A 56,898-nucleotide genomic window follows, 5' to 3' on the forward strand; every position below is an offset into this window, starting at 1 on the left:
CAACACCTCATCGCCACCTGGACCGGCACCTGCCCCACCTGCCGACAGACCGTCCCATGGCAGCCCTACGACACCACCTAACAAAGCACTACTAGGAGCTGTCCGGCCGATCATCGGATGCGTACCCTTGGCGCGTGATTGATCACGGCATTGTTCTGCCTCATTACCGCCTCCATGTCGTACCTGCGGTCGTGGCGTTGGCCAGCCCGACATGGCAGCGAGAGGTGTGGCTCGATCCGGATCAGTTCGAGGACCTCGACTACACCGTCCACGTGCTCTTCGACGACTTCTGTGATGCGAACAATCCTCGGCCCTGGCTTGGGCAGTGCCTTCGCAGCGAGGAGGAAGTCGAGCTGATGGCGCGTCTCGGTGCTGCCTACGGCGCGGTACAGGATTCGGTCGGCGCCGCGGCTCGGGACGAGACATACCTGGACTCGCCCGGCTGGTCTGCTGTAGTCGCCGCAGCAGCCCGGCTGGCCCAGGTGCTGGTGGCCAACGACCACTTGGCGTTGAGCAAGTTGCATGATTCCGGCCATCGCTGGCCGTTCGACCCCGAGCCGATCATGTCAGGGACGGAAGGCCGGCACGTCGATTCATGACCGCAACCAGACGACCAGGGCCGCCGCAGTGACCCTTGCAAGGAAGACGTAGCCGCGCTTGTCGCGGGTGGCGACGCCCCGGGAATTCTTCAGCTTATCGATGGCCCGCTCGACAGTGATGCGCTTCCTGTGCCGCTCCTCGCCGAAGCCCGGTGGCCGTCCGCCTCGTGATCCTTTGTGCCGGCGGGCGGCCTGGCTGTCGGCCTTCTCCGGGATCGTGAGCCGGATGCCGCGCTGTCGCAGGTACTGACGGCAGTGACCGTTGCTGCAGGCCTTGTCGGCCGCGACGCCGGCGGGCTTCTTGCGGGGCCTGCCCAGTCCGAGGCGGGGAACCCGGATCTCTCCCCGACCGAACCCTCCGCCGCCCGTCCGAAAGAATCTGACGATGCATCAGAAAACCTCTTCCCTCCACCGCCCCGCTGCGGCATCCTGCCGCCCATGGAGACGGAGCTGAGTCGCACACTGGGGATCGAGCACGCCATCTTCGGCTTCACGCCCTTCCCCGCGGTCGCCGCCGCCCTCAGCCGGGCCGGCTGTTTCGGGGTCCTGGGCGCGGTCCGCTACACCGCCCCGGACGACCTCGCACGCGACCTCGACTGGATGCAGGAGCACACCGACGGGCGCCCCTACGGGCTCGACGTCGTGATGCCCGCCAAGAAGGTCGAGGGCGTCACCGAGGTCGAGGTCGAGGCCATGATCCCCGTCGGCCATAGGGAGTACGTCCGGTCGGTCCTCGCCAAGCACGGCGTGCCCGAGCTCGCCGAGGGCGAGGCGTCGGGCTGGCGGATCACCGGCTGGATGGAGGAGGTCGCGCGCGGCCAGCTCGACGTGGCCTTCGACTACCCCATCAGACTCCTCGCCAACGCCCTCGGGTCGCCACCACCGGACGTCGTCGCCCGCGCGCACGAGCACGACGTGCTCGTGGCCGCGCTCGCCGGCAGCGCTCGGCACGCCCGCCGCCACGCCGAGGCGGGCATCGACATCGTCGTGGCCCAGGGGTACGAGGCCGGCGGCCACACCGGTGAGATCGCCTCCATGGTGCTCACCCCGGAGGTCGTCGACGCCGTCTCGCCGCTCCCCGTGCTCGCCGCCGGCGGCATCGGCAGCGGCGAGCAGATCGCCGCCGGGCTCGCGCTCGGCGCCCAGGGCGTGTGGCTCGGCTCGCTCTGGCTCACCACCACCGAGGCGGAGCTCCACTCGCGCGCCCTCACCGAGAAGCTGCTCGCGGCCGGCTCCGGCGACACCGTCCGGTCCCGCGCGCTGACCGGAAAACCGGCGCGCCAGCTCCGTACCGAATGGACGGACGCGTGGGAGGACCCGGCGGGGCCCGGTCCGCTGCCCATGCCGCTCCAGGGACTGCTGGTCGCGGAGGCCGTGTCGCGGATCCAGAAGTACGAGGTCGACCCGCTGCTCGGCACCCCGGTCGGGCAGATCGTCGGCCGGATGAACTCCGAGCGCGGCGTCCAGCAGGTCGTCGACGAGCTGACCCGGGGCTTCGAGAAGGCCGTCGACCGGATCAACCGGATCGCCGGAAGGAGTCAGTCATGAGCGAGGGCGCACCCAACGGCTTCTGGGCCCAGGCCGCCGCGGAGCCGGAGCGTACGGTGCTCGTGGCGCCGGACGGCGAGGAGTGGTCGGCCGGACGGCTGCTCGCCGCCGCGAACAGGATGGTGCACGGGCTGCGTGCGGCGGGCCTGGAGCGCGGCGACGCCTTCGCCGTCGTCCTGCCGAACGGCGTCGAGTTCTTCACCGCCCATCTCGCCGCCACCCAGGCCGGTTTCTACCTGGTCCCGGTCAACCACCACTTCGTGGGCGCGGAGATTGCCTGGATCGTCGCCGACTCCGGTGCCAAGGTGCTGATCGCGCACGAGCGCTTCGCCGAAGCGGCGCAGGCAGCCGCCGACGGGGCGGGGCTCGCGGCCAGTCACCGGTACGCGGTCGGGACGGTGCCGGGCTTCCGCCCGTACGCCGAACTCCTCGACGGACAGCCGGACGCGGCGCCCGGCGAGCGGACCCTCGGCTGGGTCATGAACTACACCTCGGGCACCACCGGCCGCCCCCGGGGCATCCGCCGGCCGCTGCCCGGCCGCCTCCCGGAGGAGTCCCATCTCGGCGGCTTCCTCGGCATCTTCGGCATCCGTCCCTTCGACGCCCACGTGCATCTGGTCTGCTCGCCGCTGTACCACACGGCGGTCCTCCAGTTCGCGGCGGCGGCGCTGCACATCGGGCACCCGCTGGTCCTCATGGACAAGTGGGCGCCGGAGGAGATGCTGCGGCTCATCGAGGCGTACGCCTGCACCCACACCCATATGGTCCCCACCCAGTTCCACCGGCTCCTCGCCCTCCCGGAGGAGGTCCGCGAGCGGTACGACGTGAGCTCGATGCGGCACGCCATCCACGGCGCCGCGCCCTGCCCCGAGCACGTCAAGCGGGCGATGATCGCCTGGTGGGGCGGGTGCGTGGAGGAGTACTACGCGGCCAGCGAGGGCGGCGGGGCGTTCGCGACGGCGGAGGAGTGGCTGAAGAAGCCCGGGACCGTCGGCCGGGCCTGGCCGATCAGCGAGCTCGCCGTCCTGGACGACGACGGGAACCGGCTGCCGCCCGGGGAACTCGGCACGGTCTACCTGAAGATGAACACGGGCGGTTTCCGGTACCACAAGGACGAGGCGAAGACGGCCGCGGCCCGCGTCGGCGACTTCTTCACCGTCGGCGACCTCGGCTATCTCGACGAGGACGGCTACCTCTACCTCCGCGACCGCAAGATCGACATGATCATCTCGGGCGGGGTCAACATCTACCCCGCCGAGGTCGAGGCGGCGCTCCTCGCCCATCCCGCCGTCGCGGACGCGGCCGCCTTCGGCGTCCCGCACGCCGACTGGGGCGAGGAGGTGAAGGCGGTTGTGGAGACCGCCGAGGGGTACGAGGAGGGGCCGGCGCTCGCCGAGGAGATCCTGGCGCACTGCGCCGACCACCTGGCGGGCTTCAAGCGTCCGAAGTCCCTCGACTTCATCCCCGTCATGCCTCGCGACCCCAACGGCAAGCTCTACAAGCGCCGTCTGCGCGACCCGTACTGGGAGGGCCACGCGCGCCCGGTGTGAGAGGGCACCGCCGGTCGACGCGGCCACGCCGGCGGACGGTCCCCGGCCTTCGACACGGCCGCACCGGCGGAAGAGCCCCAGCCTCCGGCGCGAGCCGCGCCGGGCGAGGGTCACGCCCGACCTGAGCGACCCTCGCCCGGGAGGCGTGTACGCGCGCTTGCCGCGACCCGCGCGCGTGGAGGAGCCCCAGCCTCCGGCGCGAGCCGCGCCGAGCGGGTCACGGAGCCCCCGCCTCCCCGCCCGGTCAAGGAGCCCCCGCCTCCCCGCCCGGTCACGGAGCCCCCGCCTCCCCGCCCGGTCACGGAGCCCCCGCCTCCCCGCCCGGTCACGGAGCCCCCGCCTCCCCGCCCGTCAGGGTCGGCAGCAGCCGGGCCTCCTCGTGGGCGAAGTGCGCCTCCAGCTCCGCCGCCAGGCGCTCGACGTCGGGGCGCAGCGCCTCCGGGGCGGCGCCCGAGGCGAGCAGTGCCTCCAGCTCGGTGACCGCGCGGGCCACCGCGCGGTGCTCCTCCCGCATCCGGTCCAGGTCCTCGGCCAGGTGCGGGAACCGTTCCCGCACCTGGTCGAAGACTCCGTCCTCGGCCGTGTGATGGGTGTGCAGAGCCGTGCAGAACGCCAGGCAGTGGCGGGCCAGGCCGGGCCCGAGCCGGCGCCCGGGTGCCGCCAGGCCCTCGCGGAGGGCGGCCAGCTCGGCGCGGAGGCCGTCGTGCACCTCCACCAGATGCGCGGCGATCGCCGCGCGCCGGGACGGGTCCGCGAGCCCGGTGGACCGGCGCAGGGCGACGACCGGGATCAGCCGCTCGACGCCCGCCTGGTACGCGCCGAACGCCGGGTCGCGGCGGGCCTGTTCGGCGTAGAGGCGGTCCCGCTCGGCGCCCTCGGTCGCCGTCGCCTCCGCCTCGAAGCGGTCGACCGTCCCCTCCGGGGTGCCGATCTCGACGGTCACGCGCGGCTCGGCGCACACGTTGTGGTACCAGGCGGGATGGCGGGGCGCGCCGCCGTTCGACGCGAACACCAGTAGCCGGGCCCCGTCGCGTACGTACACGACCGGGGTGGTGTGCTGCCGGCCGCTGCGGGCGCCCCGGGTGGTGAGCAGGAGGAGGTCAGCCCCCTCGAACATGCCGCCCACGCGGCCGCCGTTGTCCCGGAACTCCTGGATGACCTGTGCTTGGAACGCGGACATGGCTGTGCCCTCCGGTAGCATCGATCACGACAGATCTATTTGCTTTGAAAGCAAAGCTAAATCGGAGGGTGCAGGGTGTCAACCGAGCGCGAGGGGAGCGGGGCCGCCGGACCGGACGTCGATGACGCCGTCCGTACGCTGCTGCTGCTCATGCCCCGGATGGTGGGGCGCGTCAAGCGCATCAAGGTGCCGGAGGAGCTGGCGTCGCTGACGCTGGCGCCCCGTCACCTCTCCCTGCTCGCGTACCTCCTCTTCGACGGCCCCCAGAGCGTGAACGAACTGGCCGCCCGGCTCGGCGTCGCGCCCACCACCGTCAGCCTGATGGTGGGGGACCTCGCGAAGAAGGGGGTTCTGGAGCGTCACGAGGACCCCGCCGACCGCCGACGCAAGATCGTGTCGATCGCGGAGGAGCGGAGAGGGTCCATCGACGGCTGGCTCGGCCGCAGCGCCGGTGCCTGGAGAGCGGCCCTCGCGCCGCTGGGTCCGGCCGAACGGCGGATGTTCATCGACACCCTCGCGGCGTACGAGCACGGTCTGGCCGACGCAGAAGAATGACGGAAACGGGCCGCGGCCGTCCTCGCGCGGGAGTCGCGGTCCCCTAGGGCAGGAAGAAGATGATGAGTTCGAGCACCAAGGCGTTGACCCGGGAGTGGACCACGTGGGGGCCGGTGGTGGCCCTGCTTGCGCTGGTCTTCGCCTGGGGGCGGGAGCTACCGGGTCTCGCCGTGGGCCTCGTGGCGCTCTGCCTCTTCGCCGCGGTCCTCGCCGCCGTCCACCACGCGGAGGTCATCGCCCACCGCGTGGGAGAACCCTTCGGCTCGCTCGTCCTCGCCGTCGCCGTCACCGTCATCGAGGTCGGACTCATCGTCAGCCTCATGGCCGGAGGCGGTGAGAAGACCGCGACCTACGCGCGCGACACCGTCTTCGCCGCCGTCATGATCACCTGCAACGGCATCGTCGGCCTCGCGCTCCTCGTCGGCGCCCTGAGAAACCGGGTCGCCGTCTTCAACGCCGAGGGCTCCGGCGGCGCGCTCGCCACCGTCTGCACCCTCGCGACGATGACCCTCGTCCTGCCGACCTTCACCACGAGCCACCCGGGCCCCGAGTTCTCCGGCGCCCAGCTCATCTTCGCCGCCATCGCCTCCCTCGCCCTCTACGCCGTCTTCGTCGCCGTCCAGACCGTCCGGCACCGCGACTACTTCCTCCCCGTCACCCCCGAGGGCAAGGACTGCGCCGAGGACGACCACGCCGACCCGCCGACCAAGGCCGTCACCTGGTTCAGCCTCGGTCTGCTCCTCGTCGCCCTCGTCGCCGTCGTCGGCAACGCCAAGGTGATCTCCCCGACCATCGAGGACGGCGTCCAGTCCGCCGGCCTGCCCAAGGCGGTCGTCGGTGTCATCATCGCCCTGATGGTCCTGCTGCCCGAGACGCTCGCCGCCGTGCGCGCCGCCCGCCGCAACCGCGTCCAGACCAGCCTCAACCTCGCCTACGGCTCCGCGATCGCCAGCATCGGCCTCACCATCCCGGCGATCGCACTCGCGTCCATCTGGCTGTCCGGGCCCCTGGTCCTCGGCCTGGGCCCGCTCCACATGGTCCTTCTCGCCCTCACCGGCGTGGTCAGCGCCCTGACCGTGGTGCCCGGCCGGGCCACCCTCCTCCAGGGCGGCGTCCATCTCGCGATCTTCGCCGCCTTCGTCTTCCTGTCCTTCAGCCCCTGACCCGGTCCCTCACTCCCTGACCCGGTCCCTCACTCCCTGACGAGCACGACCCGCAGCGCGGGCGAGCGCAGGATGTCCCTCTCGCAGAACCGGGAGGCGACCCAGCGCTCGCCCGCGTACAGCTTCGTCTGGTCGCCGAGGTGCGGCGAGGCGGGGTTCGAGGACTGGGAGTACGCGAGCAGGGTGCGCGCCACCGGGCAGCGCCCGCCGTCCCAGCCGACCGCCTGCACATGGCTCGTGCCGAGCGCGACCTCCACGTAGCCGCCGGCCGCCGGCTCCCACACGCCTTCCGTCTTGTTCCAGACGCCCAGCGACTCCGTCCCGCCGCTCACCGGGATCCGCTCCCCGCCCCGCACCACGAACTGGTGGTCGCGCAGCGGCGCGTCCAGCGGGATGCCCGCCGTCCGGAGCTCCGCCACCGCGTCCGCCAGCGCCTTCGCGAATCCCGCCGAGCCCGTGTCGAGGGAATGCGGGGTGCGGACCGGGTCCGCCGCCGAGAACGGCACCTTCCACTGCCGCGCGACCGGCACCGCCGCGGTGAACCTCCGCCAGAACCGGTCGAAGAGCAGCGCGCCCCGGCTGGCCGAGTCCATCGTCCCGTCCCAGGTGCCGAGCACCCGGCACGCCTCCGGCTCCGCCGGCAGGACCGCCGGGCAGGCGGCGACCACGTCCGCCCCGGCGAGAGCGGCGGCCGGAACCCTGTCGGCGAACTGCTGCCGCTGGAGATCCGCCACCGTCAGGCGTCCCCGCGCGGCCATCGCCGCCACGTCCTCGATGCCGCCCCGGGTCCGCAGCGAGCGCTGCGTCCGGATGTTCCCGAAGACCCGCTCGTACCCGGTCAGCGGCCGGTCCGCGTTGGTCAGCCAGGCGCTGTCGTTGGAGTTCGCCGCGTACGGGGCGTCCTCCAGGACCGGCATCCGGGACGGTCCGAAGGTCCCCGGCTGGAGCGCGTCCGGGTCCGAGCCGAGCGCGCACGCCGTCCGCGAGCCGTCGAGGACGGCCAGGCCCGACGCGGGATGGACGACCCGCCCGAGCGGCGTGGAGCACCGCTCCGCGAGCTCGGCGGTGATCCGGGGCACCACCTGCGACTGGCTGAAGAGGGTGTGCCCTGCGGAGTCGGCGGCGACCGTGTTCACCCACGGGAGCCCCTGGGTGCGGCGCAGGGCCTCGGCGACGTCACGCGTCGAACGGGCCCGCGCGAGACCGAGCGCCGTGTCCGAGCCGCGCAGGTTGCCCGTGTTGGGGTCGTTCAGTGCGTACGCCGTGCTCGCCGTCCACGGCAGCGGCAGGCTCGCGCCGAGCCCGCTCGTCACCGGTCCGTACCGGGTCCACCACTGGGTACGGGTCACGGGTGCGCCGTCCCGGTCCGTCACCGTCACCGTCCGCGCGGTCATCCGCTCCGGCTCCCCGTCCACCAGATACGCGGTCGGATCGCCCGGCACCAGCGTCAGCTCGTGCAGGTTCAACGGCACGCCGGTGGCCACCGTGTGGCTCCAGGCGACCCTCTCGTTGAAGCCGATGCTCACGACGGGCATCCCGAGCAGCGAGGCGCCGGAGACGTTCAGTTCGCCGGGGATCGTCTGCTGCGACTGCCAGAAGCGGCGGCCGCCGTGCCACGGGTAGTGCGGGTTGCCTAGGAGCAGTCCGCGTCCGTTCGCCGTGGTCGCGCCGGAGAAGGCCACCACGTTGGATCCCATCGTGGCCCCGGCCTCGGCGAACAGGGCCCGCGCGGCCCGTGCCGCCTGCTCGGGGGCGGGCCCGGGCTCCCGCGCCCCGGTGGGGGCCGCGGCCGGCGGGCGGGCCGCCGTGATGCCGTCGACCGCGCGCCCCTGCCCGCCGAGGACGGCGATGGCGAAACCGCGCCGCGCCACGTCGAGGGCCGTCACCGGCCGGACCCAGCCGGCGCCCGCGCAGGACGGGTCGGTGATCCGGTTCTTCCGCAGCCAGGCGTTGTAGCCGGCCGCCCACCCCCGCATCAGCTCCTTCACATCGCGGCTCGGCCCCGCCGGGGCCGGGGTGCGCAGCAGGGCCTCGACGGTGCCGGCGTCCCTGACGCCCCGGAAGTACAGGTCGCTGGAGAGGTTCGAGCCGGCGGAGGACAGCGAGCCGTCCGGGGCGCCGGAGGCGCCGAAGTACCGGGAGCGCTCGCCGTTCACGGTCACGAAGCCGTCGGCGAGCACGCACACCTGGTCGGCGGCCTGAGCCCAGCCGGTGCCGAAGCCCAGGCCCGCGTGATCCCCGGCCAGGATGTGCGGGATGCCGTACTCGGTGTACCGGACGACGGCGCCAAGTCCCCGGTCGGACGGCCGGTGCTCCCGAACCGGCTGCGCGGAGCCGGCCGAGGCGGAGGCCGGAAGCAGGGCCGCGGTGACGGCGGCGAAAGAGACGGCGACCAGGGCGAGCCGCCCTGGGGAACGGTGGGGGAAGAGGGTGCGGACAGGCACGATGCCTCCCAACGAACAAGCAGACAGAGCTTGTCGGCCCATGGAGACAGCACGCGCCTGACTTGTCAACATCCCGTTCGGTATCCGAGGCGACGGGGTGCGCGGACGCGGACGGGTACTTGACCCGCCGCACCACCGCGCCGAGGATCCAGCCATGGAACGAGGACTCCTCCACCGGACCGTCGACGGCGTGCTGCGCGCGAGCGCCGAACGCGTCCCCGGCCGGACCGCCCTGCGGTACGCGGACCGCGCCTGGACCTACGCCGAACTCGACGCCGCCGTCTCCACCGCCGCGGCCGTGCTGCGCCGCGAGCCGGGACTCGTGCCGGGCGCCCGGGTCGCCACCTACGGCCACAACTCCGACGCCTACCTGATCGCCTTCCTCGCCTGCGCCCGCGCCGGTCTCGTCCACGTGCCGGTCAACCACCACCTCACCGGCGACGACCTCGGCTATCTCCTGGACCAGTCGGGCAGTTCCCTCGTCCTCGCCGATCCCGGGCTCGCCGACCGGATCCCCTCCGGCGTACCGGTCCGGGCCCTGCGGGACGCGCCGGGCTCGCTCCTCGACGCGCTCGCGGAATCGGAGCCGTACGACTCCGACAGCGATCCCCGCGACCTCGTGCAGCTGCTCTACACCTCGGGCACCACCGCGCTGCCCAAGGGCGCGATGATGACCCACCGCGCGCTCGTGCACGAGTACGCCAGCGCCATCGAGGCACTCGGCCTGAGCGAGGACGACCGGCCGGTGCACGCGCTGCCGCTGTACCACTCCGCCCAGACCCACGTCTTCCTGCTGCCGTACCTGGCCGTCGGCGCCGAGAGCACGCTCCTCGAAGGACCCGACCCCGAGGCCCTGTTCGGGCTCGTGGAGGAGGGACGCGCGGACAGCTTCTTCGCACCGCCGACCGTGTGGATCGCCCTGGCCGAGCACCCCGGCTTCGCGGGGCGGGACCTGTCCGCGCTGCGCAAGGCGTACTACGGCGCCTCGATCATGCCCGTGCCGGTCCTGGAGCGGCTGCGCGGCCACCTGCCCGGCCTCGCCTTCTACAACTGCTTCGGCCAGTCCGAGATCGGCCCGCTCGCCACCGTCCTCGGCCCCCACGAGCACGACGGCCGGATGGACTCCTGCGGCCGGACCGTCCGGCACGTCGAGGCGAGGGTCGTCGACGAGGACGGCAAGGACGTCCCCGACGGCACTCCCGGGGAGATCGTGTACCGGTCCCCGCAGCTCTGCGAGGGGTACTGGGCCAAGCCCGAGGAGACCGCCGCCGCCTTCCGCGACGGCTGGTTCCGCTCGGGCGACCTCGCCGTCCGCGACGCCGCCGGCTATCTGACGATCGTCGACCGGGTGAAGGACGTCATCAACTCCGGCGGCGTGCTCGTCGCCTCCCGCCAGGTCGAGGACGCCCTCTACACCCATCCGGCGGTCGCAGAGACGGCCGTCATCGGCCTGCCCGACGCGCGCTGGATCGAGGCGGTCACGGCCGTGGTCGTCCCGCGCGGCGAGGTCACCGAGGCGGAACTCCTCGCCCACGCCCGCGACCGCCTCTCCTCCTTCAAGGCGCCCAAGCGGATCGTCTTCACCGACGCCCTGCCCCGCAACGCCAGCGGCAAGATCCTCAAGCGGGACCTCCGCGACCGCTACGCCTGAGCCGCGGGCCGGGGTCCGCGCATGACGTCCAGGATCCGGGCGGGACCGGCCGCGCCGTGGCCGAGCGCCACGGTGCGGCGGGCCAGCCCCTCGGCCGCGCGCATCACACCCGAGTCGATGCCGTGCGCCTCGGCGGCGTGCACGACGTGCGCCATCGTCGACACCGCGGAGCTCAGCGGGTTGATCGCGCCGGAGGCGTCGCCGCCGTGCTGCACGTCGGCGGCGAGCTCCCCGAAGAGCGCCGGCAGGATCTGCGCGATCCCCGCCGCGAACGGCGCCAGTTCGAGCGGCTCGACGCCCTCCGCCTCCGCGAGTGCCAGCGCGTGCCAGTACCCGGCCATCGACGTCCAGAAGACGTCCAGCAGCGCGATGTCGTAGGCGGCGGCCCGCGAGATCTCCTCACCGAGGTGCGTGTGCGTGCCGCCGAGCCCGTCGAGCACCGCCCGGTGCTCCTCGTACAGCGCGGCGGGGCCGCTGAACAGGAACACCCCGTGCTCCGAGCCGATCGTGTCGGCCGGCGTCATGATGGCGCCGTCGAGGTAGGCGACGCCGTGCTCCCGCGCCCAGCGGCCGGTGTCACGGGACCGCTCGGGGATGTCGGCGGAGAGGTTGACGAGGGTACGGCCCTTGAGCGCGGCCTCCACCGGGTCCCGGCGCAGCACCGCGTCCGTGGCGTCGTAGTTGACCAGGCAGATGACGGTCAGCGGGCTCGCCGCGACCGCCTCGGCGGCGCTCGCCGCCACGACCGCGCCCCGCTCGGCGAGGTCGCCCTCCCGGCCGGGTGTACGGTTCCACACCGTGGTGCGGACCCCCGCCGCGAGGAACGCGCCGGCCAGGGCGCGGCCCATCGGACCGAGGCCCAGTACGGTGATCGCGGGCTGCTGGGGGATCGACTCCCGGTCGGACTGCTGCGGGGACGGCTGGTTGCCGGACATGCGTGAACTCCTGTGCAGAGAATGCGGATTAGGGTGGGTGGGCCGGGGCGCGGCGGACAGTCGCGGACGGCACTCGGACGCACGAGGGTGACGGGACGGAGAAGGACGATGGCGCGCATCAGCCTGGACGAGGACTCGGTCTGCGGCGTGGCCGCGGCGATCTCGGTGGTCGACGGCAAGTGGAAGCCCACGCTGCTCTGGATGCTCGAATCCGGGCCGCACCGGCCCGGCGAACTGCGCCGGAAGGTGACGGGGATCAGCGAGAAGGTGCTGACCCAGGCCCTGCGCGAGATGGAGGCCGACGGGCTCGTGCACCGCGAGACGCACGAGGTCGTGCCGCCCAAGACCGTCTACTCGCTGACCGAGAACGGTCTCGCGCTCTCGCTGCTCCTGGCGCCGCTCTCGGACTGGGGACACGACCACCTCGACCGGCTGGCCGAGCTGCGCGCCGCCTCCTGACTCCTCTCTCTCCGGGCCCCTGCGGCGCCGTCCTCGTGGACGTCTCCACCTTCTCCCGGAGGGCGGGGGGCGACAAGTACCCACTAAAAGGTGGGTACTGTGTCGCCCTCCCCTCGGATCACCGGTCCCGCAGGTCGACGATCCGCTTGAGTTTGCCCACCGAGCGTTCCAGCGTCTCCGGGTCCACCACCTCGACCGCGACCGAGACGCCGATGCCGTCCTTCACCGCCCGCTCGATCGCCCGCGCCGCCTCCCCGCGCTCCTCGGACGTCGCGTCGGCCCGGGCCTCCGCCCGTACCGTCAGCGCGTCGAGCCTGCCCTCCCGGGTCAGCCGCAGCTGGAAGTGCGGGGCCACCGCCGGCGTCCGCAGCACGATCTCCTCGACCTGGGTCGGGAAGAGGTTCACCCCGCGCAGGATGATCATGTCGTCGCTGCGCCCGGTGACCTTCTCCATCCGCCGGAACGCGGGCCGCGCGGTGCCCGGCAGGAGCCGGGTCAGGTCCCGCGTGCGGTAGCGGATCACCGGCATGGCCTCCTTGGTGAGCGAGGTGAAGACCAGCTCGCCCTCCTCGCCGTCCGGCAGCACCTCGCCCGTGACCGGGTCCACGACCTCCGGGTAGAAGTGGTCCTCCCAGATGTGGAGCCCGTCCTTGCTCTCGACGCACTCCTGGGCCACGCCCGGGCCCATCACCTCCGACAACCCGTATATGTCGACCGCGTCGATCGCGAACCGCTCCTCGATCTCGGCGCGCATCGCCTCCGTCCACGGTTCGGCGCCGAAGACGCCCACCTTGAGGGAGGTCGAGCGCGGGTCCACGCCCTGCCGCTCGAACTCGTCCAGGAGCGTCAGCATGTAACTGGGCGTCACCATGATGATCTCGGGCTCGAAGTCCTGGATCAGCCGCACCTGGCGGGCGGTCATGCCGCCGGAGGCGGGGATCACCGTGCAGCCCAGGCGTTCGGCGCCGTAGTGCGCACCGAGGCCGCCGGTGAACAGGCCGTATCCGTACGCCACGTGGACCCGGTCGCCGGGGCGGGCGCCGGCCGCGCGCAGCGAGCGGGCGACTACATCGGCCCACACGTCCAGGTCGCCCTCGGTGTAGCCGACGACGGTGGGCAGGCCGGTGGTGCCGCTGGAGGCGTGCACGCGGCGGACCCGGGACCGGTCGACGGCGAACATCCCGAAGGGGTAGCGATCGCGCAGGTCCGCCTTGGTGGTGAAGGGGAATCGGGCCAGGTCGGCCAGGGAGCGGCAGTCGTCGGGGTGGACCCCCGCGGCGTCGAAGGCGCGCCGGTGGAACTCCACGTTCGCGTAGACGTGCCGCAGCGTGCTCCGCAGCCGCTCCAGCTGGAGCGCCGCCAGCTCCTCCCGCCCGAGCCGTTCGCCGCCGTCCGGCAGTTCCTTCATGCGCCGCCACTCCTCCGCACTCGCCCGGCGGCCACCCGTGGAAACGGGCGACCGATCATTCGGTAGATACGTGTGGGGGCCAGTAAAACGTTCCCGGGGAGGGGTTTGGCAAGGTCCCGGCGCCACCTTTCCCCCGAAGGCCCCGTGCCGGGCGGAAAAGGCGTTGCCCGTCCCTGCGCGCCGCCCTTGAATGGCCCGGATGAACCACGCACACACCCCTGGGGACCATCGCCTCCTCCTCGACCTGCACGACCGGCAGCTGCGGCGGGCGGCGCGCCCCGACGGGCCGGACTGCCGCGTCGAGCGCTCCGGCGCCGTCGTCCGCCAGACCGGCCCCGCCCACGCCTGGAACGGCGTCCTCTGGTCCGGGCTCGACGAGCACACCGCCGACGCGGCCATCGCCGCACAGCTCGCCCACTACCGCGCGGAGGGCGTCCCCTTCGAGTGGAAGCTGTACGCCCACGACGGGCCCGCCGACCTCGGTACGCGGCTCCTCGCGGCCGGCTTCACCCCCGAGGAGCCGGAGACCCTCATGGTCGCCGAGGCGGGCGCACAGGCCGGGCCGGTACCGCTGCCGGCCGGGGTCGAGCTCCGCGAGGTCACCGACGCCGAGGGCGTCCGCCAGGTCGTCGAGGTCCACGAACGGGCCTTCGGCACCGACAGCTCCGACCTCGGCCGCCGCCTCCTGGACCGGATGGCCGCCGACCCCGGCACCGTCACCGCCGTCGTCGCCCTCGCCGGCGGGATACCCGTCAGCGCGGCCCGTCTGGAGCTGTACCCGGGCACCGACTTCGCCGGACTCTGGGGCGGCGGCACCGTCGAGGAGTGGCGCGGCCGCGGCCTCTACCGCGCCCTCGTCGCCCACCGCGCCCGCGTCGCGGCCAGCCGCGGACACCGCTACGTCCAGGTCGACGCGGCCCCCACCAGCCGCCCCATCCTCCAGCGCCTCGGCTTCGTCCCGCTCACCACGACCACGCCGTACGTCCACGCCTGAGAAGTCCGAGGGTTCGAGCGGCATTGTCGGTGCCCCGGTGCATCATCGGGAGGAGGCAGCACGCACAGGGTCTTCCCGGGGAGGGAGCGGGCATGACGATCACGAACGCGAAGGTGGGGGAGTACGCGTTCCTGCGGGGGCTGTACGAGGACGGGTACTTCCCCGACCACGTCGTCGACAAGGGCCGCGAGATCCTGCTCCGGCTCTGCGAGCGCATCGAGACCGACCGCCCGGCCGACCTGCGGGCGCTGTACGTCCTCACGCACGCGGCGACGGAGGAGTTCAACGCCCTGGAGGCGGAGTTCGAGGCGGCGGGCAGCGAGATCGAGACCACGGCGCGGGAGGAGATAGGCGAGGACTTCCGGTTCGTGGCGGGCGCCTACGGCTTCGCCGACGCGGACCACGAGAAGCTGATCGCCACCAGGGAGTGGTGAGGGTCCCGGGGCCCGCCGGGCGGGGTCTCAGCCCAGTGCGGCCCGGCGCGCGTCGATCCTCTTCCGGTACGCCGGGTACCAGGGCTCGCCCTGGGCCCGCTCGACGACCGCGGCGGTCCGGCGCCGGTCCCGGGACTGGCGGACGGTGCCGACGAGGTACCACAGGCACACCGCGGGCAGCACGAAGCGCAGGACGTTGAGCGGCACGAGGAGCACCACCGCCGCCAGGCCGGCGGCGGCGACGACATTGGCGACCACGAGCATCTTCGACGCCACCCGCGCGGTGAGCTCCGGATCGTCGGGGCCGTCGCCGAGGTCCTGCTCCGCGTAGACCGTGCCTGCGCGGACCAGTGCCTTGTGCCGCAGCAGCATCCAGACGCTGGGCGCCACCATCGACAGCACCGCCACGGTCCGCGCGGTGCCGGCGTCGGGGAGCCACACGGCCGCGGCGCCCACCACGCTCAGCAGGAGGTGCGGCCACGGCGGGGTGATCGCCTGGACCGCCCGCGTCTGCTCGGCGTCGAGCAGCTCTTTCAGAGCCTCGGGGGAAGGTGAGGGTGAGGGGGTGGGAGTGGTGGTGTCGCTCATGCTGGGTCTCCGGGGCGGCACGGTGGGGCGAGAGGTCGGGTGGGGTCCCCTCATGGCGGACCCGTCGGATGATCAGACCACGGGTGAGGGGGAAAGGTTGCGCCCGGGATCCGGCTCGTTCCCGGCGGCCCGGCCGCCTCTCAGGCCGCCCAGTGCGCCGGGCGCTCGAAGCCGTCCGGGAGGACGGTCCTGGCGTCGCCGCGCGCCGAGTTCAGCTGGGGCTGGGTGAGGAAGAGGGCGTCCGTCAGGGTGGCGCCGGAAAGGTCGGCGTCGCGCAGGTCGGCGCCGATCAGGTCCGTGAGGGTGAGGTCCGCCCCGGTGAGGTCGGCGGCGATCAGCAGGGCCCCGCGCAGGTCGGTGCCCCGGAGCCTCGCGCCCCGCAGCCGCTTTCCGACGAGATCCGCGCCCCGCCGTCCGCGCGGCCTGCCGCCGGCCGTGGCGCGGACCAGTTCGCTGGTCCGCAGCAGGAGCGGGTTGACCTCGGCCCGGACGGGGGCGACGTCCAGCTTCTCCAACGCGTCGGCGGGCAGCGCGGTCAGCCCCTCGACCCGGGCCAGGGCGGCCCGCACCTCCCCGTGGATCCGGCGCGCGGCGGGCCGCTCCAGGGCCTCGGTCAGGTAGCGCAGCAGTTCGTGGAGCTGCCGGACCACCGGGAAGACCTCGTAGATCTGCCGTGCGGTCTCCGGCGCCTCCCGCCAGGACACCCCGCCGAAGGTCACCTGGGAGACCTGCTGTCCGGCGCCGAAGCAGTCGTACACCGTGCAGCCCTGGAACCCGCCCGGGCGCAGCCGTGCGTGGATCCCGCACCGGAAGTCGTCCTGGAGGTTGCGGCAGGGGTCGCCGGCGGACTTGTCCACGGGGAAGTCCGCCGACCTGGCGAACGGCAGCGCCACACAGCACAGCCCGAAGCACTGCGCGCAGTCGCCGCGCAGCGCGGCTTCCCGGGTGTCGGGCATGGGGAAACGGTTCCTTCACAGCTCGTGGGCGATCATCCCACCGTACCCCGGCCCCTCCGCACGGTCGCCGTGGACGGCTCCAGCTCGCCCCCCCCCGGGTCCCCGGACCGGGCGGGGCCTCGCCCGTCGTCCTGGGGCACGGCCACGTCGAGCCCACCCCGACCCGGGCGTTTCGGCACCGGATGACCTCCCCACCGGGCGGCGGACCTCCGTCGTTCAGCCCGTGAAACCCGCCGCGTCCGCCTCCGTCGTTCAGCCCGTGAAGCCCGCCGCGTCCGCCTCCGTCGCCACCGACTTCGCCCAGCGGTAGTCGGCCTTGCCGCTGGGGGAGCGCTGGATGCGGTCGGCGAGGACGAGCTGGCGGGGCACCTTGTAGCCGGCGAGGTGGCGCCGGCAGTGGTCCTGGACGGCCGCCAGGTCGAGGGGGTCCGTGCCCTCGCGCTGCTGGACGACGGCGGCCACGTGGTTGCCCCACTTCGCGTCCGGCACGCCGGCGACCAGCGCGTCGTAGACGTCGGGGTGCGACTTGAGGGCCTGCTCGACCTCCTCCGGGTAGACCTTCTCGCCGCCCGTGTTGATGCACTGCGAGCCGCGGCCGAGGACGGTCACCACGCCGTCCGCGTCGACCGTGGCCATGTCGCCCAGCAGCACCCACCGCAGGCCGTCCCGCTCGAAGAAGGTCTCGGCCGTCTTCGCCGGGTCGTTGTAGTAGCCGAGCGGCACGTGTCCGCGCTGCGCGAGGCGGCCGATCTCGCCGACGGCGACCGGCTCCCGGGTGGCCGGGTCCACGACCTGGGTGCGCTCGTTGACGTGCAGCCGGAAGCCCCTCTCCGGGCCGGAGTCGTCGGTGGCCCGGCCGTTCGAACCAGACTCTGTGGAGCCGAAGTTGTTCAGCAGGAGGACGTTCGGCATCAGCTCGCGCAGCTGTGCCCGTACGGTCTCCGACATGATCGCGCCGGAGGAGGAGAGGCTGAACAGTGCGGACAGGTCCGTGTCACGGAGCGGGCCGGCGAGCGCGTCGACCAGCGGGCGCAGCATGGCGTCCCCGACGAGGGAGATGCTGGACACCTTCTCCTTCTCCAGGGTCCGCAGCACCTCCTCGGGCACGTACTTGCGGTGCAGGACCACCCGCTGGCCGTAGTTGAAGGCGATGAAGGTGGTGAGCGTGGAGGTGCCGTGCATGAGCGGCGGCGCGGGGAAGAAGGTGATCCCGGCGCCGCCGGCGGCCACCCGCTCGGCCAGTTCCTCGGGGCGCTTGACGGGCTCGCCCGAGGGGTCGCCGCCGAAGAGGCCGGCGAAGAAGAGGTCCTCCTGGCGCCACAGGACACCCTTGGGCATGCCGGTGGTGCCCCCGGTGTAGATGATGAACAGGTCGTCGCCGGAGCGCGGGGCGAAGCCGCGCGCGGCGGACGCCGCGGTCTCCGCCTCCTCCAGCGGTACGGCGTCGAGGTCCGCGGCCCCCTCGGGCGGGGTCCCCACCCGCACGAGGTGCCGCAGCTTCTCGGTCCGCGGCAGGGCCGCCGCCACGCGGTCCGTGAACTCGGCGTCGTACACCAGGGCGGTGAGGTCGGCGTCCCGGTAGAGGTAGACCAACTCCTCTTCGACGTAGCGGTAGTTGACGTTGACGGGCACGATCCGGGCCTTCAGGCAGGCCAGTACGGTCTGGAGGTACTCGACGCCGTTGTACAGGTGGAGGCCGAGGTGCTCGCCCGGCCGGACCCCCGCGTCGAGCAGGTGGTGGGCCAACCGGTTGGCGGCTGCGTCGAGTTCGGCGTAGGTGAGCCGTCGCTCGGTGCCCGTCCCCGGGTGGTCGACGTAGACCAGTGCCTCGCGCTCCGGCACCACGTCCACGACCGATTCGAACAGGTCGGCAAGGTTGTACTCCACCGTTCCTCCTGACCCCGGCGCGTTCGGACTCGGGCGGTCATCAGAGCACCGACGCGCACAGGTGGGAAGGGGGCGCGTCAAAGAATCTGACTGAGTGTCAGAAAACTATTGAACTGCCTCCGCCACTCCTGCAACCTGTTCCAGAACTGGAGACGGGAGATGCCCATGGCCGGCACCGAACACCTCACCGTGCGGCGCGAAGGCGCCACGCTCGTCCTCACCCTGAACCGTCCCGAGGCGAAGAACGCCCTCTCACTGCCGATGCTCGTCGGCCTTCACGACGGCTGGATCGAGGCGGACGCCGACGACAGCGTCCGCTCGATCGTCCTCACCGGAGCGGGCGGCGCCTTCTGCGCCGGGATGGACCTCAAGGCCCTCGCCGGGCAGGGCATGGCGGGGGAGGCCCACCGCGACCGGCTCAAGGCAGACCCCGACCTGCACTGGAAGGCGATGCTCCGCCACCACCGCCCCCGCAAGCCCGTCATCGCCGCCGTCGAGGGCGCCTGCGTGGCCGGTGGCACGGAGATCCTCCAGGGCACCGACATCCGGGTCGCCGGCGCCTCCGCCACCTTCGGCCTCTTCGAGGTCCGGCGCGGCCTCTTCCCGATCGGCGGCTCCACCGTCCGGCTGCCCCGCCAGATCCCGCGCACCCACGCCCTCGAAATGCTCCTCACCGGACGCCCCTACACGGCGGAGGAAGCCGCCCGCATCGGGCTCGTCGGGCGCGTCGTCCCGGACGGCACCGCCCTCGACACCGCCCTCGACCTCGCCGAACGCGTCAACGCCTGCGGCCCGCTGGCCGTCGAGGCGGTGAAGGCGTCCGTCTACGAGGCGGGCGAGATGACGGAGACGGAAGGGCTCGCCGCCGAGCTGAAGCGGGGCTGGCCGATCTTCGACACGGCCGACGCGAAGGAGGGGGCGAGGGCCTTCGCGGAGAAGCGGCCGGCGGTCTACCGCCGGGAGTGACGTCCCGCCCGCCCCTTCCCGTGGCCAGCGCTCCACCCCGAACCCCGTCCGCGCCGCCCGAGCGCCCCGTACGCCCCACCCGCCCGCACAGGAAGGCCCGCCCATGACGACCACCCCCTCGCCACCCGAACTCCTCCGCGCGCCCCTCGTCGTCGAGTTCCCCTTCACCCGCTCCCTCGGCCCCGTCCAGTCCGCCTTCCTCACCGGACTGCGCGAGCGCACCGTCCTCGGCGTCCGCACCGAGGCCGGACGGATCCTCGTCCCGCCGGTGGAGTACGACCCCGAGACCGCAGCCGAACTGCGCGAACTCGTCCAGGTCGAGGCCACCGGCACCGTCACCACCTGGGCCTGGAACCCCGAGCCGCGCCGTGGCCAGCCGCTCTCCACCCCCTTCGCCTGGGTCCTCGTCCGCCTCGACGGCGCCGACACCGCCCTCCTCCACGCCCTCGACGCCCCCGGCCCCGACGCCGTCCGCACCGGCATGCGCGTCCGGATCCGCTGGGCCGCCGACCGCACCGGCGCCATCACCGACATCGCCTGCTTCGAGCCGTACGAGGCAGCGCCTTCGGGCACCGAACCTGTCCCGCACACAGGGGAGTTCGACGAACCCGTCACCGGCATCACGGCCGAGGCGCGCCTCGACTACACCTACAGCCCCGGCCGCGCCCAGACCCGCTACCTCCACGCCCTCTCCGAGCGCCGCACGGTCGGCGAGCGCTGCCCCTCCTGCGCCAAGGTGTACGTCCCGCCCCGCGGCGCCTGCCCCACCTGCGGCGTCGCCACCACCGACCGGGTCGACGTCGGACCGCGCGGCACCGTCACCACCTTCTGCATCGTCAACATCAAAGCGAAGAACCTCGACATCGAGGTCCCCTACGTCTACGCCCACATCGCCCTCGACGGCGCCGGCCTCGCGCTCCACGGCCGGATCGGCGGCATCCCCTACGACGAGGTCCGGATGGGCCTGCGCGTCGAACCGGTGTGGAGCGAGGACGGCCGCTACCCCGACCACTACCGCCCCACCGGCGAACCGGACGCGGACTACGACACGTACAAGGAGCTGCTATGAGCGCCCCCGGCCGGGAGGTGGCCATCGTCGCCTTCGCCCAGAGCGACCACCGGCGCCGCACCGACGACCTCTCCGAGGTCGAGATGGTGATGCCCGTCCTCCACGAGGTCCTGCGCCGGACCGGCCTGAAGACCTCCGACATCGGCTTCACCTGCTCCGGCTCCTCCGACTACCTCGCCGGACGCGCCTTCTCCTTCACCATGGCGCTCGACGGCGTCGGCGCCTGGCCGCCGATCTCGGAGTCCCACGTGGAGATGGACGGCGCCTGGGCCCTCTACGAGGCCTGGGTGAAGCTCCTCACCGGCGAGGCCGACACCGCCCTCGTCTACTCCTACGGAAAGTCCTCGCCCGGCTCCGTCCGTGACGTGCTGACCCGCCAGCTCGACCCGTACTATGTCGCCCCGCTCTGGCCGGACTCCGTCGCGCTCGCCGCCCTCCAGGCCCAGGCCCTCGTCGACGCGGGCGACACCGACGAGGCGGCCCTCGCCGAGATCGCGGCCCGCCGCCGCGCCGACGCCACCGCCAACCCCCACGCCCAGGTCACCGGAGCCCGCCCGCAGGGCGACCACGTCGTGGCGCCGCTGCGCACCGGCGACTGCCCGCCCATCGGCGACGGCGCCGCCGCCGTGATCCTCGCCGCAGGCGACCTCGCCCGCGAGCTGTGCGCCCGGCCCGCCTGGATCCGGGGCATGGACCACCGCATCGAGGCGCACTCGCTCGGCGTCCGCGACCTCACCGACTCGCCGTCCACCCGGCTCGCCGCCGAGCGCGCCGGAGCCTTCGAACGGCCCGTGGACACCGCCGAGCTGCACGCCCCCTTCACCTCGCAGGAGGTCGTCCTGGCCAAGGCGCTCGGCCTCGGCGAGGACGTCCGGATCAATCCGTCCGGCGGCGCGCTCGCCGCCAACCCCGTCATGGCCGCCGGACTCCTGCGCCTCGGCGAGGCCGCCGCCCGCATCCACCGGGGGGACTCCGACCGGGCCCTCGCCCACGCCACCTCCGGGCCCTGCCTCCAGCAGAACCTGGTCGCCGTCCTGGAAGGAGACCCCCGATGAGCAAGGAACCCGTCGCGATCGTCGGCGTCGGCCAGACCAAGCACGTCGCCGCCCGGCACGACGTGTCCCTCGCCGGGCTGGTCCGCGAGGCCGCCGCGCGGGCCCTCGCCGACGCCGAGCTGACCTGGGCGGACATCGACGCCGTCGTGATCGGGAAGGCGCCCGACTTCTTCGAGGGCGTCATGATGCCGGAGCTGTACCTCGCCGACGCCCTCGGCGCCGTCGGCAAGCCCATGCTCCGCGTCCACACGGCCGGCTCCGTCGGCGGCTCCACCGCCCTCGTCGCCGCCAACCTGGTCGCCGCCCGCGTCCACCGGACCGTCCTCACCCTCGCGTTCGAGAAGCAGTCGGAGTCGAACGCGATGTGGGGCCTGTCGCTGCCGGTGCCCTTCCAGCAGCCGCTCCTCGCCGGCGCCGGCGGCTTCTTCGCCCCGCACGTCCGCGCCTACATGCGGCGCACCGGCGCCCCCGACGCGATCGGCTCCCTCGTCGCGTACAAGGACCGCCGCAACGCCCTGAAGAACCCCTACGCCCACCTCCACGAGCACGACATCACCCTGGAGAAGGTGCGGGCGTCCCCGATGCTGTGGGACCCGATCCGCTACTCGGAGACCTGCCCGTCCTCCGACGGCGCCTGCGCCATGGTCCTCACCGACCGGGCCGGTGCCGACCGCGCGCCCCGCCCCGCCGCCTGGGTGCACGGCGGAGCCATGCGCAGCGAGCCGACCCTCTTCGCAGGCAAGGACTTCGTCTCGCCCCGGGCGGGCAGCGACTGCGCCGCCGATGTCTACCGGCAGGCCGGGATCACCGACCCGCGCCGGCAGATCGACGCCGTCGAGATGTACGTGCCGTTCTCCTGGTACGAGCCGATGTGGCTGGAGAACCTCGGCTTCGCCGCCGAGGGCGAGGGGTGGAAGCTCACCGAGGCCGGCGTCACCGAACTCGACGGCGACCTGCCGGTCAACCCCTCCGGAGGCGTCCTCTCCACCAACCCGATCGGCGCCTCCGGCATGATCCGCTTCGCGGAGGCCGCCCTCCAGGTGCGCGGCGAGGCCGGCGAGCACCAGGTGGACGGCGCCCGCCGGGCCATGGGCCACGCCTACGGCGGCGGCGCCCAGTTCTTCTCCATGTGGCTGGTGGGCACCGAGCCGCCGGCCTGACCGCCCCTCAGGCGCCCAGGCTGTCGCGCACCCGCGTCGCCAGCGCCACCGGATCGCCCTTCGGGGTCACCGGGTAGGACTCCCGCCGCAGGTTCCAGGCGTTCTCCCAGGAGAACCAGTCGATCGCGGCGGGCACCTGCCCGGTGACCAGCGAGGTCTCCAGCGAGTCCAGGTAGGTCGACCAGCGGGGCGCGTAGAAGTCCGACACCAGCCCCGACCACTCCCGGTTCGCGTAGTCGTGCAGCCCGGCCTCGCTGCCCGCCCGGTGGCCCCACGTCGTGATGAGCGAGCGGGCGTCGAACTCCAGCGCGGCCCGCTCCGCGTCCGAGCGGCCCCAGGCGCGGGCGCCCTCCAGCCACGGCCCGAGCAGGAACCGCCGGTCGGTGGCGAGCACCTCGTCGAGCAGCTTCATCGCCTGCCGCCACTCCGCCGCCCGCGCCCGGAAGCCGGCCAGGTCCTTCGCCTCGAACGCCGCCTTGATCCGGGGCAGCAGCACCCGGCTGCGGTTGGTGAGCGCCTGCCGGGCGATGTCGACCAGGTCGTAGCGGTACGCGTCGGTGGACCGCGCCGCCGGCGCCACCTGGAGCAGCTCGGCCAGCGCCTGCTCCACGGTCGCCGCCTCGTACCGCATTTCCTTCGGCCCCCACGAGGCCGAGGTCCGCACGGTCAGGCTCGGGCGGGCGGTGAAGAGGCTGTCCTGGGACTCGCTCCAGCCGTTCGACGCGGTGCCGTACGGGCCCTTCCGCAGCCACTCCCACGCCTTCGCCGCGTGCGGGTCGGCCGCGCCGTAGCGGCGGGACGCGTACCGGGCGAACCAGTCGGCGTGGTCCACCGGCGAGTCCCTCCAGGCCAGTTCGGTGAAGAGGGTGAAGGTCACCGGATTGGCGGAGGTGGCCTCCGGGAGGAAGGCGATGCCCTTCAGCGTGCTGCCCGCCTTCGTCCGCCAGGCCTCGAACCGCTCCGTCCACACCGAGGTGTTGGCGCCGATCGTGGTGTGCCCGCCGAAGTTGGGGATGGTGCCGAAGGCGTACGGCGTCCCCGACCAGGACGTCTCCCGGTCCAGGTTGTCGTAGCGGTCGGAGAGCCCGTCCACCACGAGGAGCCGTGAGGTGTCCACGCCCGCCAGCAGCTCGGCCTTCGGGTTGCGCTGCCAGCCGAGCAGGACCCAGGTGGCCCCCGGCCGTGCGTCGTCCAGGGTCCTCATCACCCGCGCGGCGGCCTCGCCGACCGGCACGTCGCCCGGATTGCCGCCCTCGTGCAGCAGGTCCATCTTGTACATCGTGGTGGTGCCGAGCAGCTGCGCCTGGTGCCGGTAGAAGGCGGACGCCACGCGGGGGAAGACGGTCCCGCGCGGGTCGAGCCAGTCCGGCCGGGTGAAGCCGATCCACCGGCCCTGCGGCACCACCCGGCCCTCCGGGTTGCGCTCCGTGAAACCGGGCGGCACCGTGCCGAAGTAACCCGGCAGCACCGGCGTCATGCCGAGCTCCCGCAGCCGGTCGACGATCCGCTTGCCCAGCGCCGCCCGGCGGGCGATCAGCTGCTCGCTCACCGGTCCGCCGAACCCCGACATGTTCTGCATCAGCCACCACGGCTGGTGCGCGGGTCCCGGGATCCACTCGCGCAGTTCCGCGCTCGTGTAGCCGAACTCCTGGAAGGCCGCGTGATAGGCCGCCTCCGCGCCCATCTGCACGAAGACCTCGTTCACCCCGTGCAGCGCGAGGAGGTCGATCTGCCGCTCGTACGAGGCCCAGTCCCGGTACGCCCCCGAGTAGCCGTCGTCCGTGTCGTTGAGCGCGAACCGGTGCGGCACCGAGGCCGCCCGGGTGACCGTGCCTCCCGGGCCGGGCAGCCGGGCCGGGAGCGCCGCGACGCTGTCGCCGGGCGAGCCGAGGTCCACGCCCGCGGTGTAGGAGAGGTACCAGTGCACCCCGCGCAGCAGGACCGCCGGGGTGGTGCCCGTGACGACGATCCGGCCCGTCGTGCCCGAGACGGAGAACCGGTCGCCCGCGTCCGTCCGGGGCACCAGCGCCAGCTCGAACTGGCCCGAGTGCCGGGGCAGCAGCCGCACCAGCGCGGCCCGCGCCGCGTTCACCGAGAAGGGCGCCGCAGCCGCGGCCCCGGCCGCGCCCGAGGCCGCCGGAGCCTTCGGGGCCGGCGGCTCCGACTCCGCGGCGGCCGGCACCGATGAGGGCAGCGCCGTCAGCACGGTGGCGCACAGGGCGAGGGAACACGCCGACCGTGCGGCCCAGGACCGCGCGCGGGAAATGGGAGGTCTCATGTCCGGCTCATCCCCTTGTCAGGACCCTAGGACGATCATGAACTGACCGTCCGTCATATGGGAGTATTCGCGGGGCACCCGGTCAAGGACGACACGCTCCGCGTGACCCTTCCCGGGCTCCGCACATCTGTCCGTCGAACACGCCGCGACCTGCTCGTCCCGCCATGCGCCGAGCCCCCCAAGACCACCCGAACTGCTTGGGGGAATGCCGTTACACGAGGCACGTTCGGGCGTACGCTGGACCTTTCGTGGGGTGATCGCCCCGGCGCCCCGACCGTGCGCCGGGCGTGCGCCCCCTGTGTGGGGGTGGAACGTGGCACGACAGGACGGCAGGGCGGCCCGCCAGGGCTTCGGCCTCTTCGAACGCGAGGCGGCGCTCGACGCCGCCGAGGAGGCCCTCGACCTGCTCACCGGCCTCGCGGCCGAACTCCCGTCGCCGCCCGAGCGCGTCCCCGCCCCGCGCGACGCCCGCGTCATCCCCCTCCGCAGCCGTACCGGCTCCGCGGACGCCCAGCGCCCGGAGGCACCCGCCGCGCGCGGGGGCGTCCTCGTCTACGCCGCCCCCGCCGGACTCGGCAAGACCACCCTCCTCGCCGAGATCCGCCGCCGCGCCGGCGCCCGCGGCTGCACCGTCCTCTCCGCCCGCGGCGGCGACCAGGAGCAGCGCGTCGCCTTCCACGTCGCCCGCCAGCTCCTCCAGCCCCAGCTCGCCCACGCCTCCGACGCCGAACTCCGCGAACGGCTCGGCTCCTGGTACGACATCGTCGGCCCCGCCCTCGGCCTGCGCGCCGCCACCGCCGGCTCCCCGCCCGACCCCCAGGGCCTGCGCGACGGCCTCGACTGGGTCCTCACCCACCTCGCCGTCCGCCGCGCCCCGCTCGTCGTCGTCCTCGACGACGCCCACTGGGCCGACCCCGAGTCCCTGGGCTGGCTGGCCTCCTTCGCCCCGCGCGCCGAGGACCTGCCCATGCTCCTCGTCGTCGCCTACCGGCCCGACGAACTCCCCGAGGAGGGAGCCGAGTTCGCCGGCCACCGGTCCGGCCAGCGCCCGCACGGCCTCGCCCCGCTCACCGCCGAGGCCGTCGCCCGGCTCGTCCGTGACCGGATCGGCGCCCACGCCGACGACGCCTTCTGCCACGACTTCTGGAAGGTCACCTCCGGCAACCCCTTCGAGACCGTCGAACTCGCCGCCAAGGTCCGCGACCGGGGTCTCGACCCCACCGGCGACGGCGCCCACGAACTGCGCGACCTCGCCGCCGCCCTCAAGGGCAGCGGGCTCGTGAGCCGCCTCGAACGCCTCGGCACCTCCACCATGCGGCTCGCCTGGGCCTGCGCCGTCCTCGGCACCGAGATCTCCCCCGCGCTCGCCGGCGCCCTCGCAGGACTGGGCGACGAGGCCGTCGCCGACTGCGCCGAACGGCTCCGCGAGGCCCGCGTCCTCGCCGACACCGGCACCACCGACGGCCCGCTGGAATTCGTCCACCCGCTCATCGCGAGCACCATCTACCGCGCCATCCCCGACGCGATCCGCGTCGCCTTCCACGGCCAGGCCGCCTGGTGCGTCATCGACGCCGGACTCGGCCCCGCCGCCGCGGCCCGCCACCTCCTGGAGACCCACCCCGAGGGCGACTCCTGGGTCGTCGCCCAGCTGCGCGCCGCCGCCCGCGAGAACCTCCGCGCCGGCGCACCCGACGCGGCCCGCCGCCACCTGGCCCGCGCCCTGCGCGAGCCTCCCACCGCCGACGAGCGGGCCGCCGTCCTCTTCGAGCTCAGCTCCGCCTCGCTGCTCACCGAACCCGCCACCACGGTCAACCAGCTGCGCGCCGCCCTGGAGGAGCCCATCTCCGACCAGGCCCTGCGGCACGGCATCGTCTACCGCCTCTCCCAGGTCCTCGCCCACAGCGACCGCCTGGTCGAGGCGTCCGAGCTGCTGGAGCACGAGACCCGGCAGACCACCGACCCCCGCAGCCGCCTGCGCATGCAGGCCGAGCGCTTCATGTGGGACGCGCTCCGCTCCGACGAACCGGAGTCGCCCGCCCGCTCCCGCCGCCTCTCGACCCTCGCCGACCGGCTCGCCGGCCGCGACCTCACCGAGCGCTACATCATCGGCCTTCGCGCCTGGGACGCCACCCTGCGCGCCGAGCCCGCCACCCTCGCCCTCCGCCACGCCGAGCGCGCCCTCGAAGGCGGCCTCAGCTGGGCCGACGAGAGCCGCGGCTTCGAGGTCCCGGTCCTCGTCGCCCTCACCCACCTCTACGCCGACCGGCCCGGCCGCGCCGAGGAGCTCTTCGCCGCGGGCACCGCCGAGTTCGAGAAGCAGGGCTGGCGCGGCGCCCACCTCTCCTTCGCGTACACCCTCCTCGGCTACATCCGCTTCCGCCGCGGCCGGCTGATGGAGGCCGAGGACTTCGCCCGCGCGGGCCTCCGCCTCGCCGAGCGCGTCGGCCCCCGCACCCCGGCCCTCTGGTACGCCACCGGCGTCATGATCGAGGTGCTGCTCGCCCGCGGCCGCTCGGAGGAGGCCGAGCGGGTCGCCCGGGAGCACGACTTCGGCGAGCCCTTCCCCGCCACGGTCACCATCCCCGACTGCGAGACCGTCCACGCCGAGCTGCTCCTCGCCACCGGCCGCGCCGAGGAGGCCGCCGCGGCGCTCGCCGACATCGGCCGCAGGCTGGAGCCGCGCGGCAAGCGCAACCCCTCGTGCAGCCCCTGGCAGCTCCTCCTCGCCCTCTCCGAGGCGGCCACCGGCTCCCCGGCCAAGGCGCTCGCCACCGCCCAGGACGCGGTCGCCCGCGCCCGCCAGTACGGCGCGCCCTCCGCGATCGGCCAGGCGCTCCGGGTGACCGCGGAGGTCTCCGAGGGCGCCGAGCGGATCAAGCTCCTGGAGGAGTCCGTCGACTGGCTGGACCAGTCCCCGGCCGCGTACGAGCTGGCCCGCTCGCTCGTCGCCCTCGGCTCGGCCCTCCGCCGCACCGAGCGCCACGCCGAAGCCGCCGAGCACCTGTACCGGGGCCTGGAGACCGCCCAGGACTGCGGCGCCGACGGCCTCGTCGAGGAGGCCCGGGCCGAGCTGGCCGCCGCCGGCCTGCGCCCGCGCGCCCTGCACACGGCCGACGGCAACTCGCTCACCGCCCGTGAGCGCTCCGCCGCCCGGGCGACCGTCCGCGGCCTCGACCCGGCCGCCACCCTCGGCGTCGACCCCACGACCGCCGCCCGGCTGCTCTCCGCCGTCTACCGCAAGCTGGGCACCGACCGCTCGGGCCTCGTCCACGCCCTGGGCGACACCGGCGAGCCGGAAGCGGCCGGGCGGGAGCCCGAGGCGGCCGATCCGGCGGACTGAGGCCGCCGGGCCCGCGCGGGCCGCTGCCGGGAGGGCGGAGCCCGGGGCCGCACCGCGCGCCCGGGCACGTACCATGGCCGTATGTCCTTCCTCCGCCGCCGCAGCGCCACTCCCGCTGGCCCGGACTTCGACGTCCTCGCCATGGACCCGGGGGACTGGCCCGGCAATCTCGGCGCCGGTCTGCTGCCCGCTCCCGACGGTTCCTGCCAGGGCGTCTTCCTGCGCTACGACCTCTTCGGCGGCCGCGGCCCCGCGATGATCATCGGCAACCTCCCCGAGGGCTCCCCGGCCCGGGAGCTCGCCGAGGGCCAGATCCCCTTCGAGGTGGCCCAGCTCCTCGCCGCCCTCGAGAACGACGAGCCGGTCGAGGTGCTCGACACCGAGGACGTCCCCGTCATGCAGGGCGACAACCTCCTCATCGTGCGCCGCCTCAAGCTCTCCGAGAGCCGCATCTCCTGCGTCCAGTTCGACCGCAGCGACAACGTCCTCGTGACGATCGCCAGTTGGGACCGGCCGATCACCGACGACCTGTACGCGCTGCTGAAGCCGCTGCCCGCCGAGCTGTTCCAGCAGGGCTGAGCGGAGGCGGGGGCCGATGAGCGCGCGCGTCGACGCCTGGATCTGGGCGGTCCGGCTCACCAAGACCCGCTCGCAGGCCGCCGCGGCCTGCCGGGCCGGACACGTCAAGGTCAACGGCGAGCGGGCGAAGCCCGCCCAGGCCGTGAAGCCGGGCGACGAGGTCAGGGTCTACGCCGCGGGCCGCGAGCGGATCGTCGAGGTCAGGGAAGTGCTGACCAAGCGGGTCGGTCCGCCGGTGGCCGCCGAGGCGTACGTGGACAACAGTCCGCCCCCGCCGCCGCGCGAACACGTCGCCCTCGCCGCCGTCCGTGACCGCGGCGCGGGCCGCCCCACCAAGCGCGAGCGCCGCGAACTCGACGAGCTCCGCGGCCGCAACCCCTCCTGACCGACGACCGAAGGGTCGCCCCGGAGCCCCGGGGCGGCCCTTCCGCGTGTCGTCCGGGTCAGGACGGGACGCCGGCGAAGGCGCTCGCGACGCGCGCCGCCGTGGTGCCGAGGCCCTGCGGCACCGTCCAGTCGGGCACCGGGTCCGTCTCCTCCGCGCGCTCCCGGAGCAGCGGGGTCCCGGCGCCCGCGTGCACGTCGCCGGGGCCGTACCGGCGGACGCTCCGGTGCCAGTGCAGGACGCCCGCGAGCCAGTCCTCCAGCTCCCGCAGCCGCGCCTCGAAGGCCGCCCTTCCCTCGGCGTCCAGCTCGAAGTGGGCGTACATCAGCGGGACTTCACGCTGCTTCAGCTGCTCGAACTGGCGCAGCCGGCCGCGCATCAGCTCGTGCACCATCCCGGCGGCCGTGTCCCGGTCGACGTCGAAGAACTTCTCCAGGACGAGCACGCCGTTGTGCAGCTCGCCCTCGACCTCGACCTCCTTCTGGTACGAGAAGAGGTCGTTGACGAGCGCCCCGTAGTCCGCGACCGCGTTCTCCAGACTGCGGACGGTGCCCGAGCGGTGCAGTGCCGCCGGGAGCGCGTCGGACGCGCGAAGCCGGCTCATCAGCATGGTGAGTTCGGAGCCGAAGGTGCTGCGCCGCATCTCGACGTAGTCGACGGGGTCCGGGACCCGGTGCTGCGCCTGGTTGTGGAGCTCCCACATCCAGCTCTCCAGCATCGCGTCGAGCGCGGTCCACAGCTCGGCCCGCGCCTCCCGCCCCATGGGCCCCGCGGTCCTGGCCCACACGTCGGCGAGGGACCGCTCCAGCGCGTTCCCCGCGAAGTCCGGTGCGGTGGCCGGGTCGTCCACCGGAAGGCACGCCTTCAGGCGCGCGGTCTGCGCCCTGGCTCCCGCCAGGTCGCGCTTCCGGCCGAAGACCATCGGGTAGTAGTCGTCCGCGTAGGTGCCCCAGGTCAGCCAGAGGGCGCTGAGCTCCAGCTCCTCCACGGTGGCGTCGGGATCGATGCCGGCCGAGCAGAGGGCGAGGTCGAAGCCGTCCATCAGCGCCCGGTCCCAGATGTCGTCGAGCAGCCCCATGGCCTCGGCCCACTCCTCGGAGCGGCGCTTGGCCTCCTGGTGGTGCGGGTTGACGGTGAGCGGGTACGGGAGGTCGAAGTCGGGCAGCGGCGAGTGGCCGACGGGCCGGTGGGGCGTGTGGGTGAGGCTCCGCGTCCGTGCCTCGGCGGCCCGGCCGCCGAGCAGGGTGCGGATGTCGAGCACCCCGGTCCCGAGCGCCGGCGCACCGGAGGAGGGCGCCGGGTCGGCGGCGTCGGCCATGCCCTCGTTCATGTACCGGCTGGAGCGCATGTGCCACTCGTGGCCGCCGGACTGCCAGTCCTGGAGCCCCTTGGTGTACGCGCCGATCGCCGCGCACTCCAGCGGGGTGAGGCCCTCCTGGACGGCGAGGGCGGGCACCTCGGTGAGGGCGGTGTTCTCGAACTGCTGGATCCGCGAGGTCAGCAGGTCGTTGACGGCGTCGGCCGCCTCCTGGGTGGAGCAGCGGAGGAAGTGCTCCAGGACGAGCACGCCGTTGCTGTTCTCGCCCTCGTCCTCGACCTCGCGCTGGTACGAGAAGAGGTCGTTGCGCAGGTGGACGGCGTCCGAGAAGGCGTCGCGGAGCACCCGCAGCGGTCGCGCGGCGGCGACCCGGTCGGGGACCTCGGCCCCGGCGGCGTACTCCACGAGCCCCGCGGACCAGGGGGCGCCGCCGACCTTGCGGCGCATCTCGATGTATTCGAGGGGGTTGGCGATCCGGCCGTCGTTGATGTTGTCGAGCTCCCACAGGGACTCGTACAGGAGCGCTTCGGTGGCCTCGGCGAAGCGCTGCCGCCAGCCGTCGGACATGGCGGGGACGGTGCGCCGCCACAGATCGGCCAGTCCCGCCTCCACCGGGTTGACCGGCTCGGGCACGGCGTGCTCCGGGTCGGCCGGCATGAAGTGCGGCAGCCGGTCGAGGTACTCCTTGCTGCCGGCCCGGTCCTGGGTGCGCTTGAAGACCTCCAGGAAGTGGTCGTCGAAGAAGAAGACCCAGGTGTACCAGTCGGTGACGAGGTTCAGCGCGTCCTCGTCGCAGTCCGGGTGGGTGTAGGCGCAGAGCAGCGCGTAGTCGTGCGCGTCGAGGTCGGCCGTCTCCCAGACCCCGGAGCCCTCCAGCATCCCCATCGCGCGGGCCCAGTCCCGGGTGTGCGTCCGGGCGGCCTCCACATGGGGGTTGAGGCGCGCCGGATACGGGACATAGAAATCCGGCATGACGAAGGGCTGAGGCATGTGCGGACGGGCCTTTCCGGTGGAAGGGGGCTGTTCCGGCCCAGCCTTACCCCCGCCCCGGGTCCCGGACTCGTCGTCCGGAGTAGTCATATGAACAGAAGAATGGGTGGTGCCGGACGGGGGAGCCGACACCACCCCACACCTTTCGGCCAGCCTTGTTCAGCCCCGGGAAACCCGCACGTCAGCGGCCTTCACGAAGGCGATGCGATGGCCGAACTGGATCTGGTAGTACTCCTCCCGGCCGCGCACGACCGTGTGCTCGCTGCTGTCGAACACCGGTGCGTAGTAGTACTCCCCGGGCGTCCTGTGCCCCACCACGTACCTCTGCCCCGCGAGCAGCCGGTACGGCAGCGGCGACACCGCCTGCACCGGCACCCCCGCCGGGTAGGCCGACGCCTCCGGATACGCCCGCCCGTACACCGGCACCTCCGCGAGCCCCTCGCGCGGGGTCAGCACGAGCCCGCGCGCCCCCACGGCCGTCGGCGCGGCCTCCGGGGAGTGGAACCACGCCTTCTGGCCGAGGTACCAGATCGCCGTCCAGTCGCCCCTGCGCTCCGCCACCGCGTAGCTCTGCCCCGTCGACGCCCGCGCCCCGGTGTCGTTGACCCCGGTCGTCGAGTCCTCCCCGCCCGGCCGCAGCCCGACGTCCCTCACCAGCGGCGCGTCGGCACTCGGCCCGGTGTGCAGGCGCACGGCACCGCTGCCGTGCGGCGCGCACGCCTCCCCGGCCGTCGCGCACCCCGTGTACACCGGACGGTTCTCCCCGTACGCGGGCCGGATCGTCACCACGCCCGCCCGCGGCCCCGCACCCGGCGTCAGCGGCCGGCCGAGCAGCCGGAAGTAGTGCGCCCAGTCCCAGTACGGCCCCGGGTCGGTGTGCATGCCGCGGATGGTCGACGCCACCGTCCCCGGTACGTTGTCGTGCCCGATGACGTGCTGCCGGTCGAGGGGGATGTCGTACCGCTGCGCCAGGTGGCGCACGAGCCGCGCCGAGTTCCGGTACATCGCCTCCGTGTACCAGGAGTCCGGGGCGGTCAGGAAGCCCTCGTGCTCCAGGCCCACGGACTTCGCGTTCACGTACCAGTTCCCGGCGTGCCAGCCGACGTCCTTGAGCGGCAGGTGCTGGGCGACGTGCCCGTCCGAGGACCGCAGCGAGTACTGCCAGGAGACGTACGCCGGATCCTGCACCAGCTTCAGGGTGACGTCCCAGGTCGCCTCGGTGTCGTGCACGACGATGTAGTCGATCGACTGCGAGACCGGCCGGTCCGCCTTGTCGTGGTTGCCGTAGTCGCCGTCGCCGAACTCCTCGTACGGGGCCGGGATCCACTCGCAGGGCACCGTCCTCGGACACTCCACCGGACCCCGCTCGGGCGCCCGCAGTCCGAGCGCCGCCACCTGGCCCGTCTCCGGCACCACCCCGGCGGCGGCCGGCAGCACCACCCGCTGCCCGCTGTCGGTCACCCGCTCCTCGCCGGTCCTGATCACCTCGAAGACGTCGTTCGCGTACGCCGCCGCGGTGGCCGTGTCGTCGGCGCCCGAGTACCGCGCCACCGCCCCGTACCAGGCGCCCGGATCGGGGCTCGGCGCCAGACCGGCCTCCCGCTGCGCCGCCGCCAGCAGCGCCGCGCCGCCCTCGATGTTCGCCGCCGCCGAGGTCCGCAGCTCCTCCGCCGGGATCCCGGAGAGCGCCGACGCCCGCTCCAGCGTCCGCAGCCGGTCCGGCAGTTGCTCCGGTGCGGGAAGCGCCACCTCGGCCCCGGTGCGGGCCGGCCGGGCGCCGTCGCCGCGCGCGTCCTCGCCCTCCGCCGAGTGGTGCGGCACCGAGCGGGCCAGCGCCGTGGCCGTGTCGGTCAGGTGCATCGGCCCGTAGCCGCCGGTCACGCTGGGCGCGCCCGCGTGGCCGTCCCACCGTGACTGGAGGTACGAGACCGCGAGCAGCACGCTCCGCGGCACGCCGTGGCGCTCGGCCGCCGCCGCGAACCGGTGCTGGAGCGAGTCCGGCACCGGCGCGCCCGCACCGGCCGGCGGCGCGCCCGAGAGCAGGGGCAGGAGCAGGGCCGCGGACGCGGCGACGGAGAGCGCACGTCCTCGGGACGCGGAACGGAGCAAGGCAGCCTCCAGGGGTGGGGGGTGACACGGGGGCGTGCGGGACCGAACCCGTACAGGGGTAGCGGCTCCCGGACCACCCGTCAATCACCCCTCACCGCAGGCGAGTTCCCACGTCAGGGCCCTGCCACGGGCCGAATGCGGCGACTTTCGCGGTGACGGCCCGCCCACCGGCCACGCGTCGGAGGTCTCGACCAATGAGGCCCCCGGGAACGGCGAAGCGCCGCACTCCCGGTGTGTCGGCACCGGGTGCGCGGCGCACACCCCCGTCTCGCGGTCGGGACGTCAGCGCGTCCCGACCGCCGCGCGCACGGCCCGCCGTGCCATGGCGCAGTCGTCGTGCAGCCGCCTCAGCAGCAGCCGCTGTTCCTCCCCGGGAGCCAGCGCTCCCGACGGCACCGCCACCGTCCCGGCCGGCGGGGCCTCCTTGATGGTCCGCTGCACGGCCGTCTCGTATGTCCTGATCTCCCGCGTCAGCACGATCATCAGGTTCACCAGGAACGCGTCCCGGGCGGCCGGACCCTGCTGCTGCGCCATCTGGCTGATCTGGCGGCGGGCCAGCGGCGCGTCACCGAGTACCGCCCAGAGCGTCGCCAGGTCGTAGCCGGGCAGGTACCAGCCGGCGTGCTCCCAGTCGACGAGCACCGGACCGGCGGGGGAGAGGAGGATGTTGGAGAGCAGGGCGTCGCCGTGGCAGAACTGGCCCATGCCCTGCCGGCCGCCCGCGTGGGCGAGGCCGTGCAGCAGCTTCTGCAGGTCGTCACGGTCCCGGTCGGTGAAGAGCCCCAGCTCGTGGTAGCGGGCGATCCGCGTGCCGTAGTCCAGCGGCGCGTCGAAGGTCCCCGCCGGTGGACGCCAGGCGTTCAGCCGGGCGATCGCCCCCAGCGCCGTCCGCACGTCGGCCCGCGGCGGGGCCTCGACGGGGTGGCGCGAGAGGGCGGCGGCCCGTCCGGGCATCCGCTCGATCACCAGCACGCAGTTGTCCGGGTCCGCGGCGATCAGCCGCGGCGCGCGCACCGGGGGACGGTGCCGGACGAAGGAACGGTAGGACCCTATCTCGTGCCGGAACCGCTCGACCCAGGCCGGGGAGTGGTCCAGTAAACACTTCGCCACCGCCGTGGTCCGCCCGGTCGTCCCGACGATGAGGACCGACCGGCCGCTCCGGCGCAGCACCTGCACCGGGTTGAACTCCGGGCAGATCCGCTGCACCGAGGCGATGGCGACCTTCAGTTGCGCCCCTTGCGGGCCGGAGAGGTCGATCCGGCCGCTGACCTGGGCGCCCGGCACGGTGCCGGTCCCGGCCGCCCAGGACCTCGTCCGGGCGCCCCGCGGCGCGGGGGCGAGGTACGGTCCGCCGGCCGGCGCCAGCCGGGTCTGCGGCCGGGGCGGGGCGGACACGGAGGACGATGCTGTGTACATGGAGGTGACAGATCCCTTCGTGCGCCGACGTGTCGCGTGCGTCGCCCCGCCCGCCCCCGGTCCGCACCCTGGGGAAAATGAGGGCCGGTCGACGGGGCGGGGTGGCGCATACCTACATCACACCCGCGCCCGGGTAGCGGAACACTGGGCGCACCCTGGCGAACCCTGGCGAATAGTCGCCAGCCCTATGACAGCGGGCTACTGTCAACTCAGCCGAGAACCTGGGGGCTTAGACGTGACAGGACAGACCAACACCCGCCTGGCGGACCTCTTCGGCCTCGCCGGCTGGTCCAAGGGCGAACTCGCGAGACTGGTCAACCGGCAGGCGGCGGCCATGGGCCACCCCCAGCTGTCGACCGACACCTCGCGGGTGCGACGCTGGATCGACCGGGGGGAGACCCCCCGAGATCCCGTTCCACGGGTGCTGGCCGCCCTGTTCACCGAGCGACTCGGCCGTGTCGTGACCATCGAGGACCTCGGGTTCGTACGACGCGGGCGTGCCGGAACGCGGCAGGACGTCAGGAACAACGACGACAACCCTGACGGAATGCCGTGGGCTCCCGACCGTACGGCTGCGGTCCTCACCGAATTCACGGGAATGGACCTCATGCTCAACCGACGCGGCCTGATGGGCGCGGGCATCGCGCTCACCGCCGGATCCGCACTCAACAGCTCCCTGCACGACTGGCTCCGCACCGAGCCCTCCCGCCCCACCGCGGCCCCACGGGCCGCCGATCCCCTCCACGCCGACCCCGCCGGGTACGACCGCTACGAGGCCGCCCCCATCGGGTCGGAGGAGATCGAGGCGCTGGAGCGCTCCGTGGAGGTCTTCCGCGCCTGGGACGCCTCCCGGGGCGGCGGCCTCCAGCGCAAGGCCGTGGTGGGCCAGCTGAACGAGGTCGGCGGCATGCTGGCCTACCGCCACGCCGAGCACCTCCAGCGCCGCCTGTGGGGCGTCGCGGCCAACCTCGCCGTGCTGGCGGGCTGGATGTCCCACGACGTGGGCCTCGAACCCACCGCACAGCGCTACTTCGTCATCGCCGCCCACGCGGCCCGCGAGAGCGGCGACCGGCCCCGGGCCGGCGAGGCGCTCTCCCGCGCCGCACGCCAGATGGTCCACCTGGGCCGCCCCGACGACGCCCTGGACCTGATGAAGCTCGCCAAGTCCGGCGCCGGCGAACGCCTGTTGCCGCGCACCCAGGCGATGTTCCACACCATCGAGGCGTGGGCGCAGGCGTCGATGGGACACGGCCAGGCGATGCGCCGCACCCTCGGCGAGGCGGAGGACCTGTTCGTCTCCGACCGGCAGGACAAGACGCCGAACTGGATGCAGAGCTTCGACGAGGCCGACATGCACGGCATGCAGGCCCTCGCCTACCGCACGCTCGCCGAACACGACCCGTCGGCCGCGGCCACCGCGCAGCGTCACGCCCGGCTCGCCCTGGACCTGCGGCGCGACGGGCACGACCGCTCGAAGCTCTTCGACCACATCTCGATGGCGTCGGCGTGCTTCATCGCCGACGACCCGGAGCAGGCGGACCGGTACGCACGGCTGGCGCTGATCTCCATGGGCGAGACCTCCTCGCACCGGACCTGGCACCGGCTGCGTGAGATGTACCGGCTCACCGGCCAGTACGCGGGCTACTCGAAGATCGAGGACCTGCGGGCCGAGCTGGAGGTCGAGCTGCCGCGCTCGCCGGAGGCCCCGCGATCGGGTCTGGCCTGAGAACCGGCGGGCCGCCGGCGGGCGGTGCTGCCGGAACCAGGAGCCGGCGCGGCTCTCAGGAACGGACGCGGACTCAGGAGCCGGCACGGCCCCAGGGCCCGACGCGGACTCAGGAACCGACGCTGCCCCGAGGCCCGACGTGGCCCCAAGGCTCGACACGGCCCCGAGGCCCGACACGGCTCCGAGGCCCGACGCGGACTCAGGAACCGACGCGGACGATCATCACGCAGGCGTCGTCCTCGCGGGCTTCCTCGCCGAACTCCTCCAGGACCGACCGCAGGCAGTCCTGCGCGTCCCGTGCCTCCGCGATCCGGGGGGCCAGGGCGAGCAGCCGTGCGACACCGGTGTCGTCGAGGGCGTTCGCACCCCGGGTCAGCCCGTCGGTGTGCAGCACCAGCACGTCGCCGGGGTGGAGGGGGGTCTCGGTCTCCCCGTACGCGACCGCCGGCGTCGCTCCGAGGAGGACGCCCTCGGGGCGGCGCAGCGGACGTCCCGTCCCGCCGCGGAACAGCAGCGGGGCGGGATGGCCGGCCTGCGCCCAGGTGAGCGTCTGTGCCACCGGGTCGTAGCGGCAGCACATCGCGCTGCCCAGCGCCGGCTGACCCGAGCTCTCCAGGAGCTGGTTGAGGTGGCCCATGAGCGCGCCGGGCCGGATCCCGGCCACGGCCATGCCGCGGAGCGCGCCGAGCAGCATCGCCATCGAGGAGGTCGCCGCCACGCCGTGACCGGTGAGGTCGCCGACGGTGAGCAGCGCGTCGCCCGCGGGCAGGGCGAGGGCGTCGTACCAGTCGCCGCCGATCAGACCGGTGGAGGCGGCCGGGAAGTAGTGCCCGGCGACGTCGAGCGGGGCGGGACCGTCGTGCGCGAAGCGGAGCGAGCCCCGCCACGGCGGGAGCACCGCCTCCTGGAGTTCGACGGCCACCCGGCGCTCGGTGCGCTCGATCTGCCGGCTCCGCTCCAGGCTGTCCCGGCTCTCGCGGACGGCCCGCTCGCTGCGCCGCAGCTCGCTGACGTCCCGCAGGACGGCCCACATGGAGGCCGTGAAGCCGTCGGCGTCGAGGACCGGCTCGCCGGTCATGTGCACGGTGCGGACCTTGGCGTCGGAGCGGACGATCCGGAACTCCCCGTCGATCGGCTTCCCGTCGATCAGACAGTCCGTCACCATCGCCTGGAGGCGCGGCTGGTCCTCGGAGAAGACCACCGTCGGCATCTCGTCGAGCGACATGGGGCCGAGCTCGCGCGCGCGGCCGAAGATCTGGAAGAGCTCGTCGGACCAGCTCACCTCGTCGGTCAGCAGGTTCCACTCGCCGCTGCCGACCCGGGTGAGGAGCGAACCGGTACGCGCGGGGGCCTCGCCGTAGGCGGCGCCGACCTCGCTGGTGAAGGACCCGTCGAAGACGGCGTCCTCCTCGGGCTCCGCCGGGGCCGGGGCGGCGTCCTCCGGTGCGGGGACCGGCGGGGCGGTGAGCGTCGCGGCCGGCGCACCGGCACGGAGCTGTCCGAACTGGCTTCTGAGTTCGTCGAGTTGATGCATCGCCAGATCACAGAGCGCGCGCTGCCAGCGGTGCTGCGGATCGTCGTCATGGGCAGCGGCGTCCCGGCGGACGGCGTCGACCTCACCGCGCAGACGGCTCGCCTGCGAGATCAGCGCGTCCACGGCACCCGGCTCCGGCGGCTGGGCGGGGTGGTCCGCGAACAGAGGGGACGGCATGTCGTACTCCGATACAGGCGCGGCGCGGCCCGTGTGGAGACGGGGCCTGGGGACGACTGTGGCACAGGGGCGGTGCGGTCGTAAGGGGTTTGGCAACACTCGATCCGGTGGTGCTTCTGACATATGCCTGAGGCCCGGCCGTCATCGGCCACGACACAACCGGTTACGGTGCACGTGTGGTGAGCGACGAGGCGAACGGTACGGCGGGCGCGGTGGGTACGGAGACGGGGGAGGCGGCGGCGGTGACTTCGGGCCCGGCCGGCACGGCGGTACTGCTCGCGGCGGCGCCCGCGGGACGCGGCCGCACCATGGACGCCGTCTCCGTGCTGCCCGCGCTCGCGGCGGTCCCGCCCGGCGTCCTCACCGGCACGGCGACCGCGACGCTCGTCGAACTCGCCGATCCCGTCGACCCGCAGACCGTCCTCACCCGGCTGCGCGCCGCCGCGCAGAGCCCCGGCCCGCTCGTCCTCTACCTCGCGGGCCAGCTCCATCTGGACCGCCGCCAGCAGCTGCCCCACCTCGCCCTGGCGCGCAGCACCTCGGCGGCCCTCCGCTACACGGCCCTGCCCTGGCACTGGCTCGCGGAGGCGGCGGCCGCCCGACCGGCCGGGACGACGACGGTCGTCGCCGACCTCGTCGCGGACCCGGAGACCTGGACCCGACTCGGCGCGGGGCCGGAGCTGCTGAGCCTGAACCCCGCCCCGACGCTCTACGCCCGCGTCACCCCGCCCCCTCGCCGGGGCGAGCGGGCCACCCCCGACTACCTGCGCGCCTGGGCCGACCAGTGGCGCGCCGGCGTCCGACTCCCCTTCCCTTCCCTGCACGCGGAGGCGGTCGCCCGTACGCAGTCGGCGCCGGCGCTGTTCCTCGGGCCGGACGGGCTGCCGGCGGGGCCGGGGGCGCGGGCGGGGGGCGCGGTGGTGGCGCCGGTGGCCGTTGCCCAGGTGGGGCCGGTCGGCGTTGCCGTACCGGCGCAGGTTGCTGTGCCGGTGCCGGTGCCGGTGCCGGTGCCTGCGCCTGCTTCTGTGGCGGCGCCTGCTGCTGCGCCTGTGCCCCTTGCTGTTCCTGCTGCCCCGGTGGTCGTGTCGGGGTCTGTTCCGGCGGGCCCTCCTGCCCTTCCGGCCGGGTTCGCCGCGGCCGAGCCCGTGCCGGCTCCGGCGGTCGGTCCCGAGCCCGGGGGCGAGCCCGAGGCGGAGCCCGTACGCGAGTTGGCACCCGCACCCGTGCCCGTCGCTGTGCGCGAGCCGGTAGCTGGACCCGAGCCGGAATCGGTAGCTGTATCCGAGCGGGAATCGGTTGCCGTACCCGAGCCGCTTCCCGGATCCCCGGCCGTCCCCGCACCTGTCGTGGCGACGCCCGAGGAATCCGAACTCTCCTCCGGGACGATGAAGTTGGTCCCCGCCAAGGAGAAGGGAGGCTCTACCCCGGTCCCGGCGAAGGCCGTCCCGCCGATGCCTCGGACTCCTCCCGTCGCCGCACCCGCGCCCGCCCGACCTGTCTCCGCCCCGCCCGTGCCCGCCCCGGTCGCCGGGCCGGCGCCGGTCGATCCGCGCCGGGCCGCCGCCTACGGGCAGACCGGGCCGGAGGAGCCGGTCGCGCACGATCCGCACCCCGCGATCCTGTCGGCCGCGATGGCGGGGCGGCACGCGGAGGCGGCGGAGATGGCGGCGGCGTGGGAGCGGGACGCCCTGCGCAGGTTCGGGCCACGCTCGGGGGAGGCCGTGCACTGGATGGAGGTACGGGCGGACCTGGCCCGGCTGGCGGGGGAGCCGGCCCGCAGCTGCGAGCTGTGGCTCGCGGTGGCCGAGGCGCGCCTGGGGCTCCGTCAGCAGCCGGACGACCGGGACGTCGAGGGGGCGGTGGACCGCGCCCACCACCAGTGGGAGCAGATCACCGACCCGGCCCGCGCCCGCGCGATCGGCCCCACCCTGGTGGCCCTGCGCCGCCGGGTCCCCGGCCGCCGCCCGGGCGCCCTGGAGGCCCTGCGCCGTCGTATGCACGCCCGCTGACCGGGTCCGCCCCGGCCGTACGCTCGCCCTCCGACAGGCCTCCGCCGAGTGCTCGCCGGCTGACCGGGACCCGCCTGGCCGCGTGTACGCCCGCTGACCGGGATCCGCCCCGGCCGTACGCTCGCCCGCTCACCGGGGTCGGCCCCGGCCGCGTGCACGCCCGCCCACCGGGACCCGCCCCGGCCGTATGTGCGCCGGTGACCGGGTCCGCCCCGGCCGTAAGCTCGCCAGCCGGCCCCGGCCGCATGCTCGCCCGCTCACCGGGCCCCCGCCCCGACCGTATGCGGACCCGCCGACCGGGCCCAGACCCCACCCCGACAGGAAGTCCCATGTCCCCCTCCCCTCTCTCCGAGTCCTGGCTCCGCGGGATCGCCGCCAACCCGGCCGCCCCGTCCGACGTCCTGATCCGCCTGCTCGCCCCGGCCGGGCGGGCGGCCTGGCCGGTCCTCTGCGAGGAGCGGGACCTTCCCGCCGATGTCGTCGACGCCGTGGTCGCGCACCCGGAGCGAGCGGTGCGCCGCGCCTTCGCCCGCAACCCGCACGTCGACCCCGGCCGGCGGGGTCGGCTGGTGAGCGACCCCGCCGGCGTCGTGCGGGCCTCCCTCGCCCGTGGCCCCCGGCCCCGGCCGCGGAGGCCGCGGCCCCTGCCGGACGCCGTCATCGAGACGCTCCTCACGGCAGAGGAGGCGGGGGAGGACGGGATGCTGACGGCGGACGAGATCGCCGGCGAGCTGATCTCCTCGCGGCAGATCCCGCTGTCCTTCTGGCGCGCGCTGCCCGACCACCCGCATCCCCGGCTGCGGGCCATGGGCGTGAACAACACCTCCTGGCGCCGGCTCGGCCCGGCTCGGCGCACCGCCCTGCTCGCCGACCCGGACCCGGCCGTGCGCGCGGCGGCGGCACGGCGGGTCAGGGACCTGGACCCCGTCGCCCTGGAGGCCGAACTCCCCGAGGAGAACGGCCATTTCCGACGTGGGTTGCTCACCAACCACCCCGTCACCGACGTGGCAGAGGCGTGTCTCGCCGCCGGCCGCGACCTGTGGTCGCTCGCGCAGAACCGCCACACGCCGTACTTCGCCGTCGTCCGCCTCGCCCGCGACCCGGACCCCGAGGTGCGGGAACGCGTGGCGGCCAGGGCCGACGCGGACGCGGCGCTGCTCGCGGAGCTGGCGAAGGACCCGGACGAGTCGGTGCGGGAGCGGGCCGTGATCCACCCGTTGCCCCGCACCTGGGCCGAGCGCGCGGCCATCGACAGCGTGGTCGGATGGCACGCCGTGGACTGCGACTGCCCGATCCCCGAGCCGGACGCCTGGCTGTTCGACGGGCCGGACGCCAGCTGGTACGAGGCGTGCGCCCGGTCCGAGCACACGGTCCTCCGCCGGGTCGCCGCGAGCCACCCCGCCCTCCCCGCCGAACTGGTCGGACGACTGGCCGAGGACCCCGATCCCGAGGTGCGGCACCGGCTCGCCTGCCATCACCCGCTGGCGCCGCCCGAGACCGTCCTCGCCACCTTCGTCGCGCGCCCCCGGCAGCGCCCGCACCTGCTGACCCTGCCGGGAATGCCCCGCACCGGCCTCCAGCACCTGCTCGACCACGACGACCCGGAGGTCCGCGCCCTCGCCGCCGCCGACCCGAGTCCGGCCGAGGCGCCCGTACGGCTGCTCGCGGATCCCGACGCGCGGGTGCGCCGCGCGGCGGCGGCCGCTCCGAGCCTGCGGGACGCGGCTGCCCTGGCGGCGCTGCTCGACGACCCCGCGACGGCGGAGGGCGCGGCGGCCAACCCGAACCTGCCGGCCCGCCGCCTGCGCGAACTCCTCGACCTGGCGGGCGTCCCCGCCCTCGACGACCGACCGACCAGTGACCGGTGACCGGTGACCGGCCGCCCTGGGATGATCGGAGGCATGACCGTCACGCCGCCGCCCCGTCCCCCGGAGCGCCCCTCCAGACCCGGTGCGCCGCGCGAGGACACGGTCCGCACCGAGCGGCTGCTGCTGCGGCCCGTGCGGAGCGCCGACCTGCCCGCCGTGACCCGTCTCTGGACCGACCCGGAGGTACGCCGTCACCTCGGCGGCCCCGTCATCGCGTCGGTCGTCGCCCTGCGCCGCCGGAGGATCGTCGGCGCGCCCGGCCGGCACGCCGTGGTGCGCGCCGGGGACGGTGTCCTGCTCGGCCTCGTCACCGTGGAGCCGGCCGGGCACGGCGGAGAGACCGAGGTGTCGTACCAGTTCCTGCCCGAGCACTGGGGCAGCGGCTACGCCCGCGAGGCGGTCGCCGCGGTCGTCGCCCGCGTCCTGGAGACGGCCCCGAGCGTCGTCGCCGTCACCCAGGAGGCCAACCACCGCTCCCGCCGGCTGCTGGAGGCCGTCGGCCTGGAGCACGCCGACTCCTTCGTGGAGTGGGACGCCCATCAGGTCCTGTACCGCCGACGGAGCGAGGACGTTCGCCTCGGGGCGGGCCGGACGAGGCACGTGCCGGAGGAGACGTCCTAGGCGTCCGCCAGGCGGGTCACCGCCCGTTCGAGGCGGGCCGCCCGGGTCTTCGGGGTCCTCGCCTGCCAGAGGGAGAGGATCACCAGGTAGCGGTCCGTCTTCCCGAGTGCCTCGAAGGCCCTGGCCGCCTCGGGGCGCGCCGCGAGGGCCGCCGCCAGGTCGTCCGGCACCGTGGCGTCCTTCTGCGAGGGGTACGCGGCGGCCCACCGTCCGTCCGCCTGCGCGGCCCTCACCTCCGCGAGCCCGGGCTCGCGCATCCGGCCGTCCGCGAGCAGCTGCTCGACCTGGCGCACGTTCACCTGGGACCAGAGGCTGCGCGGCCGGCGCGGGGTGATCTTCTGGGTGTAGGAACGCTCGTCGCGCGCCTTGCGCTTGCCGGTGATCCAGCCGTACGCCAGCGTCAGGTCGAGGATCTCGTCGGCCGTCGGCGAGGGCAGGCCGCCGCCCTTGCGGCCGAGCAGCATCCAGATGCCGGGCGTGTCGCCGTGGTGGGCGGCGAGCCACGCCTCCAGGTCGTCGCCGCCGTCGAAGGCGAGGACCTCCAGACCCTCGTCCGTGCCGACCGTCTCCACCCCGTCCGCCTTCCCCCGTGCGCGCCCGTGCCCGTCCCGTACCGTCCCGTACGGCCCCGTACGGTCCCGCACAAGATACGGGAACGGGATCATCGACCGGGCCGGCTTTCGCGCCGGTCACGTCGGCCCGAACGTCCTCGACGGCCGGGCGGGCCACCGGGACACCTATGCCGAGGAGCTGTGAACCCCATGTCCTTCCTGGTGATCGGCGAGTGCGTCGCCGACATCGTCCGCGACCCGGGCGCCGCCGACGTCGTCCACCCCGGGGGCAGTCCCGCCAACGTCGCCTACGGCCTCGCCCGGCTCGGCCGGGACGCCACCCTCCTCACCCAGCTCGCCGACGACCCGGCGGGACGGCTGATCGCAGGCCACCTCACCGATGCAGGGGTACGGCTGGCCGTCGGCGGCGTCCCCGCGCGCACTCCGTCGGCCGTCGTCTCCCTCGACGGGCGCGGCCAGGCCTCGTACGCCTTCGACATCGCCTGGACGCTGACCGCGGGCGAGCCGCCCGCGACGCCGCGGCCGGTGCGCCACGTGCACCTCGGCTCCATCGCGGCCGTCACCGAGCCCGGTGCCGCCACCGTGCTCGCCCTCGCCGGGCGGCTGCGGCCCACGGCCACGGTCAGTTACGACCCGAACGTGCGGCCCGCGCTGATGGGCGGGCACGACACGGCGGTGGAACGGGTGGAGCGGTGCGTGGCCCTCGCGGACCTGGTGAAGGCCAGCGACGAGGACCTGGCGTGGCTGTACCCGGGCGAGACCCCGGAGGCGGTGGCGGCGCGCTGGCTGGCGCTCGGGCCGTCCGTCGTCCTCGTCACGCGGGGCGGCTCCGGCTCACTGGCGGTGACCCGGGACCACACGGTGGCCGCCGGGGCGCCGGCCGTCGCGGTCGTCGACACGGTCGGTGCCGGGGACTCCTTCTTGTCGGCCGTCCTCGACGCCCTCGCCGACCGGGACCGGGCCGGGCTCGCCGCGCTCGGCGCCGACGCCCTCGCCGGGGTACTGGCCAGGGCCGGCGCCGCGGCGGCCGTCACCGTCTCCCGGTCGGGCGCCCGGCCGCCGGACCGCGAGGAGCTGGAAGCGGCGCTCGCCGCCCGATGACGCTCCCGCCCGGACGGGGGGTGCCACCCGGGCACGGCCGACGGGTCGCGCGGGCCGGACGGTTCGCGAGACCCGTCGGCTGGACGGTTCGCGCGGGTCCCGTGGGTCGGACGGGCCGGACGGGTCGCGCGGGCCGGGCGGGTCGGACGGGCCGGACCGGTCACGTCCGGGCGTGGCTGGTGATGTCGGCCGCGAACTGATCGACCAGTTCCGGCGTCACCGTCGGGCGGGCCGCCGCGATCGCCGCCAGGTAGTCCGCCGTGCTCGCTCCCGGCGCCGGCCCCTCCGGGCCGCGGCCGCCGACGGCGAGCAGGTCCCGCTCGAAGGACGCCTGCGCGGCGACCCGGGCCGCGTGCTCGATGTCGGCCGGGGTGAACAGGTCGCTGGCGAGGACCAGTTCGTCGATGTCCACCTCCGGCCGCCCGTCCGTGTAGCGCGCCCAGATCGCGGCCCGGGCGGCCTTGTCCGGAGTGCCGATCGGGATCAGGTAGTCGAAGCGGCCCGGACGGAGGAAGGCCGGGTCGAGGGAGCGGACGGAGTTGGTCGCGCACACCAGGAGCCGCTCGTCCCCCTCGCGGAAGCCCGGTATCAGCTTGAGGAGTTCGTTGGTGACGCCGTGCAGTCCGCCCGGCTGCGCGGGCTCCGAGCGGACCGGGGCGATCTCCTCGACCTCGTCGATGAAGACCAGGACCCGCTCCAGCTCGGCGATCCCCGCGAAGGCCGTGCGCAGCGCCGCCGCGAGGTTGCCGCCGTCCGCGAGCCGCGAGGGCAGGATCTCGACGAAGGGCCAGCCGAGCCGGGAGGCGACGGCCCGGGCGAAGGTGGTCTTGCCGGTGCCGGGCGGCCCGAAGAGGCAGATCGCCCGGGGCGGCCGGACCCCGTGCCGGGTGGCCCGCTCGGGCTCGGCGAGCGGCAGCACCACCCGCCGCTCGATCAGGTCCTTCTCCCGCTCCATGCCGGCCACCTTCGCCCACAGGTCGCCGGGGAGCAGCCGGCCGCCGAGGTCGTCGAGGACGCCGGCGGCGGGCCCGTGCAGGGGCTCGGTCTTCTCGAAGTACGCCACCGCGGGCCGGCGGGTGTAGCCGGCGTTGAGCAGCCCCTCGCCGAGCAGTTCCTCCTCCGGCAGGACGTACGCGATCCGCCCGACCCGGGCGGCCACCAGCTTGCGCTCCAGCTCCACCAGGAGGGCGCTGGCCAGTCCCCGGCCCCGCCAGGCGGAGGCGATCGCGACGCGCATCACCCAGGCGCGCTCCCCGGAGACGCAGGCGAGCGCCGCGCCGATCGGCACGCCCTGGTGGACGGCGACGACGGCCGGCTGGCGGGAGGTGAGGGCGCCGATGCACTCGGCGAGGGAGAAGACGGACTCCTGGCCCAGCTCGGCCGTGGTGTCGATCAGGTGGACGACGGCGGCGAGATCGTTCTCGCGGTAGTCGTGGATGTGCCAGTTCACGGTGGTTCCGCCCCTCGTACGCAGGCCGTGCTCGGTGTACGCGTGCCGTGCTCGTTGCGGCGAGGCTAGGCGCGGGCCGGGGGCGGGGGCCTGCGCCATCCTGCACAAGGCGGTACGGGGAAACGCGCCGCTTCGTCACTGGGCGGAGCGGCGCGTGCGCGTACGGCGGGGAGCGGTGTGTGCGTGTGCGCGTATGGCGTACGGCGGACGGCGGCGGGTCCGGGGGGAGCCGCCGCCGTCCGGTCGGGGGCCTCAGGTCCTGCGCTTGCTCATGAGGAGTCCGCCCGCGGTGAGGGCGAACAGGCAGACGCACGCGCCCGCGATGACGTTGCTGAGCACCATGCCCGTGTCGGGGGCCCGGGTGACGACCCACGGAGCGACGATCGTCCAGGCGCCGAGCAGCAGGACGACGAAGTTGAGGTCCTGGGAGCGTTCGGGGGCCATCGACATGCAGAGGCCGAGGACCGCGAGCGCGATGCCGACGATCAGGTTGGTGAGGGCCAGCTCCGGCCTGGCGGCGGCGAAGTGGACGGTGTACGCGGAGATCGCGATCCAGACGCCCGCGAGGATCACGAGCTCCTCGACGGCCGCCACTCCTCTGGTCTGCAGGATCTGCGCGTAGCGGTCGCGCATCTCCGTCGCGTCCGGGTGTCCCGAGATGTCACCGGGACGGTGTGAGACGTCGGCCATGTGACTCGCCTCCTTGCTGGCGTTCTGCGTGTCGGACCGCGCTCGCGGCACGAAGGCCGCAGTCCCATTGTGCTCTTATATGTTCCTTATGTGAAGTGGGAACAAGAGGGGCCGGCCGGTCCGGCGTACGCTGAGAGAGGACTCGGGGACCCGCGCACCGCCGGGAGGCGGAGACGATGGCCGGCATCACGCGAAGAAGCTTCGACTCGGCGGACGAGACCCGTCCGTTCGAGGACGGCAAGGGCAGGCTCGATCTGCTCACCATGGAGGACGGCGCCGTCGGACGCGCCGTGTTCGAGCCGGGCTGGCAGTGGTCCAAGCACGTGAGACCGATCGCCGGGACGGACAGCTGCCAGGCGTCGCACGTCGGGTACGTGGTCAGCGGACGGATGCACGTCGTCATGGACGGCGGCGGCGAGGAGGCCGATTTCGGCCCCGGGGACTTCATGCGGGTCACCCCGGGGCACGACGCCTGGGTCGTCGGCGACGAACCCTGCGTGGCGCTCGACTGGAACGGCTTCGGCGACTACGCCAAGTCGTCCTGAGCGTGGGCGGATCCGGAGGGGGCGGCGGAGCGGACCGCCGCCCCCTCCGGTGATCAGGCGGCCGGCCCGCCGGTGGAGGCGCCGGACGCGATGCCGAAGGACGGGTCCGGGACGGACGAGGGCTCGATGAGCTCGGACGGGCGCCCGTCCACGCCGACCGGCACGTCGCCGTCGACGGTGACCCTGCGCAGCTTGCGCTCGTGCTCGCCGGAGTCGTCCACGCCGTAGTGCTGGGTGGCGCGGTTGTCCCAGATCGCCACGTCGCCGGTCCGCCACTGCCAGCGCACGGTGTTCTCGGGGCGCTCCACGTGCGCCTGGAAGAGCTGGAGCAGGGTGCGGGAGTCGGCGCCGGTCAGACCGCTGATCCGCTGGACGAAGTTGCCGAGGAGCAGGGTGCGTTCGCCGGTCTCCGGGTGGACGCGGACGACCGGGTGCTCGGTCAGGAACTTGGTCGAGGCGAAGACGTCCCGGAACTGGGCGAGCTGCTCGGGCACGGCGTCGGGGCGCAGCGCCGCGTAGTCGTACGCGTTGGAGTGGACGGCCCGCAGGCCGTCGGCGAGCCGCCGCAGCGGCTCCGGCAGGTTCTCGTACGCGGTGGCCGTGTTGGCCCACAGGGTGTTCCCGCCGTAGGGCGGGACGACGACCGCCCGCAGGATGGAGAAGGCCGGATAGGCGGGGACGAAGGTGACGTCGGTGTGCCACTGGTTGGCGCGGCCGCCGTGGTCGGAGTCGATCGGGAAGGAGTAACGCCCGTCCACGGACGGCACGGTGGGGTGGGCGACCGGCGTGCCGAGGAGCCGGCCGAAGGCTTCGTGGGCCTCCTCGTCCAAGTGGTCCTGGTCGCGGAAGAAGACGACCTTGTGGGCCAGGAGCGCGGCGCGGACGCCGGCGACGGTCTCCGGGTCGAGGTCGCCGCCGAGGCGGACACCGGAGATCACGGCGCCGAGGCGCCCGCCGAGCTTGCGCACGGTGAGGGCTGTGGTGGTCGCGGTCGTCATGGGGAGTTCCTTTCGGAAGGGCCCGCCGGGGGCCGGAAGGCAGTTAATTCGGGAGAGGAAGTAATGGCGGCACGCGAGGGCCCGGTACGAGGGCGGACACGGCAGCCTTACGGGGAGGGGCGGAACGAGGGGCTGGTCCGAGGGCGCCGCGCGGGTCGGCGTCGGCGCCCTCGGGCGGCCGGACCCCGGGAGGTCACGAGGACGGGATTCCGGGAGGCTGTGAAGACCGGACTCCGGGAGGCCGCGAAGGGCGGATCCGGGGAGACCGCGGGGGCCGGAAGCGGGTGACTGCCTGCCCCCGGGAAGATGGCGCGAGGGGCGGACGCCGGGCCGGACCCCGGGAGCCTTGCGAGGGTCAGGTGCCGGTGACGGGCTGACCCCCGGTGACGGCCGGACCCCCGGGAGGGGCCGCGAGGGCCAGGGACCGGTGACGGCCGGACCCCCGGGAAGGGGCCGCGAGCGTCAGGCGCCGGTGACGGCCGGACAGGAGGTGGTCGCGAACATGTCCAGGAGACTGACAACGCCCCGGGGGCGGCGTCAAGAGCCGGTCCGCTGCCGCCACCACCACGGGCAGTGGTTGAATCGGCGCCTGCCCGGTCCGGTGGTCCTCCCTCAGCGACCGCCCCTGACCTGGCCTTTCGTCCTTCGGGGGTGCAGTGGTGCGCGGGTGGGCGAGGCACGCCCGGCCCTCCTCCGCCACCCGCGGGGGATTTCACGTCCCCGCAACAGAGAGGCAGAGATGACTCGTACGCTCCAGAGCCCCCGGATGGCGGGCGACGGACGGCGCGAGGCGAACGCGGCGACCGTGCTGCGGACCGTCCTCGACCACGGCCCGGTCTCCCGCGGCACCGTGGCCCGGCTCTCCGGCCTGAGCCCTGCCGCCGTCTCCCGCCAGGCCACCGACCTCACCCGGCTCGGGCTCCTGCGCGAGCTCCCGGAGCCCACCGGGAGCGGGGGAGTGGGCCGGCCGCGGATCCCCGTCGACCTGCACATCGGCGCCACCGGCGGACCGGTCGCCGCCGGGGTCCATCTCGGGGTGCCCGGTTCCACGTTCGCACTGGTGGACCTGCGCGGCCGGGTCCTCGCCCGGCACCACCACCCCCACGTGCCCTTCGATCCCGACGGGCTTCCGGGGGCGGTCGGCGCCGAACTGCGCGCCTTCCTCGACCGGCACGCGGCGGGCCGCCCGCTGCTCGGGGTGGGGGCCGCGATCGGCGGCCGGGTCGATCCGGCCGCGGGTGTCGTCGTCCGGCACGACGCGCTGGGCTGGCGGCGACGCCCGTTCGCCGCAGAGCTCTCGCGCGCACTGGGCGGTCCGGCCGTCCGGCTGGACAACCACGCGCGTGCCATCGCCCAGTCGGAGATCCTCTTCGGCCGGCCCGCCGCCCGCCGCAGCCTCCTGCACCTCTTCGTCGGCAACGTCGTGGACGCCGCCGTCGGCCTGGCCGGGGTCGTCCACCAGGGGCCGGGCGGAGCCGCCGGAGACGTCGCCCACCTGCCCGTACCGGACTCCACGGCGCCCTGCCCGTGCGGGCGTTCGGGCTGCCTGGAGGCGACCGCGTCCAACACGGTGCTCGCGCGGACCGCCGTCCTGCGGGGCATCGTGCCCGAGGCCGACACCTCGCTCGTCGTCGACGCCGCGGCCGCCGGGGACCGACGGGCCGACCGGCTGCTCCGTGAGCGGGCCCGGGCGGTGGGTCGCGCTCTCGCGCTGCTCCTCGACGTCCTCAACCCGGACCTCGTCGTCGTCACCGAGCAGGCGAGCGTCCTCGAACCGGAGTACCTGGAGGAGATCCGAGGGGCCGCGATCGACCTCTCGCACGTCTGCGACGACACCGAACGGATCGTCAGTCCACATGCCGGACCGGCGACACTGCCGGTCGCGGCGGGCACGGTTCTGTTGAATCCCCTGTTCAGAAGGCCTCTTGAGACTCTAGAGAGGCTGGGGAGCGAGGCGACCCTCAGGTGACGTCGTCTCGGAATGCGGGCACGGGTGGTTGACCGGGTCTCGAAGCCGCTGCCATATTGCTCCCGTGAATCCGGACATGCGCCTCATCTCCCGCAGGCACGTCGACCTCTGTCGACTCGCCGGCGCGGTCTGTGCCGTCCGCGTCTGACCCTCCGGCGCGGCCCACGCCGCCGCGCCCCTCGCCGCCCGGCCGCTGAACCGGGTCCCACTCCCCGCCGGCCGCCGCCCTCGCGACCGGCCGGTGCGCCGGGCCCGTACGGCCACCCCTCCCACCGGCGCCACCGGCGACGAGCCCGCGCCTCCGCGTCCCGGCGTACCCCGCCTCCATTCCTCCCGCAGCGGAAGAAACCCCCTCCGCCGAGCGGATCCGACCTCCTCCAGGCAGGCACCGATGACCGAGCTGTACCCCTCCGCGCCCTCCGCCCTCTCCCGGCGCACCACCCTGCGCGCCGCCGGCGGCGGCACCCTGCTCCTGGGCCTGGGGCTGACCGGCTGCCGCTCGGCCGTCTCGGAGTCCGCCGCCCCGGCGGCCGGAGGTGCCGCCGGACCGCGCCGCGGCGGCACCCTCACCGTGGCCGTCAACTCCGACTTCACCCCGAGCCTGCTCTTCGCCCAGAGCAACCAGTCGCTCCAGCAGCGGCTGATCTACAACACCCTCACCCGCTACGACGACAAGCTCGAACCCCAGCCCGAGCTGGCCACCTCCTGGGAGTACGCCCCGGACGGCCGCGCGCTCACCCTCAAGCTCCGCACCGGCGTCGTCTTCCATGACGGTCGCCCGTTCACCGCCGACGACGTGATCTTCGCGGTGAGGAACCTTCAGAACCCCGTCAGAGCAGCCCAGTTGAGGGCCACCGCGGCCGCCGTCACCGGCTTCGAGAAGCGCGGCGACCACGAACTGGTCCTCACCCTCGCGCACCCCGTGGACAACCTCTTCGACCTCTTCGAGTTCATGATCATCACGGATCGGAACAGCGTCGAGGAAGCCTTCACCGGCAAGCGGCTCAACGGCACCGGACCCTTCGCGCTCACCGCCTGGCGCCCCGGCTCGGGCCTCAGCCTCAAGCGCCACGAGCGGTACTGGCTGCCCGACCGCCCCTACCTCGACGGCGTCGAGATACGCGTCGTCCCCCAGGCCGACGCCCTCATCTCCTCCCTCCGCACCGGCCAGTCCCAGCTCTCCTACTCCGTCCCCGGACGCAACCTCGCCATCGTCGCCGGCGTCCCCGACCTCGTCGTCAGCCAGTACTCCACCGGCGGCGGCGCCTCCTACCTCGGTGTCAACACCACCGTCGCCCCCCTCGGCGACAAGACCGTCCGCCAGGCCCTCGCCTGGGCCGTCGACCGCGAACGCATCCTCGAACAGGTCCTCGGCGGCTACGGCCTCGCCTCCGCCACGCCCTGGCCCAAGTCCTCGCCCGCCTACAGCGAGGCCGGCCGCACCCACTACCGGCACGACCCCGGCAAGGCCCGCGAGCTGCTGAGGTCGGCCGGACACAGCCGCCTCGACCTCCCGCTCCTCCACGTCAACCTGCCCGGCGAGACCGCGCTCGCCGAGGCGATCCAGTACGACCTCAAGCAGGTCGGCGTCCACGTCACCCTGGAGCCCACCGACGCGGCCACCGCCCAGAAGAAGCTCATCTCCCAGTCCATGCCCGCCCTCTGGGCCATGGGACACAGCTTCGCCCAGGTCCAGCCCTCCACGCTCGCCGTCAGCGCCTATCCCTTCAACACGGCCAGGAACACCTCCCGCTTCCGCTCGGAGGAGTACACCCGGGTCGTCCGCGAGGCGTGGACCAGTCGCGCCACCGGCGCCCGGGCCAACGCCCTGCGGCAGCGCGTCACCGACGTCCTCCTCGACGAGGCGTTCATCATCGACCTCGCCATCCGCGGCAGCGTCCAGGTCGCCTCGAAGAAGCTGCGCGGCGTCACCCTCAACAAGTTCTCCTACCTCAACCTCGACCACGCCTACCTGGCGGGCTGACGTGCGCGGACACCTGCTGCGGAGACTGCCCTCCGCCCTCCTCGTCCTCGCCGCCGCCTCCGTCCTCGCCTTCGGGATCCTGCGGCTCGTCCCCGGCGACCCCGCCGCCGTCCTCGCCGGGCCCGACGCCGGACCCGAGGTCCAGGCCGCCATCCGGGACCGGCTCGGCCTCGACGACCCGCTGCCCGCCCAGTACCTCCACTGGATCGGCGGACTGGTCACCGGAGACCTCGGCCCCTCCTACGTCATCGGCGGCGAGACCGCCGACCTCATCGCCGACGGCCTCGGCGCCACCGTCGAACTCACCCTGGGCGCCCTGCTCCTCGCCGTCCTCATCGGCGGCACCCTCGGCATCCTGGGCGCCACCGCCCGCCGCCCCTGGGTCCGCGGCACGGTCCGCTCCGTCACCACCGCGGCCCTCGCCGTCCCCCCGTACGTCAGCGGGGTCCTCCTCGTCCTGCTCTTCGCCGTCCTCCTCGGCCTCCTGCCCGCGGGCGGCCGGGTTCCCCTGCTCACCGCACCCGACCTGGGCGTCCAGTACCTGCTGCTGCCCGCCCTCTGCCTCGCCCTGCCCAGTGCCGCCGTCCTCGGCCGCTACCTGGAGGACAGCCTCCGCCGGTCCCTCGCCGAGGACCACGTACGGACCGCGACCGCCGCCGGCGTCGCGCCCCGCCGCATCCTCTGGCGCCACGCCCTGCCGCACGCCCTCCCGCCCGTTGTCACCCTCCTCGGCATCCAGACCGGACACCTCCTGGGCGGCGCCGTCCTGGTCGAGGCGATCTTCGCCTGGCCCGGCCTGGGCCAGCTCGCCGAACAGGCCCTCGTCCGCCGCGACTACCCCGTCGTCCAGGACCTCCTGCTCCTCCTCGTCGCCGTCTTCGTCCTCGTCCAGCTCCTGTCCGACCTCGTCCACGCCTGGCTCGACCCCCGGATCAGGTGGGAGTAGCCGCCATGACCACGACGCCCGCCACCCGCGCCTCCGCCACACCCGCCCCCGCCGCGCGCCGCCCCCGCCACCCCTACCTCACCGCCCTCGCCACCGCCCGCGGCCGGACCGGTCTCGCCCTCGTCGGCCTGGTCGTCCTCGCCGGGCTCCTCGCCCCGCTGCTCGCGGGCCACTCGCCCACCGACCAGAGCGGCCTCACCCTCGCCCCGGCCGGCACCTCCGGACACCCCCTCGGCACCGACGACCTGGGCCGCGACCTGCTCTCCCGGCTCCTGTACGGCATCCGCGCCGACCTCGGCATCATCGCCGTCGCCGTCCCGCTCGGCGCGGTCCTCGGCTGCGTGGCCGCGCTCGCCGCCGCCGCGCACCCGGCCGTCGACACCGTCGTCCAGCGCGCCTTCGACCTGATCCTGGCCTTCCCCGGACTGATCCTCGCCCTCGCCGTCACCGCCGTCCTCGGCCCCGGCCGGCTCCCCGTGATCCTCGTCATCGCCCTCGCCGAGATCCCCGTCTTCGGACGCCTTCTGCGCACCGGGATCCTCGCCCAGCGCGGCCGCGAGTACGTCACGGCGGCCCGGGTCGGCGGCACGTCCGGCCGCCGGATCCTCACCCGGCACATCCTGCCCAACGCCGCCGACCCGCTCGTCGTGCAGTGCGCCGTCTCCCTCACCGTCGCCGTCTTCCTCGAAGGCGCCATGAGCTTCCTCGGCGTCGGCGTCCGGCCTCCCGAACCCACCCTCGGGGCCGTCCTCAGCCAGTCCATGCCCCATCTCGCCCAGGCCCCGCACTTCGCCGCGGGGCCTCTCGTCACCGTGACCGCGCTCGTCCTCGGGCTCTCCCTCGTCGCGGAGGCGCTGAACCGGGAGATCCGCCGATGACCACCGCCCCGCTCCTCGACGTCCGCGACCTGCGGGTCGCCTTCACCGCCCCCGACGGCGCCGACCTGCACGCCGTCCGGGGCGTGTCCCTCACCCTCCGCCGGGGCGAGACCGTCGCCGTCGTCGGCGAGTCCGGCTCCGGCAAGTCCACCACCGCCCTCGCCCTGCTCCGCATGCTCCCGGGCACCGGCCGGATCACCGGCGGCTCCGTCCGCCTCGACGGCACCGACCTGACCACCGCGGGCGAGGACGAACTGCGGGCCGTCCGCGGCACCCGCGTCGGCATGGTCTTCCAGGACCCGATGACGGCGCTCAACCCCGTCCTCACCGTCGGCCGCCACCTCGACGAGGTCCTCCGCGCCCACGGCGGCCGGGACAGGGCCGCCCGCCGGGCCCGCACCCTCGAACTGCTCCGCCTCGTCGGCATCCCCGACCCGGAGCGGCGCCTCGACGACCACCCGCACCAGTTCTCCGGCGGCCAGCGACAGCGCGTCCTCATCGCCATGGCACTCGCCGGCGAGCCCGACGTCCTGCTCGCCGACGAACCCACCACCGCCCTCGACGCCACGGTCCAGGACCAGATCCTCACCCTGCTCGGCGAGCTGACCCGCACCACCGGCACCGCCCTCGTCCTCATCACCCACAACCTCGGCGTCGTGGCCCGCACATGCGCCCGCGTCCTCGTGATGTACGGCGGAACCGTCGTCGAGGACGGCCCCACCGCCGAGGTCCTGGCCCGCCCCCGGCACCCGTACACCGCCGGCCTGCTCGCCGCCGTCCCCCGCCTCTCCACCCCCTCCGGCACCCGCCTCACCGGCATCCCCGGCAGTCCGCCCGACCTGAGCCTCCCCCTCGCCGGCTGCGCCTTCGCCGCCCGCTGCCCGCTCGCCGAAGACCGGTGCCGCGCCACCGCGCCCGAGCTCACCGAGCTCACCGGCGGCGTCCGCGCCGCCTGCCACCCGGCCGCCGAGCGCACCGCTCCGCTGCCACCGCCCCCGCCGCCGGTCCCCGTCCACCGGCGGGCACCCGGGCCGGTCGTCCTCGCCGCGGAGGGCCTGCGCAAGACGTACGGCGGCCGGAGGCGCCGCCTCACCGCGCTCGACGGCGTCTCGCTGACGCTGCGGGCGGGCGAGACGCTCGGAATCGTCGGCGAGTCCGGCTCGGGCAAGTCGACCCTCGCCCGGATCCTGGCCCACGCCCACCCCGCCGACGCCGGCCGGATCCTCCTCGACGGCGGGGACGTCACCCGCCCCGGCAGGCGGGGGCTGCGGGCGGTCCGCCGACGCGTCCAGATGGTCTTCCAGGACCCGTACGCCTCCCTCGACCCCCGGATGACCGTCGGCGACATCGTCGCCGAGCCGCTGCGCGCCTTCGGCATCGGCACCGCGGCCGACCGGCCCGCCCGCGTCGCGGAACTCCTGCGCCGCGTCGGGCTCGACCCGGCCGCCGCCGACCGGCTGCCGCGCTCCTTCTCCGGCGGCCAGCGGCAGCGGGTCGGCATCGCCCGTGCCCTCGCCCCCGAGCCCGCCGTCCTCATCTGCGACGAACCCGTCTCCGCGCTGGACGTCTCCGTGCAGGCGCAGATCACCGGGCTCCTCGCCGACCTCCAGCGCGACCTCGGCCTCGCCCTGGTCTTCATCGCCCACGACCTCGCCGTCGTCCGCCAGGTCAGCCACCGCATCGCCGTCATGCACGACGGCCGGATCGTCGAGGAGGGCGAGGCCGACGCGCTGTGCGAGCACCCCCGTGACCCCTACACGCGCGCCCTGCTGGCCGCGGTGCCCGAGCCCGTCCCGGTCCCCGCGACCGTGACCGGGCCCACGTCCGTGACCGGGCCCACGTCCGGGTCCGGGCTTACGTCCGAGCCCGTGACCGGGCCCGAGCCCGTGACCGGGCCCGAGCCCACGTCCGCGACCGCGCCCGACGTGAAGGTGGCCGTATGAGCACCTGCTGCACGCCGGGACGCGGCTGCTCGGGGGAGCGCCCGCCCGCCGTCGTACCGCTCCCGCGGCCGACCGTGCGGACCGCCCCGCCGCCCCACGTCATGGCGGAACTGCCCGGCGGCACCTTCCGGATGGGCGACGCCTTAGGCGAGGGCTACCCGACCGACCACGAGGGCCCGGTCCGCGAGGTCACCGTCGCGCCCTTCGCCATCGACACCACCGCCGTCACCAACGCCCGCTTCGCCGCCTTCGTCGCCGCCACCGGCCACCGCACCGACGCCGAACGGCACGGATCCTCCTTCGTCTTCCACCTCCTGCTCCACCCGGCCGCGGACGTCCACGTCCTCGGCCAGGTCGCCGGCGCCCCCTGGTGGCTCGGCGTCGAGGGCGCCTCCTGGCAGGCCCCCGAGGGCCCCGGCTCCGACCTCGAAGACCGCGCCGACCACCCCGCCGTCCACATCAGCCACGGCGACGCCCTCGCCTACTGCGCCTGGGCCGGCCTCCGGCTGCCCACCGAGGCCGAGTGGGAGTACGCCGCCAGAGGAGGGCTCGACGGCGCCCGCTATCCGTGGGGCGACGAGCTGGCCCCCGGCGGCGAGGAACGCTGCAACACCTGGCGCGGCGACTTCCCGTACCGCTCCGACCGGCCCGGAGGCCGTACCGGCACCGTCCCCGTCACCGCCTACCCGCCCAACGGGTACGGCCTCCACAACACCTCGGGCAACGTCTGGGAGTGGTGCGCCGACCCCTGGGACAGGACCGGCCGCGAGCGCGTCATCCGCGGCGGCTCCTACCTCTGCCACTCCTCGTACTGCAACCGCTACCGCGTCGCCGCCCGCTCCCACAACACCCCCGACTCCTCGACCGGCCA

Annotated in this window: 45 protein-coding genes (1 of these 45 only partly in view); 29 read left to right on the plus strand and 16 right to left on the minus strand. The window is 74.3% G+C overall.

Annotated features, from left to right (window positions below; all coding sequences use genetic code 11):
* Nucleotides 1-134 precede the first annotated feature (134 nt).
* From ACF1BN_RS06795 to ACF1BN_RS06805, 3 genes are all read left to right on the plus strand, one after another.
* Nucleotides 135-599, plus strand: coding sequence for a hypothetical protein (locus ACF1BN_RS06795; RefSeq protein ID WP_392330505.1), 465 nt, complete (start codon nucleotides 135-137; stop codon nucleotides 597-599).
* 438 nt (nucleotides 600-1,037) lie between these two features.
* On the plus strand, nucleotides 1,038-2,147 hold the full coding sequence (locus tag ACF1BN_RS06800; protein WP_392330506.1) for an NAD(P)H-dependent flavin oxidoreductase: 1,110 nt from the start codon (nucleotides 1,038-1,040) through the stop codon (nucleotides 2,145-2,147).
* Nucleotides 2,144-3,697, plus strand: coding sequence for an acyl-CoA synthetase (locus ACF1BN_RS06805; protein WP_392330507.1), 1,554 nt, complete (start codon nucleotides 2,144-2,146; stop codon nucleotides 3,695-3,697). Before ACF1BN_RS06800 ends, ACF1BN_RS06805 begins: the two co-directional genes overlap by 4 nt.
* Nucleotides 3,698-4,022: 325 nt before the next feature.
* Here the strand turns inward: ACF1BN_RS06805 and ACF1BN_RS06810 are convergent, their stop codons facing one another.
* Complete coding sequence (locus tag ACF1BN_RS06810; RefSeq protein WP_392330508.1) at nucleotides 4,023-4,877, minus strand: nitroreductase/quinone reductase family protein; 855 nt, start codon at nucleotides 4,875-4,877, stop codon at nucleotides 4,023-4,025.
* A 150-nt stretch (nucleotides 4,878-5,027) separates the two neighbouring features.
* On the opposite strand from ACF1BN_RS06810, the gene ACF1BN_RS06815 reads away from it, so the two are divergent.
* Nucleotides 5,028-5,432, plus strand: a complete 405-nt coding sequence (locus ACF1BN_RS06815; protein ID WP_392330998.1) for a MarR family winged helix-turn-helix transcriptional regulator — start codon at nucleotides 5,028-5,030, stop codon at nucleotides 5,430-5,432.
* Between the two features lie 62 nt (nucleotides 5,433-5,494).
* Nucleotides 5,495-6,595, plus strand: coding sequence for a calcium:proton antiporter (locus ACF1BN_RS06820; protein ID WP_392330509.1), 1,101 nt, complete (start codon nucleotides 5,495-5,497; stop codon nucleotides 6,593-6,595).
* Between the two features lie 29 nt (nucleotides 6,596-6,624).
* On the opposite strand, the gene ACF1BN_RS06825 is transcribed toward ACF1BN_RS06820, so the two are convergent.
* Nucleotides 6,625-8,991, minus strand: coding sequence for a penicillin acylase family protein (locus ACF1BN_RS06825; RefSeq protein ID WP_392330999.1), 2,367 nt, complete (start codon nucleotides 8,989-8,991; stop codon nucleotides 6,625-6,627).
* A gap of 202 nt (nucleotides 8,992-9,193) precedes the next feature.
* Between ACF1BN_RS06825 and ACF1BN_RS06830 the strand changes: the two genes are divergently transcribed.
* Entirely contained in the window at nucleotides 9,194-10,690 is a 1,497-nt protein-coding gene (locus ACF1BN_RS06830) for a fatty acyl-CoA synthetase (RefSeq protein WP_392330510.1), read from the plus strand.
* On the opposite strand, the gene ACF1BN_RS06835 is transcribed toward ACF1BN_RS06830, so the two are convergent.
* Entirely contained in the window at nucleotides 10,681-11,625 is a 945-nt protein-coding gene (locus ACF1BN_RS06835) for an NAD(P)-dependent oxidoreductase (protein ID WP_392330511.1), read from the minus strand. The two genes, ACF1BN_RS06830 and ACF1BN_RS06835, sit on opposite strands and share 10 nt — an antisense overlap.
* A 108-nt stretch (nucleotides 11,626-11,733) precedes the next feature.
* On the opposite strand from ACF1BN_RS06835, the gene ACF1BN_RS06840 reads away from it, so the two are divergent.
* Entirely contained in the window at nucleotides 11,734-12,084 is a 351-nt protein-coding gene (locus ACF1BN_RS06840) for a winged helix-turn-helix transcriptional regulator (protein ID WP_392330512.1), read from the plus strand.
* A gap of 118 nt (nucleotides 12,085-12,202) precedes the next feature.
* Here ACF1BN_RS06840 and paaK read toward each other — a convergent pair whose 3' ends face one another.
* Nucleotides 12,203-13,492 (minus strand): phenylacetate--CoA ligase PaaK, encoded by a 1,290-nt coding sequence (gene paaK, locus ACF1BN_RS06845; protein ID WP_392330513.1) that lies wholly within the window; start codon nucleotides 13,490-13,492, stop codon nucleotides 12,203-12,205.
* Nucleotides 13,493-13,691: 199 nt separating this feature from the next.
* Here paaK and ACF1BN_RS06850 point away from each other — a divergent pair, with 199 nt between their 5' ends.
* Nucleotides 13,692-14,486, plus strand: coding sequence for a GNAT family N-acetyltransferase (locus ACF1BN_RS06850; RefSeq protein WP_392330514.1), 795 nt, complete (start codon nucleotides 13,692-13,694; stop codon nucleotides 14,484-14,486).
* Nucleotides 14,487-14,578: 92 nt separating this feature from the next.
* Complete coding sequence (locus ACF1BN_RS06855) at nucleotides 14,579-14,920, plus strand: DUF5713 family protein (RefSeq protein WP_392330515.1); 342 nt, start codon at nucleotides 14,579-14,581, stop codon at nucleotides 14,918-14,920.
* A gap of 27 nt (nucleotides 14,921-14,947) precedes the next feature.
* Here the strand turns inward: ACF1BN_RS06855 and ACF1BN_RS06860 are convergent, their stop codons facing one another.
* The 3 genes from ACF1BN_RS06860 to ACF1BN_RS06870 form a co-directional block, all read right to left on the minus strand.
* On the minus strand, nucleotides 14,948-15,508 hold the full coding sequence (locus ACF1BN_RS06860) for a hypothetical protein (RefSeq protein WP_392330516.1): 561 nt from the start codon (nucleotides 15,506-15,508) through the stop codon (nucleotides 14,948-14,950).
* 140 nt (nucleotides 15,509-15,648) lie between these two features.
* Complete coding sequence (locus tag ACF1BN_RS06865; protein WP_392330517.1) at nucleotides 15,649-16,464, minus strand: pentapeptide repeat-containing protein; 816 nt, start codon at nucleotides 16,462-16,464, stop codon at nucleotides 15,649-15,651.
* Nucleotides 16,465-16,716: 252 nt separating this feature from the next.
* The gene (locus ACF1BN_RS06870; protein WP_392330518.1) at nucleotides 16,717-18,351 is read right to left on the minus strand and encodes an acyl-CoA synthetase; all 1,635 of its coding nucleotides are present in this window, start codon (nucleotides 18,349-18,351) and stop codon (nucleotides 16,717-16,719) included.
* 165 nt (nucleotides 18,352-18,516) lie between these two features.
* Here ACF1BN_RS06870 and ACF1BN_RS06875 point away from each other — a divergent pair, with 165 nt between their 5' ends.
* The 4 genes from ACF1BN_RS06875 (at nucleotide 18,517) to ACF1BN_RS06890 (ending at nucleotide 22,601) form a co-directional block, all read left to right on the plus strand.
* Nucleotides 18,517-19,317 carry a crotonase/enoyl-CoA hydratase family protein gene (locus tag ACF1BN_RS06875; protein WP_392330519.1) on the plus strand — a complete coding sequence of 267 codons (801 nt, stop codon included), beginning with the start codon at nucleotides 18,517-18,519 and terminating at the stop codon, nucleotides 19,315-19,317.
* A 103-nt stretch (nucleotides 19,318-19,420) separates the two neighbouring features.
* Nucleotides 19,421-20,386, plus strand: coding sequence for a Zn-ribbon domain-containing OB-fold protein (locus tag ACF1BN_RS06880; RefSeq protein ID WP_392330520.1), 966 nt, complete (start codon nucleotides 19,421-19,423; stop codon nucleotides 20,384-20,386).
* Nucleotides 20,383-21,441: a thiolase domain-containing protein gene (locus ACF1BN_RS06885; RefSeq protein ID WP_392330521.1), complete on the plus strand. Its 1,059-nt coding sequence runs from the start codon at nucleotides 20,383-20,385 to the stop codon at nucleotides 21,439-21,441. Before ACF1BN_RS06880 ends, ACF1BN_RS06885 begins: the two co-directional genes overlap by 4 nt.
* A complete protein-coding gene (locus ACF1BN_RS06890) occupies nucleotides 21,438-22,601 on the plus strand; it encodes a thiolase domain-containing protein (protein ID WP_392330522.1) in 1,164 nt (387 codons plus the stop codon). The genes ACF1BN_RS06885 and ACF1BN_RS06890 overlap by 4 nt, the downstream gene beginning before the upstream one ends.
* Nucleotides 22,602-22,608: 7 nt before the next feature.
* Here ACF1BN_RS06890 and ACF1BN_RS06895 read toward each other — a convergent pair whose 3' ends face one another.
* The gene (locus tag ACF1BN_RS06895) at nucleotides 22,609-24,879 is read right to left on the minus strand and encodes an alpha-N-acetylglucosaminidase (RefSeq protein WP_392330523.1); all 2,271 of its coding nucleotides are present in this window, start codon (nucleotides 24,877-24,879) and stop codon (nucleotides 22,609-22,611) included.
* 313 nt (nucleotides 24,880-25,192) lie between these two features.
* Here ACF1BN_RS06895 and ACF1BN_RS06900 point away from each other — a divergent pair, with 313 nt between their 5' ends.
* From ACF1BN_RS06900 to ACF1BN_RS06910, 3 genes are all read left to right on the plus strand, one after another.
* Nucleotides 25,193-28,219, plus strand: a complete 3,027-nt coding sequence (locus ACF1BN_RS06900) for an ATP-binding protein (protein ID WP_392330524.1) — start codon at nucleotides 25,193-25,195, stop codon at nucleotides 28,217-28,219.
* Nucleotides 28,220-28,300: 81 nt separating this feature from the next.
* Nucleotides 28,301-28,798, plus strand: coding sequence for a hypothetical protein (locus ACF1BN_RS06905; RefSeq protein WP_030494979.1), 498 nt, complete (start codon nucleotides 28,301-28,303; stop codon nucleotides 28,796-28,798).
* A gap of 16 nt (nucleotides 28,799-28,814) precedes the next feature.
* Nucleotides 28,815-29,183, plus strand: coding sequence for an RNA-binding S4 domain-containing protein (locus tag ACF1BN_RS06910; protein ID WP_392330525.1), 369 nt, complete (start codon nucleotides 28,815-28,817; stop codon nucleotides 29,181-29,183).
* A 58-nt stretch (nucleotides 29,184-29,241) separates the two neighbouring features.
* Here ACF1BN_RS06910 and ACF1BN_RS06915 read toward each other — a convergent pair whose 3' ends face one another.
* From ACF1BN_RS06915 to ACF1BN_RS06925, 3 genes are all read right to left on the minus strand, one after another.
* A complete protein-coding gene (locus tag ACF1BN_RS06915; protein WP_392330526.1) occupies nucleotides 29,242-31,491 on the minus strand; it encodes a germacradienol/geosmin synthase in 2,250 nt (749 codons plus the stop codon).
* A 159-nt stretch (nucleotides 31,492-31,650) separates the two neighbouring features.
* A complete protein-coding gene (locus ACF1BN_RS06920; RefSeq protein ID WP_392330527.1) occupies nucleotides 31,651-33,600 on the minus strand; it encodes an N-acetylmuramoyl-L-alanine amidase in 1,950 nt (649 codons plus the stop codon).
* 282 nt (nucleotides 33,601-33,882) lie between these two features.
* Complete coding sequence (locus ACF1BN_RS06925; RefSeq protein WP_392330528.1) at nucleotides 33,883-35,016, minus strand: aminoglycoside phosphotransferase family protein; 1,134 nt, start codon at nucleotides 35,014-35,016, stop codon at nucleotides 33,883-33,885.
* Nucleotides 35,017-35,251: 235 nt separating this feature from the next.
* On the opposite strand from ACF1BN_RS06925, the gene ACF1BN_RS06930 reads away from it, so the two are divergent.
* Entirely contained in the window at nucleotides 35,252-36,742 is a 1,491-nt protein-coding gene (locus ACF1BN_RS06930) for a hypothetical protein (RefSeq protein WP_392330529.1), read from the plus strand.
* 199 nt (nucleotides 36,743-36,941) lie between these two features.
* Here ACF1BN_RS06930 and ACF1BN_RS06935 read toward each other — a convergent pair whose 3' ends face one another.
* Nucleotides 36,942-38,453, minus strand: a complete 1,512-nt coding sequence (locus ACF1BN_RS06935) for a PP2C family protein-serine/threonine phosphatase (RefSeq protein ID WP_392330530.1) — start codon at nucleotides 38,451-38,453, stop codon at nucleotides 36,942-36,944.
* 176 nt (nucleotides 38,454-38,629) lie between these two features.
* Here ACF1BN_RS06935 and ACF1BN_RS06940 point away from each other — a divergent pair, with 176 nt between their 5' ends.
* From ACF1BN_RS06940 to ACF1BN_RS06950, 3 genes are all read left to right on the plus strand, one after another.
* On the plus strand, nucleotides 38,630-40,462 hold the full coding sequence (locus ACF1BN_RS06940) for a hypothetical protein (protein WP_392330531.1): 1,833 nt from the start codon (nucleotides 38,630-38,632) through the stop codon (nucleotides 40,460-40,462).
* A gap of 329 nt (nucleotides 40,463-40,791) precedes the next feature.
* A complete protein-coding gene (locus ACF1BN_RS06945; RefSeq protein WP_392330532.1) occupies nucleotides 40,792-42,330 on the plus strand; it encodes a hypothetical protein in 1,539 nt (512 codons plus the stop codon).
* A gap of 33 nt (nucleotides 42,331-42,363) precedes the next feature.
* Nucleotides 42,364-42,951: a GNAT family N-acetyltransferase gene (locus tag ACF1BN_RS06950; RefSeq protein WP_392330533.1), complete on the plus strand. Its 588-nt coding sequence runs from the start codon at nucleotides 42,364-42,366 to the stop codon at nucleotides 42,949-42,951.
* Here the strand turns inward: ACF1BN_RS06950 and ACF1BN_RS06955 are convergent.
* On the minus strand, nucleotides 42,948-43,523 hold the full coding sequence (locus tag ACF1BN_RS06955; RefSeq protein WP_392330534.1) for a YdeI family protein: 576 nt from the start codon (nucleotides 43,521-43,523) through the stop codon (nucleotides 42,948-42,950). The two genes, ACF1BN_RS06950 and ACF1BN_RS06955, sit on opposite strands and share 4 nt — an antisense overlap.
* A gap of 189 nt (nucleotides 43,524-43,712) precedes the next feature.
* Here ACF1BN_RS06955 and ACF1BN_RS06960 point away from each other — a divergent pair, with 189 nt between their 5' ends.
* Nucleotides 43,713-44,624, plus strand: coding sequence for a carbohydrate kinase (locus ACF1BN_RS06960; RefSeq protein WP_392330535.1), 912 nt, complete (start codon nucleotides 43,713-43,715; stop codon nucleotides 44,622-44,624).
* A gap of 160 nt (nucleotides 44,625-44,784) precedes the next feature.
* On the opposite strand, the gene ACF1BN_RS06965 is transcribed toward ACF1BN_RS06960, so the two are convergent.
* Together ACF1BN_RS06965 and ACF1BN_RS06970 are read right to left on the minus strand one after the other, a co-directional pair.
* Nucleotides 44,785-46,074 (minus strand): ATP-binding protein, encoded by a 1,290-nt coding sequence (locus tag ACF1BN_RS06965; RefSeq protein ID WP_392330536.1) that lies wholly within the window; start codon nucleotides 46,072-46,074, stop codon nucleotides 44,785-44,787.
* Between the two features lie 252 nt (nucleotides 46,075-46,326).
* Nucleotides 46,327-46,764 carry an SPW repeat protein gene (locus ACF1BN_RS06970; RefSeq protein ID WP_392330537.1) on the minus strand — a complete coding sequence of 146 codons (438 nt, stop codon included), beginning with the start codon at nucleotides 46,762-46,764 and terminating at the stop codon, nucleotides 46,327-46,329.
* A 176-nt stretch (nucleotides 46,765-46,940) separates the two neighbouring features.
* Here ACF1BN_RS06970 and ACF1BN_RS06975 point away from each other — a divergent pair, with 176 nt between their 5' ends.
* Nucleotides 46,941-47,309 carry a cupin domain-containing protein gene (locus ACF1BN_RS06975; RefSeq protein ID WP_392330538.1) on the plus strand — a complete coding sequence of 123 codons (369 nt, stop codon included), beginning with the start codon at nucleotides 46,941-46,943 and terminating at the stop codon, nucleotides 47,307-47,309.
* A gap of 53 nt (nucleotides 47,310-47,362) precedes the next feature.
* Here ACF1BN_RS06975 and ACF1BN_RS06980 read toward each other — a convergent pair whose 3' ends face one another.
* Nucleotides 47,363-48,307: a TauD/TfdA dioxygenase family protein gene (locus ACF1BN_RS06980; RefSeq protein WP_392330539.1), complete on the minus strand. Its 945-nt coding sequence runs from the start codon at nucleotides 48,305-48,307 to the stop codon at nucleotides 47,363-47,365.
* Nucleotides 48,308-49,046: 739 nt separating this feature from the next.
* Here ACF1BN_RS06980 and ACF1BN_RS06985 point away from each other — a divergent pair.
* The 7 genes from ACF1BN_RS06985 to ACF1BN_RS07015 form a co-directional block, all read left to right on the plus strand.
* Nucleotides 49,047-50,276 (plus strand): ROK family protein, encoded by a 1,230-nt coding sequence (locus ACF1BN_RS06985; RefSeq protein ID WP_392330540.1) that lies wholly within the window; start codon nucleotides 49,047-49,049, stop codon nucleotides 50,274-50,276.
* A gap of 76 nt (nucleotides 50,277-50,352) precedes the next feature.
* Nucleotides 50,353-50,424 (plus strand): putative leader peptide, encoded by a 72-nt coding sequence (locus ACF1BN_RS06990; RefSeq protein WP_392331000.1) that lies wholly within the window; start codon nucleotides 50,353-50,355, stop codon nucleotides 50,422-50,424.
* 243 nt (nucleotides 50,425-50,667) lie between these two features.
* On the plus strand, nucleotides 50,668-52,260 hold the full coding sequence (locus ACF1BN_RS06995) for an ABC transporter substrate-binding protein (protein ID WP_392330541.1): 1,593 nt from the start codon (nucleotides 50,668-50,670) through the stop codon (nucleotides 52,258-52,260).
* A gap of 1 nt (nucleotide 52,261) precedes the next feature.
* The gene (locus ACF1BN_RS07000; RefSeq protein ID WP_392330542.1) at nucleotides 52,262-53,206 is read left to right on the plus strand and encodes an ABC transporter permease; all 945 of its coding nucleotides are present in this window, start codon (nucleotides 52,262-52,264) and stop codon (nucleotides 53,204-53,206) included.
* Nucleotides 53,207-53,211: 5 nt separating this feature from the next.
* The gene (locus ACF1BN_RS07005; RefSeq protein ID WP_392330543.1) at nucleotides 53,212-54,084 is read left to right on the plus strand and encodes an ABC transporter permease; all 873 of its coding nucleotides are present in this window, start codon (nucleotides 53,212-53,214) and stop codon (nucleotides 54,082-54,084) included.
* Nucleotides 54,081-56,027 carry a dipeptide ABC transporter ATP-binding protein gene (locus ACF1BN_RS07010; RefSeq protein WP_392330544.1) on the plus strand — a complete coding sequence of 649 codons (1,947 nt, stop codon included), beginning with the start codon at nucleotides 54,081-54,083 and terminating at the stop codon, nucleotides 56,025-56,027. Before ACF1BN_RS07005 ends, ACF1BN_RS07010 begins: the two co-directional genes overlap by 4 nt.
* Nucleotides 56,024-56,898 carry the 5' portion of a formylglycine-generating enzyme family protein gene (locus ACF1BN_RS07015; RefSeq protein ID WP_392330545.1) on the plus strand. It continues 55 nt past the right edge of the window, so the window shows 875 of its 930 coding nt (coding positions 1-875); the start codon lies at nucleotides 56,024-56,026; the stop codon falls past the right edge of the window. Before ACF1BN_RS07010 ends, ACF1BN_RS07015 begins: the two co-directional genes overlap by 4 nt.

Origin of the sequence: Streptomyces sp. NPDC014861 (assembly GCF_043081625.1) — a bacterium.
GTDB lineage: Bacteria > Actinomycetota > Actinomycetes > Streptomycetales > Streptomycetaceae > Streptomyces.

Bases quoted from the DNA above. Each gene is read 5' to 3' on its own strand.
- ACF1BN_RS06985 (WP_392330540.1), top strand. From the start codon at position 49,047: ATGACTCGTACGCTCCAGAGCCCCCGGATGGCGGGCGACGGACGGCGC.
- ACF1BN_RS06975 (WP_392330538.1), top strand. From the start codon at position 46,941: ATGGCCGGCATCACGCGAAGAAGCTTCGACTCGGCGGACGAGACCCGT.
- ACF1BN_RS06810 (WP_392330508.1), bottom strand. From the start codon at position 4,877: ATGTCCGCGTTCCAAGCACAGGTCATCCAGGAGTTCCGGGACAACGGC.
- ACF1BN_RS06820 (WP_392330509.1), top strand. From the start codon at position 5,495: ATGAGTTCGAGCACCAAGGCGTTGACCCGGGAGTGGACCACGTGGGGG.
- ACF1BN_RS06830 (WP_392330510.1), top strand. From the start codon at position 9,194: ATGGAACGAGGACTCCTCCACCGGACCGTCGACGGCGTGCTGCGCGCG.
- ACF1BN_RS06860 (WP_392330516.1), bottom strand. From the start codon at position 15,508: ATGAGCGACACCACCACTCCCACCCCCTCACCCTCACCTTCCCCCGAG.
- ACF1BN_RS06895 (WP_392330523.1), bottom strand. From the start codon at position 24,879: ATGAGACCTCCCATTTCCCGCGCGCGGTCCTGGGCCGCACGGTCGGCG.
- paaK (WP_392330513.1), bottom strand. From the start codon at position 13,492: ATGAAGGAACTGCCGGACGGCGGCGAACGGCTCGGGCGGGAGGAGCTG.
- ACF1BN_RS07010 (WP_392330544.1), top strand. From the start codon at position 54,081: ATGACCACCGCCCCGCTCCTCGACGTCCGCGACCTGCGGGTCGCCTTC.
- ACF1BN_RS06800 (WP_392330506.1), top strand. From the start codon at position 1,038: ATGGAGACGGAGCTGAGTCGCACACTGGGGATCGAGCACGCCATCTTC.
- ACF1BN_RS06910 (WP_392330525.1), top strand. From the start codon at position 28,815: ATGAGCGCGCGCGTCGACGCCTGGATCTGGGCGGTCCGGCTCACCAAG.
- ACF1BN_RS06835 (WP_392330511.1), bottom strand. From the start codon at position 11,625: ATGTCCGGCAACCAGCCGTCCCCGCAGCAGTCCGACCGGGAGTCGATC.
- ACF1BN_RS06815 (WP_392330998.1), top strand. From the start codon at position 5,028: ATGCCCCGGATGGTGGGGCGCGTCAAGCGCATCAAGGTGCCGGAGGAG.
- ACF1BN_RS06925 (WP_392330528.1), bottom strand. From the start codon at position 35,016: ATGTACACAGCATCGTCCTCCGTGTCCGCCCCGCCCCGGCCGCAGACC.
- ACF1BN_RS06850 (WP_392330514.1), top strand. From the start codon at position 13,692: ATGAACCACGCACACACCCCTGGGGACCATCGCCTCCTCCTCGACCTG.
- ACF1BN_RS06805 (WP_392330507.1), top strand. From the start codon at position 2,144: ATGAGCGAGGGCGCACCCAACGGCTTCTGGGCCCAGGCCGCCGCGGAG.
- ACF1BN_RS06970 (WP_392330537.1), bottom strand. From the start codon at position 46,764: ATGGCCGACGTCTCACACCGTCCCGGTGACATCTCGGGACACCCGGAC.
- ACF1BN_RS06905 (WP_030494979.1), top strand. From the start codon at position 28,301: ATGTCCTTCCTCCGCCGCCGCAGCGCCACTCCCGCTGGCCCGGACTTC.
- ACF1BN_RS06885 (WP_392330521.1), top strand. From the start codon at position 20,383: ATGAGCGCCCCCGGCCGGGAGGTGGCCATCGTCGCCTTCGCCCAGAGC.
- ACF1BN_RS07005 (WP_392330543.1), top strand. From the start codon at position 53,212: ATGACCACGACGCCCGCCACCCGCGCCTCCGCCACACCCGCCCCCGCC.
- ACF1BN_RS06960 (WP_392330535.1), top strand. From the start codon at position 43,713: ATGTCCTTCCTGGTGATCGGCGAGTGCGTCGCCGACATCGTCCGCGAC.
- ACF1BN_RS06980 (WP_392330539.1), bottom strand. From the start codon at position 48,307: ATGACGACCGCGACCACCACAGCCCTCACCGTGCGCAAGCTCGGCGGG.
- ACF1BN_RS06855 (WP_392330515.1), top strand. From the start codon at position 14,579: ATGACGATCACGAACGCGAAGGTGGGGGAGTACGCGTTCCTGCGGGGG.
- ACF1BN_RS06880 (WP_392330520.1), top strand. From the start codon at position 19,421: ATGACGACCACCCCCTCGCCACCCGAACTCCTCCGCGCGCCCCTCGTC.
- ACF1BN_RS06915 (WP_392330526.1), bottom strand. From the start codon at position 31,491: ATGCCTCAGCCCTTCGTCATGCCGGATTTCTATGTCCCGTATCCGGCG.
- ACF1BN_RS06935 (WP_392330530.1), bottom strand. From the start codon at position 38,453: ATGCCGTCCCCTCTGTTCGCGGACCACCCCGCCCAGCCGCCGGAGCCG.
- ACF1BN_RS06875 (WP_392330519.1), top strand. From the start codon at position 18,517: ATGGCCGGCACCGAACACCTCACCGTGCGGCGCGAAGGCGCCACGCTC.
- ACF1BN_RS06840 (WP_392330512.1), top strand. From the start codon at position 11,734: ATGGCGCGCATCAGCCTGGACGAGGACTCGGTCTGCGGCGTGGCCGCG.
- ACF1BN_RS06890 (WP_392330522.1), top strand. From the start codon at position 21,438: ATGAGCAAGGAACCCGTCGCGATCGTCGGCGTCGGCCAGACCAAGCAC.
- ACF1BN_RS06865 (WP_392330517.1), bottom strand. From the start codon at position 16,464: ATGCCCGACACCCGGGAAGCCGCGCTGCGCGGCGACTGCGCGCAGTGC.
- ACF1BN_RS06995 (WP_392330541.1), top strand. From the start codon at position 50,668: ATGACCGAGCTGTACCCCTCCGCGCCCTCCGCCCTCTCCCGGCGCACC.
- ACF1BN_RS06950 (WP_392330533.1), top strand. From the start codon at position 42,364: ATGACCGTCACGCCGCCGCCCCGTCCCCCGGAGCGCCCCTCCAGACCC.
- ACF1BN_RS06945 (WP_392330532.1), top strand. From the start codon at position 40,792: ATGTCCCCCTCCCCTCTCTCCGAGTCCTGGCTCCGCGGGATCGCCGCC.